Consider the following 46,948-nt stretch of genomic DNA (forward strand, 5'->3'; position numbering starts at 1 on the left):
AGGTTTCACGCAGGCGCTCGGCATGGGCGAGCAGTTGCTCGCCAGCCGCCGTCAACCGCACACCACGGCCGGCACGTTGATAGAGCGGCTCGCCAAACGCCTCCTGCAACAGCTTGAGCTGGCCGGACACAGCCGGCTGCGACAAATGCAGGGCCTGGGCCGCATGGCTGATGTTGCCATGCTCGGCAACGGTGGCGAACGTTATCAGCTGTTCCGGGGTCATGGATGAAAAATATCAGCTATTCGGATATTTGCCATCCTAAATTACGATTTTTTATAAGTTTATAACCAGATTAACGTAGGCCTTGTCGAAACACCTTTCCGGAGGACTCACATGGCCACGGTTCCGTCCAACCCTGCTTTTGCACCTACCCTCTCTACCCGAGGGCGGCTCAATGGCATCCTGTTCGTCGCGTTGTTCGCGCTCGCGGTCACTCAGCTGGCCGCCATGCCCGCCATCGCCAACCTGGGCATCAGCCCGCTGATCGTCGGCATTGTCGCCGGTGCGCTGTATGGCAACGCGCTGCGTGACGGCGTACCGGCTAGCTGGGCGGCGGGTATCAACTTTTCTGCGCGCGGCCTGTTGCGCATCGCCGTGGCCTTCTTTGGCCTGCGCGTCAGCCTGCAGGAGATCGCCGAAGTCGGCTGGTCGGGGCTGATCGTGTCGCTGCTGGTGGTATCCAGCACGCTGCTGATCGGCCTGTGGTGCGGCATGAAACTGTTCAAGCTGGACCGCGACACCGCCTTGCTGACGGCCGCCGGTAGCGCCATCTGCGGCGCCGCTGCGGTGCTGGCCTTCGAATCGGCACTGCGCAGTGCCCCGCACAAGAGCGCCATGGCAGTCGGTAGCGTGGTGCTGTTCGGCACCTTGTCGATGTTCCTGTACCCACTGGCCATCAACGCCGGCTGGCTGCACCTCGACACGATGGGCGCAGGGTTGTTCCTGGGCGGCACTATTCATGAAGTGGCCCAGGTAGTTGGCGCCGCCAGTAACGTAAGCCCTGAAGCCACCCATATCGCAACCATCGTCAAGATGACCCGGGTAATGTTGCTGGTGCCGGTACTGCTGGTGGTAGGCCTGTGGATCAGCCGTACGCGCAAAGCCGGCCAGGCGCAGGGCAATGGGCGTATCGCCATGCCCTGGTTCGCCTTCGGCTTCCTCGCCCTGGTGTTGGTGAACTCGTTGCAGGTGCTGCCGGGTAGCGTGACCCAGGCGGTGAACAGCCTGGACACCTTTGCCCTGACCATGGCGATGACGGCGCTGGGGATGGAAACCCGCTTCAGCCAGATCCGCCAGGCTGGGCCAAAAGCGCTGGCGACCGGGGCAATTCTCAACCTGTGGCTGGTCGGGGGTGGTTTGGCGATTACACTCGGCGTGCAGAAGCTGTTGGGCTGACTTGAGACCGGGTTGGCTTCTTGGCGGGTAAAAACGCGAAGAAGCTAAGCCGGTCTCAAGCTTTTTCACCAGCCCTCTCGTTGCCGCCCACATTTCTCGGTATGGTGTTGTCAAAGAAGGATGTTTTACCCGCACAGGAAAGACTTAGATGCCTCAACGCAATGTCATCAATGCATCCGTCAGCCCCAAAGGCAGCCTGGAAACGCTGTCACAACGTGAAGTGCAGCAACTGAGTGAAGTCGGTACCGGTAGCCTTTACACCCTATTCCGCCAGTGCGCCCTGGCCATCCTCAACACCGGCGCCCACGTCGACAATGCCAAGACCATCCTCGAGGCCTACAAGGACTTCGAGGTAAAAATCCACCAACAGGACCGCGGGGTCCGCCTGGAGCTCCTGAATGCCCCGGCCGACGCCTTCGTCGATGGCGAAATGATCGCCAGCACCCGTGAAATGCTGTTCAGCGCCCTGCGCGATATCGTCTACACCGAAAGCGAACTGGCCAGCCAGCGCATCGACCTGGAAAGCTCCCAGGGCATCACCGACTACGTTTTCCACCTGCTGCGCAACGCGCGCACCCTGCGCCCGGGCGTGGAACCGAAAATGGTGGTGTGCTGGGGCGGCCACTCGATCAGCACCGAGGAATACCAGTACACCAAGAAGGTCGGCCACGAGCTTGGCCTGCGAAAACTGGACGTGTGCACCGGCTGCGGCCCTGGCGTGATGAAGGGGCCGATGAAGGGCGCCACCATCGCCCACGCCAAGCAGCGCATGCACGGCAGCCGTTACCTGGGCCTGACCGAACCGGGCATCATCGCCGCCGAAGCGCCCAACCCTATTGTCAATGAACTGGTGATCCTGCCGGACATCGAGAAGCGCCTGGAAGCCTTCGTACGTGTCGGCCACGGCATCATCATCTTCCCGGGCGGTGCCGGCACGGCCGAGGAGTTCCTGTACCTGCTGGGCATCCTCATGCACCCGGACAACCACGACCTGCCGTTCCCGGTGGTACTCACCGGCCCGCGCAGTGCCGAGCCTTACCTGCAGCAGTTGCATGCCTTTGTCGGCGCCACCTTGGGTGAAGCGGCGCACCGGCTGTACGAAATCATCATCGACGACCCGGCGGAAGTTGCCCGGCACATGGTCGAAGGGCTCAAAGAGGTCAAGCAGTTCCGCCGTGAGCGTAACGATGCCTTCCACTTCAACTGGCTGCTGAAGATCGAGGAGAGCTTCCAGCGCCCGTTCGACCCGACCCACCAGGCCATGGCCGAGCTGGACCTGCGCCGCGAGCTGCCGCCCCATGAACTGGCAGCCAACCTGCGCCGGGCATTTTCCGGCATTGTTGCGGGTAACGTGAAAGACAAGGGCATCCGCCTGATCGAGGAGCATGGGCCCTACCAGATCCACGGCGACAGCGCCGTGCTGGACCCGCTGGGCCGGCTGTTACAGGCCTTCGTCGATCAGCACCGGATGAAGCTGCCCGGCGGCGCGGCGTATGTGCCGTGCTACCAGGTGGTGGCCTGATAGCCCACACCATCGGGGCCGCTTGTCGGCCCCAATGGTCTATTGGCTAAGGTCTGCCATCGGCCGCTCTACAAACCGGATACTGTCCCGCCCACTGCGTTTGGACTGGTACAACGCCACATCCCCCTGCTCGATCAATGCCGCCAGGCTGACCGGTGGCTGGTCGAACAGGTTGGCACCGATACTCAAGGTGACCGCCTGCGGTGTAGGCACGGTCTTGCTGGCGTACTGCTGGAACTGTTCACGCAACAGCCCACCCAACTCCATGACCCGCTCACTGCTCGCCCCGCACAGCAAGATGACGAATTCATCACCGCCCAAACGCGCTGCCAGCGAGCGCTCGGGCAGCACCGTGCGAATGAGTTCGCTCAGGGCAATCAGCAAGCGATCACCCGCGATATGCCCGTGAAGATCGTTGACCAGCTTGAAGTTATCGATGTCGATCAGCAGCAAGGCCCCGGGTTGAGCCGGGCTCACTTCCTTGAAGAAATGCCCGGCCCGCACTTCCAGCGCGCGGCGGTTGTAGAGCGCAGTCAACGGGTCGCGCGCGGCCAGCCGGGCAATCCGCTCCTCGCGTCGATAACGCACGGTACCGGTCATCGACAAGGCAATCAGCATGATCGCCATTGCCCCTTCGACCAGGGAAATCTGGATGATCAGCCCGCCAAAGGTGGCCAGGTCAATCAAGGTGCCCGGCGTGATCGCAATGACCGCCTTGGCCACGTAGAACAGCCCGTGGAGCAGCAACACATAGCGCAGCTGCACCGCCCCCACGCTCAGCGACTTGCCGTGCGGCCGCAACAGAAGGCTGGCCTTCAGCGTCAGTGCGGCCACCAGCAGCGAGTTGACCATCAACATCACCTTCGACCACTGCGGCCCCACGGGCAGCAAAAGCAAGGCGAACCACACGACCACAACCAATAACCAGGCCCGCGACAAACGGTCCTGGGTAAAACGCAACACGCCCATCAGGAAAAACCAGTGCGCAACCACCAGCAAGCCATTGGCGAACCAGATGCCGATGAACAGCAAGCCGATCCCGCGTAGCAAGGCCAGAACACAGCCGACAGTAATGGTGGCAAAACCTGCACTCCAGAACAGCAAAGAGGTTTCGCGGACGCTGCGCCACTCAATCGCCAGGTACAACGCAGCAGCTGCTGCCAGGGCGACCGAGATGGTCAGCATCGTGGATGGATCTAGCGCCATATACGCATTGGCCTATCTGGTTAACGAAGAAAAGGCCCGATTGTATGCGCTCGTGATGACTTTTCAGAGGGGCCTTGCACGGTTGCCTGCAAATGATAGCCCAGCCCCTGTCCATGGTCGTACGCAAGCAATATCATATTGACATCAAGCTGTCGTGTTCACCACTCAAATCGCGATGCATTCACCCAAGAAAGCTCCCCAGTTGCCCGCCCGTGAGCACTCAGGCGGTCCGAGTCACACATGCACAGGCTTAGCTAAGGTCGCCGAGCCGGCACGGTCCTTGTAGGCGCACGCATCGCTTTTGGAAGGGTGCAAGGGCTCAGAGCACCCGCTTGATCAACGGCTCCAGCCGGCTAAAGCGCAGCCGCCGCAGAAACTTGCGCACTTCCTTGGGATGTTCGGCCTTCACCCCCAGCGCCGCTGCAGAGCCGATTTTTGGCGCGTACCTGCGCAGTTGGTTCAACTCCGCTGCCCGTGGCGCCAGCCACTGCCCCTGCGGGTCATCGATGAGCAGGCCGTTCTCAAGGTCCAGGTTGAACCCGCGAGGGTTCAGGTTGTTGCCGGTCAGCAGCGAATAGCGCTGGTCGACCCACACACCCTTGGCGTGGAAGGTATGCCCGGGATCGTTCCAGATCCGCACTTCCAGCTGGCCACGGGTAATGGCCGCGTGGCGGCGCCGGGCGAAGGCTCGCAGGTTGTCTTCATACAGATAAGGCAAAGCGCCACTGGCACTGAACGGCTCACCGGGGGCGATGTAGAAGTCGTTGGCGGTGCGGTCACCCACGATCAGCTCAACATGCACGCCCCGCTCCAGCGCATGATCGAGCTCGCGCATCACCACCCGTGGCGGGTTGAAATACGGCGTGCTGATGATGATGTGCGTGCGCGCCGCCGCCAGCAGGGCACACAGCGCCCGGTTCAACGGGTTGCCACGGCCCACCCCCAACAGTGGCACCACCCGCAAGCCCTCCCCAGGCACCGCGGCCGGTGCCTCGTACGCCATGCGCCGCAACCGCGCACGCAAGCGCCGGATGTCGCCGCGCAGGCTACGGGTGGCGGGTGGTGCGGGCACGTCGAGGCGCGGTGTGGCGGTGTGGTGCAGCAGGCGCCCTACCAGGCCGACCATGGCGTCGGCCAGCGCCGGCGACTGGAACAGGTGATAGCGGTCCAGGCGATAACGGTCGAAGCGGTGCAGGTACACGTTATTCAGGCTGGCGCCGGTGTAGATCACACAGTCGTCGATAATGCTGCCCTTCAGGTGCAACACACCAAACAACTCGCGGGTCTGCACCGGCACCCCGTGAATGACGATATCCAGCCCGCGCAACTGGCGCTGGGCCTGGTACCAGGCGGCGTTACCCGGCTGGCGACCGGCCCCGAGCAGGCCACGGCGGGCACGGAACCAGTCGACCACGATGGTAATTTCCAGGCCCGGCCGCTCGGCCTTGGCCTGGTACAAGGCATCCAGCACTTCCTGGCCGGCCTCGTCTTCCTGCAAGTACAACGCAACGATGACGATGCGCCGGGTTGCAGCGCGGATGCGCTCGAACAGGCAGGCGCGGTAGGCCTTGGCATCGGGCAGCACCTGGATCGACTCGGGCGACATGGCGTAGCCTGGCAATGCCGCCAGCATGGATTCGGGGTTCACGAACGATCACCTTCTCTGTGCAATCACTGTCGGCCCTGCCAGCCGGCGGGGCCATTCCTGGTCGCTGCGCCGGGGGTGTAAGATCGACCCGGCAACGACCTATAACAACAAGAACCACGCGAGGCTGTATTTTCTCACTGCCCCTGACGAACTATGCCTCAGCTTGCACAGGAACAGCGCAATGGTCCACCCCGCTTCTGCAACCCCATCGCCGTCTATTGTAAAGAGTTGTTCCGCGAAGACCTTCGGCTTTCTGATTTTGCCCAACTTCACCACCATCGGCCTGGCCTCGGCGGTAGAAACCTTGCGCATGGCCAACCTGGCCGCGCGCAAGCCACTGTATCGCAGTGTGCTTATCGCAGCAGACGATGCGCCAGTGACGGCCAGCAACGGCATGCGCGTCTTGCCCGACTACAGCATCGCCAACGCGCCCGCACTGGATGCTCTGCTGGTGGTGGGTGCCAACCCCATCGACCGTAGTCGTGGTAACCGCCCGTTGATCGACTGGTTGCGCCAACTGGCCCGCCAACACATGCCTTTGGGCGGTATCTGTACCGGCAGCTACCTGCTGGCCAAGGCCGAGCTGCTCAAGGGCTACCGCTGCACCATCCACTGGGAAGACTTGCCGACATTGCAGGCACACTTCCCCGGCATCGTGATCTCCAGCCAGCTGTTCGAACTGGACCGCGACCGCTATACCTGCTCGGGCGGTGTGGCGGCCATGGACATGATGCTGCAACTGGTAGCCCGCGAGGCTGGCGGCCAGGACATCGCGGCCAAGGCTGCCGAGCTGTTGCTGTGCGACCGCATGCGTGGCGAGCGCGAGCGCCAGCGGGTGCCGCTGCGCACCCTGTTGGGCAGCGCCCAACCCAAGCTGAGCCAGGTGGTGGCGATCATGGAAGCCAACCTGGAAGAACCGCTGGGGCTGGAAGAGCTGGCCAGCCTCAATGAAGTGACCGTGCGCCAGTTGGAGCGGCTGTTTCACAAGTACCTGCAGCGCACGCCCAGCCAGTATTACCTGGAGTTACGGCTGTCGAGAGCGCGGGAGTTGCTGCTGCGCAGCGATGTACAGGTGCGTGAGGTGGCACTGGCGTGCGGGTTCAGTTCGCCGGCGCATTTTTCCAAGAGTTATAGCCGGTTCTTCGGGTTGTCGCCGCTGGGGGAGCGACGGCAGGCCTCGCTGCACTGATTCAAGTTTTGTATTGGTTTTACTGGCCTCTTCGCGGGTAAACCCGCTCCCACAGGGACCGCACAATGCTCAGGCCTGTGGGGTTCCTGTGAGAGCGGGTTTACCCGCGAAAAGGCCAGTACAACTAATCTTCAAGAGCCGAGTGCGCCGTTTCCCGACACATCAGCATGGCAACCAGCGCCACCAGTGCCGCCGCCAGCAAATACCCCGCCGGTGCCAGCTTGCTGCCGGTCACCTGGATCAGCCAGGTCGCAATGAACGGCGCAGTCCCGCCAAACAGCGCGTTGGCCAGATTGAAGCTCAGGGCAAAGCCACTGAAACGCACCCGGGTCGGGAAAATCTCCGCCAGCAGGCACGGCAAGGTGCCGTCGTTCATTGCCAGTATCGCCCCGAAGCAAATCTGGATCGCCAGGATCACCACCAGCGGCTGCCCATCGAGCAGGCGGAACAACGGCACGGTCAGCCCCAGGAACAACAGCGACGCCACCACCAGCATGGTCTTGCGGCCAAACTGGTCGGACAAACGCCCCATCAGGAAGATCAAGCCAATATAGGTGGCCAGCGACACCGTCGAGGCAATGAACGAATCCCGCTCGCTCATGCCCATTTCAGTAGACAGGTAGGTCGGCATGTAGCTCAGCAGCAGGTAGAACGCCACGGCGTTCAGGCAGGTCACGCCAATGCCGATGCCCAGGCTGCGACGGTGTTGGCTCATCAGCTCGCGTATTGGCGCCCGCGCCATGCAGGCTTTGTTTTCCAGGCGCTGCTCCATCTCCAGAAATTTGGGGGTGTCCTGCAGGCTCATGCGGATATACCGCCCGACCAGGCCAAACGGCGCCGCCAGCAGGAACGGCAGCCGCCAGCCCCATTCATGCAGGGCTTCGTTGCTGAGCAGTTCGTGCAGTACCGCCACGAATGCCGCCCCAAACAGCAAGCCCGCCGCCGTGCTGGCCGGCACGATGCTGGTGTACAAGCCGCGCCGGCCAGGCGGTGCGTATTCAGCCAGAAACGCGGCGGCACCGGCGTACTCGCCCGAAGCCGAAAAGCCCTGCACCAGGCGGATCAGCAACAGCAGGCAGGGTGCCCACAGGCCGATTTGCGCATAACCGGGCAACAGGCCAATGCAAAAGGTGGATACCGACATGATCAGGATCGACCACGACAGTGCGTTGCGCCGGCCATGGCGGTCGCCAAAATGCCCCCAGACGATGCCGCCCAATGGCCGCACCAGGAACGACAGGGCAAACACTGCAAAGGTGGCCAGCAAGCCGGTGGTCTTGTCGGTTTGCGGGAAGAAGGTGGCGGCGATGATGGTGGCCAGATAGCCGTAGGCGGCGTAGTCGAACCACTCGACGAAGTTGCCCATGAAACTGGCCCGGGCGGCCTTGCGCAGGGCCTGGCGTTCGGCACTGTGCGCGGGGCCGTCGACGGTGGATGGGTCAAGTGTGGTGCTGGACATGACGGGTACCCTCTGGTTCTTTTAATTGGAGGCAGGGTCTGGTGGTCATACAGTGATTTTTTTGTTGTCTGGGCTGGCCTCGTCGCGGCTGAAGCCGCGACGAGGCACCGCCGATGCTTACTTGCGAATGATGTTGTGCTCCGGCCCATACGGGAACTTGGTGATGTTCTCGGCGCCGCTGTCGTTGACGATCAGGATGTCATGCTCGCGGTACCCACCTGCCCCCGATCGCCCTTCAGGCAGCATGATCATCGGTTCGATCGACACCACCATGCCCGGCTCCAGCACCGTGTCGATGTCTTCGCGCAGCTCCAGCCCGGCTTCGCGGCCGTAATAGTGGCTCAAGGTGCCGAACGAGTGGCCATAACCGAAGGTGCGGTATTGCAGCAGGTCGTGGCGCAGGAAAATCTCGTTCAGTTCACGGGCGATATCGCTGCAGCGCATGCCCGGACGTACCAGCTTCAACCCGGCCTCGTGTACCTCGACGTTGGCCTGCCACAGGCGCAAGTGCTCGTCCGGGCAGTGGTCGAGGAACAGTGTGCGCTCCAGCGCGGTGTAGTAGCCAGCGATCATCGGGAAGCAGTTGAGGCTGAGGATTTCACCCTTGCCCACACGGCGGCTGGTTACCGGGTTGTGCGCACCGTCGGTGTTGAGCCCGGACTGGAACCAGGTCCAGGTGTCCATCAGCTCGGCATCGGGGAAGCGCCTGGCAATTTCCCGTACCATCGCCTGGGTGGCATGCAATGCCACTTCATACTCAGGCACTTGATCGCGCAGCGCCTCTACCACCGCCGCACCGCCGATATCGGCCACCTGCGCGCCATGGCGAATCAGCGCCTGTTCCTCGGTCGACTTGATCATGCGCATGCGCATGCAGGGTGCACCGATGTCTACCAGCTCGGCCTTGGGGTAGCAGGCGCTGAGCTTGCCGTGATTCTGCAGGTTGAGGTGGTCATGTTCCACGCCAATGCGCGAGGCCAGCGGCAGGGCCTGCTGAATGGCGACGAAGAAGTTGTCGCGCTGCCAATCGGTGTAGACGATGTTGTCAGTGCCCACCGTGCGCCGCCAGGGTTGCCCGCCGTCGATGTTGGCACTGATCGAGACCACCTTGTCCTGGGTGATCACCAGTGCATACGGGCGGCCGAACGAGCAGTAGAGAAAATCGCTGTAGTAGTTGACGTTGTGGTACGACGTGAAGATCGCCGCTTCGATGTCCTGCTCGTCCATGTAGGCCCGCAGCCGGGCATGGCGGGCCGCATATTCCTGGGCCGAGAAGGTTGGCTGCACCTTGTCGCCATTGCGGATTTTCAGGGTTTTGGGCATTTGCATGGTCGGGGTTCCTTGTCGTTGTGAGCACGCTGTTCAGGCTTGCCGCCTGAGAAGCATTGCAACAGAACCGACGAGGACGCTTTTGTATCTATCCGACCTGGAATTGGCGGGATGGCCACTGCCCCTGGGGGCTGCTTTGCAGCCCATTCGCGGGCATGCCCGCTCCCACAGGTTCTTCGCAGCCCTGAAAGGCGGCGCTGTACCTGTGGGAGCGGGCTTGCCCGCGAATGGGACGCAACGCGCCCCCGTTTCCAGCGCTGCTATTTCAGGTCAAAGCGGTCCAGTTCCATAACCTTCTGCCAGGCCGCAACGAAGTCCCGGACGAACTTATCCCCCCCATCACTGCTGCCATACACCTCACTCAACGCCCGCAACTGGGCATGCGAACCAAACACCAGGTCAACCCGGCTACCGGTCCACTTCACCTGCCCGGTCTTGCGATCGCGGCCTTCGAAGCTTTCGTTGTCTGCCGAAGTCGCCTTCCATTCCACGCCCATGTCCAGCAGGTTGCGGAAGAAGTCATTGCTCAAGGTGCCGGGCTTGTCGGTGAACACGCCCTGCTTGCTGCCGCCATGGTTGGCGCCCAGCACGCGCAGGCCACCGATCAGCACGGTCAGCTCCGGTGCGGTCAGGGTCAGCAACTGGGCCTTGTCTAGCAACAGCTTCTCGGCCTTGACGCTATAGCGAGCCTTGGTGAAGTTGCGGAAACCATCGGCCAACGGTTCCAGCACGGCAAACGATTCTACATCGGTCTGCGCCTGGGACGCATCGACACGCCCCGGGCGGAACCCAACGCTGCCACTGTAGCCGGCATCCTTGGCGGCCTTTTCAACGGCGGCGGTACCTGCCAGCACGATCAGGTCGGCCATCGAGACCTTTTTACCGCCATTGTTGAAGTCGGCCTGAATCTTCTCCAGCGCCGCCAGCACCTTGTCTACACCCTGGTTTGCAGCCCAGCCCTTCTGCGGCGCCAGGCGCAAGCGGGCGCCATTGGCACCACCGCGCTTGTCGGAGCCACGGAAGGTCGAGGCCGATGCCCAGGCGGTGGAAACCAGCTCGCCCACGCTCAAACCCGATGCTAAAACCTTGGCCTTGAGGGCCGCGATGTCTTGTTCACTGACAGTGGATGCCTCAGCTTTGGGCAACGGGTCCTGCCACAGCAGCTCTTCATTGGGCATTTCCGGGCCCAGGTAACGCGCCAGCGGGCCCATGTCGCGGTGGATCAGCTTGTACCAGGCGCGGGCGAACGCATCCGCCAGCTGCTCGGGGTTGTCCTTGAAGCGGCGGGCGATCGGTTCGTAGATCGGGTCGAAGCGCAGCGCCAGGTCGGAGGTCAGCATGGACGGTGCGTGCTTTTTCCCCGGGTCGTGCGCATCCGGTACGGTGCCTGCGCCCTTGCCTTCTTTTGGCCGCCACTGATGAGCGCCCGCCGGGCTTTTGGTCAGCTCCCACTCGAAGTTGAACAGGTTGTTGAGGTACTCGTTGCTCCACTTCGTCGGGGTCGACGTCCAGATCACCTCCAGCCCGCTGGTGATGGCATCACCGCCCTTGCCGCTGCCGAACGTGTTCGCCCAGCCCAGGCCCTGCAGTTCAAGGCCTGCGGCTTCCGGCTCGGGGCCGACGTTGTCGGCGGGGCCGGCACCGTGGGTTTTGCCGAAGGCGTGTCCACCTGCAATCAGCGCCACGGTTTCTTCGTCGTTCATGGCCATGCGGCCGAAGGTCTCGCGGATGTCCTTGCCCGAAGCCACCGGGTCGGGGTTACCCTCCGGCCCTTCCGGGTTCACGTAGATCAGGCCCATCTGCACGGCGGCCAGCGGGTTTTCCAAGTTGCGCTCGGCCGACAGGTCGCGGTTCTGCTCTTCGCCATGTTTGGCCGGCTCGGCCACCAGGTCACCCTGGCCTGGCGGCTGGGCCTTGACCTGGTCCTTGCCGTAGCGGGTATCGCCCCCCAACCAGACCTTTTCCGAACCCCAGTACACGTCTTCATCGGGCTCCCACACATCGGCGCGCCCGCCCGAGAAGCCGAACGTCTTGAAGCCCATGGATTCGAGAGCGACGTTGCCGGTAAGCACGATCAGGTCGGCCCAGGAAATCTTGTTGCCGTACTTTTGCTTGATCGGCCACAGCAGGCGCCGGGCCTTGTCCAGGCTGACGTTGTCCGGCCAGCTGTTGAGCGGGGCGAAACGCTGCTGACCCGAGCCCGCACCACCCCGACCATCGCCAATGCGGTAGGTACCGGCGCTGTGCCAGGCCATGCGGATGAACAGCGGGCCGTAGTGGCCGAAGTCGGCGGGCCACCAGTCCTGCGAATCGGTCATCAAGGCGGTCAGGTCTTTTTTCAGGGCTTGGAAGTCCAGGCTCTTGAACGCCTTGGCGTAATCGAAGTCCGGGTCAGGGCTGGACTTGGACGAATGTTGGTGAAGAATTCTCAGGTTGAGCTGGTCAGGCCACCAGTCACGGTTGGTGGTGCCGCCACCTGCGGTTTGATGGAACGGGCATTTCGATTCGTTCGACATCTGCGGGTACCTTTGGGTCGGTTATCCAGATTTCCGGTCTATGCCAGGTGTTCTTTCAGCCGAGCGCGTGGGCTCGTGCTACCCCTCATCAGGTCTACACGGGGCTTGCGAAGCTGTCACGGCGGGCCGGTGCGGTCTTGCACGCAGGTGCTGACACACCGCCCCCTAGCGCAATTCGCGGGGCCAAGGGAAAGACTAGCCGAGCTTGGGCAGACTTCTAATAGAGTGGCTGTTAGGGGGTGATAGGCTGGCTCTGTCAGGCGTTGGCCGGCACATCCATACAAGGCAAGCAGGCCGCCCCCATGCTTCAATACATCGCCAAGCCCTCTACCCCCGGAACCCGAGCCCAATGAACCGCAACGACCTGCGCCGCGTCGACATGAACCTGCTGGTGCTGTTCGAAGCCCTGATGATCGAACGCAACCTGACCCGCGTGGGTGAAAAACTGTTCATCACCCAGTCCACCGTCAGCGCCGCCCTCGCCCGCCTACGCGAGCTGTTCGACGACCCGCTGCTGATCCGTAGCGGTCGGGCCATGGAGCCCACGCCAAGGGCCATGCAAATCTTCAGGGAGCTAGGCCCGGCCATGGACGTGATTTCCGCCGCCATCAGCCGAGCCCGCGAGTTCGACCCGGCCAGCAGTTGCAACGTGTTCCGCCTGGGCCTGTCGGACGACGCCGAATTCGGCCTGTTCCCGGCCCTGCTGCAGGCCTTGCGCGAAGAGGCCCCGGACATCAGCGTGGTGGTACGGCGTGCCAACTTCCTGCTGATGCCCGGCTTGCTGGCCAGCGGTGAAATTTCGGTGGGTGTGAGCTATACCACCGACCTGCCGGCCACCGCCAAGCGCCGCAAGCTGCGTAACATCGGTGTGCGGGTGCTGCGTGCCGACGACAGGCCCGGCCCGCTGACCCTCGACGAATACTGCGCCCGCCCGCATGTGATGGTGTCGTTCTCCGGCGACATGAGCGGCAATATCGACCTGGACCTGGCGCGCATCGGCCGTTGCCGCAAGGTGGTGCTGGCGGTGCCGCAGTTCGGCAGCCTGCGTGCCCTGCTACGCAATACCGAGATGATCGCCACGGTGCCGGACTACGCCGCCTGCGCCCTGGCCGACGACGGCAGCTTGCGCGCCGACCCGGCGCCGTTCGATATCACCGAGGCCGAGCTGTCGATGGTGTGGAGCGGCGCCCAGGACAACGACCCCGCCGAGCGCTGGCTGCGCGAGCGCATCCTGCAGTTTATGGCTCGGTAGGTGCCTGACTGAAGAAGTTTGGCGCTTGTGAGATCGAGCGCCGCCCGCGCGGCGCTCGATCTCACAGGCGCTGAATACATCAAGGCGGGCGACTACCAGCCCTGACATTGTCGCAGCGGCGAGCGCCTCATTTACGCCGCTGCATCCACGCCGCCCCCAGCCCACTGAGGCAAATCACCGAAATACCCACCAGGCTCAAGGTATCCGGCACCTGGCTGTAGATCACGAACCCGAGCAACCCGGCAAACACGATCTGGCAGTAGCTGAACGGTGCCAGCAACGCTGGCGCCGCATGGCGGAAGGCCTGGGTCAGCAGCAGGTGCGCCGTCATGCCAAAGCCCCCCAGCGCCAGCATCAGCAACGCATGGTCCCAACGCGGCATTTCCCAGAAGAATGGCACCAGCGCACTTAATGCCAAGGTGTTGCACAGCCCCGCATAGAAGTTGCTGGTGGTCGGGCTGTCGTGCGCCGCCAGGATGCGCGTCAGCAGTTGGTAGAAACAGAACCCCAGCGCCGAACCGAACGGGTACAGAATGGCAGGGGTGAACATTGCTCCCCCCGGGTGTACCACCACCAGCACACCGATAAAGCCCAACACCACCGCCACCCACTGCCCCACCGTCACCCGCTCTTTCAGCAGCGGTGCCGACAACGCGGTGACCAGCACCGGGGCAAGGAAGTTGACTGCCGTGGCCTCGGCCAGCGGCAGGTATTGCAGGCCCGTGGTGAACAACAGGCTGGTGCTGAGCAGGCTAAGGGCACGCAGTGTCTGCAACAGCGGCCGACGGGTGCGCAGCACGTTCATACCCGACTTGGGCAGAAAGATACCGGCCATCAGCAGCGTATGCACTAAATAGCGTGCCCACACCACCATGATGATCGGGTACAGGCCGCCGAGGAATTTGGACAGGGCATCGTGGCTGGCAAACAGAAACGTCGCCACCACAACGAGGGCGATGCCACGCAGAGGTTGGTTGACGCCGGACAGCGGTGTGCTGGAACTCATGGCTCTCTCGATGACGGCGCGCCAGCAGGCAGCGCCCAGGGAAGGCCGCACAGGCATGGCCTGGCGGGTACAACAGTTCGGATTCTAGAAGAGATGACGCAGCATAAGGAAGTTCAATTGCCGCTTGTCCAGGCCGACAGCATTTTCTGTTCGCTGATCGACCACTTTGTGCTCCGCGCGCATGGTCCGTGCCGTGCTGATCGTCGACCATCGACGCTGCCCCTGCACACCCTACAAGGAATTGACATGCAAAGGCTCACCACCCGTAACGGCCTGGCCCTGCCCGCAATTGGCCTGGGCACCTGGCCGATGACTGGCACCGAGTGCACCCAGGCCGTGCGCCAGGCGCTGGACGTGGGTTACCGACACATCGATACCGCCACCGCTTACGACAACGAAGCGGCTGTCGGCCAGGCCCTGCGCGACAGCGACGTGCCGCGCGAGCAGATCCACCTGACCACCAAGGTGTGGTGGGACCGCCTGGAACCCAAGGCCATGCGTCAGTCACTGGAAGACAGCCTGCGCGCGCTGGGCACCGAGCACGTCGACCTGTTCCACATCCACTGGCCCGGCCAGGACTGGGACCTGGCCCGCAGCATCGAAACGTTGGTAGCGCTGCGTGACGAAGGCAAGGCGCGGCATATCGGCGTGGCCAACTTCCCGCTTGGACTGTTGCGCCAGGTGGTGGAAACACTCGGTGCGCCATTGTCGGCCATTCAGGTGGAGTACCACGTGCTGCTCGACCAGCAACCGCTGCTGGACTACGCCCGTCGCCATGACCTGCTGCTCACCGCCTACACCCCGCTGGCCCGTGGCCAGGCGGCGGGGCAGCCGGTGATCCAGGCGATTGCCCACAAGCACGGCGTGCTGCCCAGCCAGGTGGCGCTGAAATGGCTGCTGGACCAGGATGGCGTGGCAGCGATTCCCAAGGCCAGCAGCCGCGAAAACCAGATGGCCAACCTGGCAGCGCTGGACGTGCAACTGGATGACGAAGACCGTGCGGCGATTGCCGGGTTGCCGAAGGACCAGCGGCTGGTAAGCCCGGCGTTTGCGCCGGATTGGAATAGCTGAAATTCATAAGCGCGACACGGGCCTTGTGGGAGCGGGCGCGCCCGCGAAGAAATCAACTCAGTGGCTGGCACCGGCTGCGCCGGTGCTCCCGGGCACGCCCGCTCCCACAAGGATTGCACAAGCTTTTAGATTTTGAGTAAGACCGCGTAAGCCGTCAGCCTGGCGTAATGACCTCCTTGAGGCGCTCACTCGCCGGCGCCGGCCGCCCGTACAGGTAACCCTGAAAGTGCGAACACCCTTCCGCCGCCAACCGTCGCATCTGCTCTTCCGACTCCACCCCCTCGGCCGTGGTCTTGATCATCAGGCTGTTGGACAGGTCAGTAATGGCGCGAATGATCGACATTGCTTCGCGGCTGTCGCACATGTCGTGCACGAACGACTTGTCGATCTTGATCCGGTCGAACGGGAACGACCGCAGGTACCCCAACGATGAGTAGCCGGTCCCGAAGTCGTCCAGCGAAATGGACACACCCAGGTCTTTCAACGCACGCAAGGTGCGCACGTTTTCCTCGCTGTTGCCCAGCAGTACCGATTCGGTAATTTCCAGCTCCAGCCGCTGCGGCGGCAGGCCTGAGTCGGCCAGCGCCAGGGCGACGATATGGACAAGGTTGCCATTTTTGAACTGCACCGCCGACAGGTTGACCGACACGGTCTGCTCGCTGTCCCAACTGGCCGCTTCCTGGCAAGCCAGGTTCAGTGCACGCGTGCCCAGTTCGTGGATCAGCCCGGTTTCTTCGGCGATGGGGATGAAGTCCATGGGCATGACCATGCCACGGGTCGGGTGCTCCCAACGCAGCAACGCCTCGTAACCGGTAACGCTGCTCGTCTGCTGGTCGACCACCGGCTGATAGTGCAGCTGCAGCTGGCCCAGATGCAGTGCGGTGCGCAGGTCGGTTTCCACCAGGCGGCGCTGGCGGGCCGCGACGTCCAGCTCAACGTCGAAACACTCGTAGCGGTTGCGGCCATTGCGCTTGGCCTCGTACAGCGCCATGTCGGCATAACCGAGCAGCTGCTCGGCCTGGTCGTGGTCATCGGGGGCGATAGCAATGCCGATGCTCACCCCTACCGTGAACTGATGCCCTTCGATCTGGAACGGCGGACAAATGGCGTTGATCAGCCGCTGCGCGGTGTTGCACGCGGCATCGCGACCATCAAGGCCCGTCAGCACCACGGCAAACTCGTCACCGCCCAGACGGGCCAAGGTGTCGTGCTCACGCAGTTCTCGGCGCAAGCGCTTGCCCAAGGCCCGCAAAAGCTTGTCACCAAAGGCATGGCCCAACGAGTCGTTGATGTTCTTGAAATTGTCCAGGTCCAGGCATAAGGCGGCGGTCAGCTTGGCGTTTTCGCTGCCGCGCACCAGGGCCTGTCGCAGGCGTTCGTTGAACAGCGTTCGGTTGGGTAACCCGGTAAGCGCATCATGGTGCGCCATGTGGTGGATCTGCGCATGGGCGGCCAACTCTTCAGTGGCATCTTCGGCGACGAACAGCACGTAGTCAGCCTGGCCCTCGCGGTTCTGGCTGAGCAAGGTGCGGCTGCGAAGGGTGCGCGGGCCGTGTCGACGCGGGTTTCGGCAGCATGGCCCTTGGTACTGCGGGCGCCACGCGCCAGTTGCTGCTCAAGGTAGTCGGCCGCTGCGGGGGCAAGGCAGTCACCGGGCAACTGGCCGATCATGCTGCGCCCCGGCCCGCCGAACAGGCGCTCGGCCTGCTGGTTGGCCAACAGGATGCGCTGGCTTTCCAGGTCCTGGACAATGACGCTGGCAGGAATGTTGGCAATCACCGAATCCAGGAACTGAGACAGCTTGGTCATTTCCTGGCTGTACTGCTCGGCCAGTTCCTTGGCCTGTAACAACTCCTGCTCCTGGCGATGGCGCTCGGAAATGTCGCGGGTGACCTTGGCGAACCCCACCAGTTGCCCGGCATCGTCGTGCACCGCTTCGATGACCACATGGGCGTGAAAGGCGGTGCCGTCCTTACGCAGGCGCAAACCCACTTCTTCAAAGCGCCCGGTGCTGCGCGCTTGCTCCAGGTTCAGCGCCGGCAGCCCGGCTCCACGCTCGGCATCGCTATAAAACAACGAGTAATGCTGGCCGACAATTTCATCGGCATGGTAGCCCTTGGCACGTTGGGCACCGGGGTTCCAGTTGGCGACAATACCCTCGGGGGTGAGCAGGTAGATGGCATAGTCCACCACGCTCTGGATCAACAGCCGGTACATGATGTCGGGGTTTGCAGCTAGCGACATGAACTTTACCTGAACCCTCGAGGGGCATGAGAAGGGATCCCAGCACGCTGTGGCCGGGTCTTGGAATGCGTTGATGGCATTATGCCGCTCACGGCGATTTTGTGAAGTGGCTCACAAAAATCTCGCTATTCCCCTTCAAGAACGAACGAAGACGGATAAAGCCTCAATGGCGGGCGCCACCCACCAGGAAATTCAGCAAGTCAGGTTCATCGTCCAAGGCAATCGCCCGTGCCGGGCGCGACAGGTTCGCCAGCACAGCGTTACAAAACGCCACCGCGGGTGGATCCTGTGCGTAACAGCGCAGCAACCAGTCGCCCTCACCGCTCAAAAACTGCAACGCCACCGCGTGCCCAATACCCTGCCGGCGGTATTTCTTCAGGATGAACAGGTCGGCCAGTTCGAGGGCATCGATGCCCGGCAGCTCGCTGCGTTCCACCAGTACGAAACCGGCGATGAAGCCGTCCGCCAGCACCAGGTAGGCGCCCCAACCGTCGTCCTGCCAGTGGCGCTGCAGGTGCTCGTCGTGGATGTAGAAGCGACCATCCACTTCGACGTCTTCCTGCTCCCAGTCGGAGGACTCGTAAGCATAGAACTGATAGAGGTTACGGATCAGCGGGGCCTGGTCGGCGGTAGTCTGTAGCAGTGCGATCGGGAGCATGGTGCGGGCTCGGGGTAAAAGGCCGATTCTAGATGACAAGCGGCCGACAGCAAAAAGCCCAGGCCCTCCCCGCACGGAAAGGCCCAGGCCAAAACACGGTGAATCCAGGCTAGAACTCAGCCTTCCTGCAACGCACGCGGCCGATGGCTGCGCGCTTCGGCCTCCGGCGCTGCAGCCGCCTGCAGGTGGAAGTCGAACGCCAGTTCGGCAAAGCGCTCACCCTGAACACCGCGATCACGCGCGGCAGCGGCATCTTCGACAAAGCGCAGCTCGCCAATCAGCCCGTCACGGGTGGCGTAGGCGAAGTCATCCCACAGGTACTTGTCGCCCTCGAAGTTGATCTGCGTGGTCAGGTGACGGTACCCAGGTGCCGAGATGAAGAAGTGCACGTGCGCCGGGCGCTGGCCGTGGCGGCCAAGCAGGTCCAGGCATTCCTGGGTCGGGCCCTGCGGGTCGCAGCCGTACCCCGACGGTACGATGGAGCGCGCACGGTAGCGGCCCTCGGCATCGGTGATGATGCGGCGGCGCAGGTTGTATTCGGACTGGGTCGAATCGAAGTACGAATACGTGCCCTGGGTGTTGGCGTGCCAGAGGTCGACGGTGGCACCGGCCAGCGGCTTGCCATCGGCATCGAACACCTGGCCCTGAAGGAACATCACCACACCCGGGTCGGTGCCGTCGTCCATGCGCGCTTCGCCTTGCGCCAGCGGCGCACCGGCCACGTACAGCGGGCCTTCGATGGTGCGCGGAGTGCCGCCACCCAGGCCGGCTTCGGCGTCCTTGGCGTCTTGCAGCAGGTCGAGGAAGTGCTCGATACCCAGGCCTGCGGCCAGCAGGCCCGCCTCGTTCCGGCCGCCCAGGCGGTTGAGGTAGTCAATGGCGTGCCAGAATTCGTCTTCAGTGATTTCCAGGTCTTCGACCAGGCGCGCGGTGTCCTGCAGGACGCGCAGGATGATCTGCTTGAAGCGTGGGTTGCCCTCGGCATGGTCCAGGCCAGCCACCTTGTTGAAGAAGGCTTGAACATCGGCAGTGTGGGAAATTTTCACGGTCATCGTGCTTACCTCGTATTGTTCTTGTCGGGTAGTCAGGTGCGAATCAGCGGTCGTCGCTGTGGATCGACGAAGGGTGCCGGCACAGGCCGTTCACCTCGATGTCCATGTACGGGAACAGCGGCAGTTGCATCAGGGTATCGTGCAGCGCCTCGACGCTGGGCACATCGAACACGCTGTAGTTGGCATAGTGCCCGGCAATGCGCCACAAGTGGCGCCAGGTACCTTCGCGCTGCAGGCGCTGGGCCAGTTCCTTTTCGTCGGCCTTGAGCCGGGCGGCCTTGGCCGGGTCCATGTCGACGGGCAGTTTCACGGTCATCTTCACGTGGAACAGCATGATTATCTCCTTGCTTGCTGATCAGCGACGGGCGAAACGCGCCAGGCGCTGTTCGTCCAGGGTCAGGCCCAGGCCTGGGGTACGGGGAATGTGCAGCTGGAAGTCGCGGTACTGCGGCGGCTCGTTGACGATCTCTTCGGTCAGCAGCAGCGGGCCAAACAGCTCGGTGCCCCAGGTGAGTTGGCGCAGGGTGAGGAAGGCGTGGGCCGACGCCAAGGTGCCGATCGAACCTTCGAGCATGGTGCCGCCATACAGGGCGATACCGGCGGCCTCGGCGATTTGCGCAGTACGCAGCACGGCACGCGGGCCACCGTTCTTGGCGATCTTCAATGCGAAGATGCTGGCCGCACCATCGGCGGCCAGGCTGAAGGCGTCCTCGACGCTTTCAATCGATTCATCGGCCATGATCGGTGCCGGGCTGCGCTGGTTCAGGCGCACCTGGCCACCCCGGTTGATGCGTGAAATCGGTTGTTCGATCAGGTCGATGCCGTTGTCGCCCAACACCTGGCAGGCGCGAATGGCCTGGGATTCGTCCCAGTACTGGTTGACGTCGACGCGCACACTGGCGCTGTCCCCCAGCTCACGCTTGATGGCCACCACGTGCTTGAGGTCCTGCTCCACCGGGTTGGCGCCGATCTTCAGCTTGAACACACGGTGACGCCGAATCTCCAGCATGTGCTGGGCTTCGGCGATGTCGCGGGCGGTGTCGCCACTGGCCAGGGTCCAGGCCACTTCCAGGCTGTCACGCACACGGCCGCCCAGAAGCTCGCTGACCGGCAGGCCCAGGCGCTTGCCCTGGGCGTCGAGCAACGCGCTTTCGATACCCGATTTGGCAAAGGTATTGCCCTTGGCCAGCTTGTCCAGCTTGAGCATGGCAGCGTTGATGTTGTCTGCCGCCAGGCCGATCAGCGCAGGCGCCAGGTGCGCATCGATATTGGCCTTGATGCCCTCGGGGCTTTCGTAGCCATAGGCCAGGCCGCCGATGGTGGTGGCCTCGCCGATACCTTCCACGCCATCGCTGCAGCGCACACGCAATACCACCAGGGTCTGTTGCTGCATGGTGTGCATTGCCAGCTTGTGCGGGCGAATGGTCGGCAGGTCGACGATAATTGCTTCTATGCGTTCAATCAGCGCGCTTGTCATTGTAGCCAGGTCCCGTCAGGTCGGGCTGCCAGTGGCAATCCCGAATGGTGCATTTACTTGCGTGTTCAAGGATTGCGCGAGACCCTGATGACCGTCCAATATCAAATGAATCTCCCACCATACCCTGGAGGTCTTGTGGAGCTGCGCCACCTGCGTTACTTCAAAGTCTTGGCCGAAACCCTCAATTTCACCCGCGCCGCCGAGCTGCTGCACATTGCCCAGCCACCCCTGAGCCGGCAGATCAGCCAACTGGAGGACCAGCTCGGTACCCTGCTGGTGGTGCGCGAACGCCCGTTGCGGCTGACCGAGGCGGGTCGCTTCTTCTATGAGCAGACCTGCACCGTGTTGCAGCAATTGCAAAATATCAGCGACAACACCCGGCGCATTGGCCAGGGCCAGCGCCAGTGGCTGGGCATCGGCTTTGCCCCCTCGACCCTGTACAACGTGCTGCCGGAGCTGATCCGCGAGCTGCGCCAGGACAGCGAGCTGGAACTGGGCCTGAGCGAGATGACCACGCTGCAGCAGGTGGAAGCGTTGAAAAGCGGGCGCATCGACATCGCCTTCGGGCGGATTCGCATCGATGACGCGGCCATTGCGCAACAGGTATTGCGCGAGGACCCGCTGGTGGCCGTGCTGCCCAAGGGCCACCCGCTGGCGGGCAGCCCGCTTAGCCTTGCCCAGCTGGCGAGCGAGGCCTTCATCCTCTATCCGGCCAACCCCCGGCCCAGTTATGCCGACCACGTACTGGCGCTGTTCGCCCAGCACGGCATGAGCATCCGCGTCAGCCAGTGGGCCAACGAACTGCAAACCGCCATTGGCCTGGTGGCGGTGGGCGTGGGGGTGACCCTGGTGCCGGCGTCGGTGCAACAGCAGCACCGTACCGATATCGAGTATGTAGGTTTGCTGGATAGCGGCGCGGTGAGCCCGATCATCCTCAGCCGCCGCAAGGGTGATGTGAGCCCGGTCGTGCAGCGGTGCCTGACGTTGATCGAACGGCAAAACCACTAGCCCGCCGCCCGTATACCCATCGGTATATGGATGTTCCCGTTGTTCTGTTTCATGCTCCGCCACGCGAATCGCGAAACGCCCGGGCTGCAAGAACAGATCAATAACAAACAACGGGAGTCGAACATGGCGGGACGTCTCAACGGCAAGATAGCGCTGATTACTGGTGGCGCGGGGGGCTGCGGGCTGGCTGCATCGCAGCTGTTTGCAGCTGAAGGGGCTCGGGTGGGCATTGTCGACCTGCCAGACAGCAAGGGCGCCGAGGTAGCCCGGGCACTGCGCGATGCAGGCCACGACGTTATTTTCGCGGCGGCCGATGTGTCGGACGCACAGCAAGTGAAGGCGGCAGTGGCGGCTGTAGAGCAAGCCTTCGGGCACATTACCGTGCTGATGAACCACGCCGGCATCCTCGCGGCCCTGCCCTTTCTGGACACCAGCGAAGAAGAGTGGGACCGGGTGATGGCAGTGAACGTGAAAAGCATGTTCCTGGTCACCCGCGCCGTCCTGCCGGGCATGCTGGCCGCCGGTGGCGGCAGCATCGTCTGCACCTCATCCATCTCGGCTGTGGTGGGCACACCCATGGAGGTGCTGTATTGCACCAGCAAGGGCGCCACGCACATGTTCGCCCGGGCCATCGCCGTGGAGTTCCGTGACCGGGGCATCCGCGCCAACGCCATTTGCCCAGGCTTTATCGCCACCGCCCACGGCCTGCGCGAGATCGACATGCTGCGCCGCCATGGCGTGGATGTGAGCGAAGAGGCCATTGCAGCCGCTCAGGGGCGCTTGTGCGAGCCTTCGGAAGTGGCCAGCGCAGCCTTGTTCCTGGCCAGTGACGACGCCAGTTTCGTCAACGGCGCACACCTGTTTGCCGACAACGGCTACACGGCCATCTGAGCAGAAGAACAACCAGCAGGAGAGACCAACGTGACCACCTCTTCCAACAACATGCACATCAACGAATTTGGCCTGGAACACGCGCATTGGCGCAACTGGGCCGGCAATCAGTCCTGCATCCGTGCAGCACGCGGGGCGCCAGCCAGTGAAGACGAACTGTGTTCGATGGTGAACCAGGCCAGCAGCAATGGCATGAATGTGCGTGTGGCCGGTTCCGGACATTCCTTTACCCCGGTGGCGCTGACCAATGGCCTGCACCTGAGCCTGGCCAACATGAGTGGCGTGCGCCACATCGACCCTGAGAAAAAGCGCGTCACCGCTGCCGCCGGCACCACCATCAATGCCTTTGGCAAGGCACTGCGTGCAGCGGGCTTGTCGATGGTCAACCAGGGCGACATCGACAGCCAGTCGATTGCCGGCGCCCTGACCACCGGCACCCACGGCACCGGCCTTACCTTGGGCAATCTGGCTTCGTCCATCGTTGGCATGAAGCTGGTGCAGCCCAATGGCGAAATCCTTGTGGTGGACGAAAGCACCCCCGACCTGTTGCAGGCTGGCCGGGTTTCTCTTGGCGTGCTGGGCATCGTTTCGGAACTGACCTTGCAGGTAACCGACAGCTTCAACCTGCACGAGCGCATCTGGCGCGAAGACTTCGAAAGCGTGATGGAAAAGCACGATGAACTGGCGCGCACGCACCGCCACTTCAGCTTCTTCTGGTGCCCGTACGAACAAAGCCGCCACTGCTATTGCCTGCCCGATACTGCCGCGACCTCCACCACCGGGCGCACTACCGACGTGTGCGAAGTGAAGGTCATGGACATTACCGAACGCCCGGCCTGGGAAAGCGAATTCGAAAAAGTGGCGTACAGCTCGGATGTGTACCCGATCGAGTACCTGCCCAATTTCCACGAACTGGAATACGCCGTGCCGCTACGACACAGCAAGGAAGCGCTGCGCGCAGTGCGCAAGCTGATGCTGGAGGACTTCCCCGAGGCCATCTACCCCATCGAGTACCGTTTCACGGCCGGCGATGGCGCATGGATGAGCCCGTTCTTCGAGCAGGACAGCGTGACCATTTCGGTGTCTGGCCAACCGGGTACCGATTACTGGGACTACCTGCGGGCGGTGGATCAGATTCTGCGTTCGTATGGCGCCAGGCCGCACTGGGGCAAGCTGCACTTCCTGACCGGTGAGGATGTGAGCGCCATCTACCCGCGGGCTGAGGACTTCCGTAATTTGCGCCGGCAGCTTGACCCGCAGGGCATCTACCTGAGCGAGCACCTGAGCCCGCTGTTCAAATAACCTGCTGCTTTCACATCCTAGGGCTGCGTTGCAGCCCTTTGCTTTATCAGGCCTTGGCCAGGTAGTCGATGAACAGGCGGAACAACTCGGCGTTGGTGGAAATCTCCAGACGCTGGTAGATGTTGTGCTTGTGCACCTTCACCGTCCCATCAGAAATACTCAGCTGCCGCGCAATCGACGCATTGCTGTGCCCCTGCAACAGTAACTTGGCGATCAGGCGCTGAGTCTCGGTCAACTGCCCTTGCAGGATCTCGACAAAAGCATCCTCCAACACCGCCCCCTCCGGCGTAGCGCGCAGGCAATCGGCATAACGCAACCGGCAATGCTGGCCGAACACCGACGCCAGCAGTGGCACCATGCCCGCCAGCAGGTCCATTTCCGCAGCACTGAAATCGCCACTGCCGTGGTTGCGCATCAGCGAATAGACCATCGCCACCTGGGACCGCAACGGCATGATGAAGCCCACCTCTTCAATCGCCGTGCCGTAGTCGGACGACACGCAAGGGTGGATATCCTTGGAGATGGCAAAGCCCGAAGAGAAGAAGCAGTCAGGCGCCAGCTCGCTCATGCGCCACACCCCGGCCGGATGCTCGTTGACGCAGGCAACGTAGAAAGGATCGAGCAGGTAACCGCCTCGCACGTAGGCATTCAGGGTGCGCTCGGTTACCGAATGGTTGTAGCCGTTATGCACCAACAGCGCAGGCTGGTTGAACTGGAACAGGTAAGCGCAACTCATGTCGAACGCCAGCGTGCCCCGCAGCCAGGCATCCAGCGCCGGCCCCAGTTGCTCGCTGCCGGTCGCCTCGATTACCGCCGCCAGCCCCTTCGCCTCATCTTTTGTCATTGTTCACCACGCTCTCGTGCACGGAAGGCCTGTGCGACCTTACCGGCTTGATTGGCAAAAAACACAAAATCCGGGGCGCCCTGGACGCTCCGGATCATGTGCATGACGTTTTTGGCTCAGGACGGCTCGGCCGCTACCTTGAACGCACCGGCGGCATCATCCTGGCGCCCCATCTCCTGCGCCTTGGGCACCGCCAGCCAACTGGCCAGCAGCATGGCGATCAGGCCACCACTGAGCTTGCCGATCATCAGCGGCAATATCAACGAGGGTTGGAAGTTGGCCGAGAAGGCCATGTGGTCGCCAAAGGTAAAGGCGGCGCACACCGAAAAGGCGATCACCAGCACCTTGTCCTTGGGCGGCATTTCGCTGACCAGCCTGAACATGGCCAGGATATTGGCAGAGGCCGCCAGCACCCCGGCCGCACCGACACCGGACATGCCAAAGCGCGAGGCCACCCGCTCGATCGGCCGCGCCAGGAAGCGCTTGAGCAGGTGCACCATGGGGAACGCACCGCACAGCATCAGGCCGATGTAGCCGGCTATTTCCAGGGCACGGAACTGGTCGTCGGCGTCGGCAATGATTGGCGCGAACCCCCAACTGCCGAACAGGTGGCTGAACAGGCCGGTGAAGTACTGCACGATGGACGCCACCAGCACCAGCACCACGGCGATGTACATGAACTGGCCGAGCTTGAGGAACAGGTACACCATCAGCGTCGGGAAATAGCGCAACGCCGCCGCCAGGGCGATACAGAACAGGATCAGCGGCATCAGGTTGCGCAGCAGCATCGCCCAGGTGAAGTGCAGCGCCTGGGTGGCGGCGCCAGTGGTGGCGATGTCGGGGCGCACGCTCAGGCCCAGGGCCTGCATGGCCATGGCGATGATCATGATGCTCAGCGGGATGGTCAGCAGCCCGGCCATGATCCCCAGGGCCATGTACTTGTGGTCGACCTTGCGCAACATGGCCAGCCCCACCGGGATGACGAAGATGATCGTGGCGCCGCACTGAAAGCCGGTAATCAGGCCCAGGATCCAGCCTTCGGGGCTTTGCGCCAAGGCCTTGGCCAGCTGGTAGCCGCCCATGTCCGAGGCGATGAAGATGGGGCCGGCAATGCCGGGGTCGGCACCGATGGCCAGGAACAGCGGCGCGATCACATGGCTGATGCCCGCCGAAATGTAGGGGATCGCCGCCATGATGCCCGCTACCGGGATGAAGATGGGCCCGATACTGTGCAGGCCGGCGATGAACTCCTGGCCCAGCTCGCCCTCGGGATTGTAAATGGATGCCACCGCACCCAATACCGCGCACACCATGATGACGTAGATGACATAGGTGCCGATGCTTTCCATTTGCCGCCTCATTTTTAGAGTTGTCGGGTTGGCAGGACTGAAAGGTCACGGGGCATCGCTGTTGTTATAGCGTGTGCAAGGTGCGCCCCGTCGAGGGGTTAAGCTATGCGGCAAGGTGATGGGCTGTCCATATACCGGGAGGTATACACGAGCGAACCCATTGATTTAGCAGGGACCCTGTGGGAGCGGGCTTGCCCGCGAAGCAGGCGACTCGGTACATGGCACCGGCTGCGCCGGTGTTCGCGTGCAAGCCCGCTTGTGAGTTGCTCCCACAGGGATCGCGCAAGCGCTAAGATTTTGTGCCAGCCAGCAGAAGTTAGCCCGGTAAGCTGTAACGCTCGGCAAAGTACTGCCGAAAAAAGTCCACCGCCACCCGCACCTTGGCCGAACTGGCCAGCGGCGAGGTATACACCGCCCAGATATCCGCCGGCTGGTGATAGTCCTCCAGCACCTGCACCAGGCGCCCGTCCTGCAGGCTGTCGTGCACATCCCACCACGAACGCAGCAATATCCCGCGCCCGTCCAGGCACCACTGGTGCGCCACCTCACCATGGTTGGTCGACAGGCCGCCGGTCACCCGCACGCTTTCTTCGCCGTTAGGCCCCATCAGTTGCCACACACCAAACGGGTGATCGCGCTCCTTGATCACCAGGCAATCATGGCTGGCCAGGTCGCCCAGCACCTTGGGCCCACCGCGCCGCGCCAGGTAGGCCGGCGCGGCGCACAGCACCCGGCGGTTGCGCGCCAGCGGCTTGGCAATCAGGTTGGGGGCAATGGCATTACCCACGCGGATGTCCAGGTCCACGCCCTCCGCAATCAGGTCCACCAGGCGGTCGTGCACGTCCAGGCGAATGTCCAGTCGCGGGTAGCGTTCGGCCAGCTCCGACAAGGCCGGCGCCACGAAGCGCCGCCCCAGCCCCAGGCTGCTGGCTATGCGCAGCTGGCCGGCCGGCTCGCGGTGCTGGGCGCTGATGTCATCGCCCATGCGCTGCACGGCATCGAAAATCTGCAACGCCCACTGATACACCCGCTCGCCCTCCTCGCTCACCGTTACCCGCCGTGTGGTGCGGTGCAGCAGCCGCACCTCCAGGGTTTGTTCGAGCATGCGAATGCGTTTGCTGATGTACGCCGCCGACATACCCAACTCGTCGGCCACGGCCGCGAAGCTGGCACGTTTGGCCACCTGCAGGAAAATGTTGAGGTCGTCCAGACTGGGCAGATTATTCACGTAGCGTGTTCCAAGAATCCATGATTGGCCAGATTATCTCCGAAGCAAGCCCTTATAGCATGGCCAGCACCTGTTCCCTAGACAACGAGTGCACCCCATGAGCAAGACCTTCAGAATCGCGGCAATCCCTGGCGACGGCATCGGCAACGAAGTACTGCCAGAAGGCATTCGCGTGGTCGAGGCCGCTGCGCGCAAGCACGGCCTGGACATCAGCTTCGAGTTCTTCGAGTGGGCCAGCTGCGATTACTACCTGGCCCACGGCAAGATGATGCCGGACGACTGGTTCGAACAGCTCAAGGACTTCGACGCCCTGTATTTCGGTGCCGTGGGCTGGCCAGACAAGGTGCCGGACCACATCTCGCTGTGGGGTTCGCTGCTCAAGTTCCGCCGCGATTTCGACCAGTACGTGAACATTCGCCCGGTGCGCCTGTTCCCGGGCGTGCCGTGCCCGCTGGCTGGCCGTGAGCCAGGTGACATCGACTTCGTGGTCATCCGCGAAAACACCGAAGGCGAATACTCCTTCCTGGGTGGCCGCATGTTCGAAGGCACCGACAACGAGTTCGTGCTGCAGGAGTCGGTGTTCACCCGCCGCGGTGTCGACCGCATCCTCAAGTATGCCTTCGATGTGGCACAGACCCGCGAGCGCAAGCACGTCACCTCGGCCACCAAGTCCAACGGCATGGCCGTGAGCATGCCGTACTGGGACGAGCGCACCGCCGCCATGGCGGCCAATTATCCGGAAATCAGCTGGGACAAGCAGCACATTGATATCCTCTGCGCCCGCTTCGTGCTGCAGCCCGACCGCTTCGATGTGGTCGTAGCCTCGAACCTGTTCGGCGACATCCTGTCCGACCTCGGCCCGGCCTGCGCCGGCACCATCGGCATCGCACCGTCGGCCAACCTCAACCCCGAGCGCAAGTTTCCGTCGCTGTTCGAACCGGTACACGGTTCGGCGCCAGACATCTACGGCAAGAACATCGCCAACCCGATCGCGATGATCTGGTCGGGCGCACTGATGCTGGACTTCCTCGGCAACGACGGCGCCGATCCACGTTACCGCGCCGCCCACGACGACATCCTCAAGGCCATCGAGCAGGTCATCGCCGCCGGTAAGGTGACCCGCGACATGGGCGGCCAGCAGTCCACCCAACAAGTGGGCCAGGCCATTACCGCACTGGTCGAAGCCTGATACACAGGGGCCGATTGTCAGAACTGTCTGACAATCGGCCCCTTGCCTCTTGCGAGCGGCGTGGATTGTATGCAAAATCTGTTAACCATTAGATTCTAGTAAACTAAAGGTTAACAACCAAGGAAGGAGCAGCACCGCAACACCCCGGATGCCTGCCGGGTATAACAAGTACGCCAACGTCCAGGAGACGATGATGTCGCACAAGAATAAAAAGATTGATGTGTTCCTGATTACCGTGAGCCTGATTGCCGTACTGCTCACCGTGATTGGCCTTGCAGCCTTCCCCGCCCAGGCTGAAAGCGCCGCCAACCAGTTGTTCGAACTGTCCACCCGCACCTTCGGTACCAGCGTGCAGGTGCTGGTGTTCGCCAGTACCCTGGCCGTGCTGTATCTGGCCTTCAGCAAGTACGGCAACATTCGCCTGGGCAGTGGCAAGCCAGAATATGCCACCGCCACCTGGGTGTTCATGTTCATCTGCGCCGGCATGGGGTCGTCGACCCTCTACTGGGGTGTGATGGAGTGGGCCTACTACTACCAGACCCCGGGCCTGAACATCGCCGCCGCCACCCCGAAGGCGCTGGAATACAGCGTCGGCTACTCGTTCTTCCACTGGGGTATCAGCGCCTGGTCGATCTACGCCCTGGCTTCGCTGGCCATGGCTTATCACTTCCATGTACGCAAGAAGAGCGGCTTGAACCTGGCCTCGATCGTCGAAGCGGTGACCGGCTTCAAGGCCACCGGCCCGGTGGGCCGCAGCGTCGACCTGATCTTCCTGCTGACCATGATGGGCGCACTGACCGTGTCGCTGGCCCTGACCGCTTCCACCCTCACCCGTGGCCTGCATGACCTGACCGGCACCCCGGACACCTTCACCGTGCAACTGATGGTGATCGGTGGCGTGGCGGTGATGTTCTCGCTCAGCTCGTACATCGGTATCGATGGCGGCCTGCAGCGCCTGAGCAAGATGGTGTGCATCGGCGCGCTGGTGTTTGCTGCCGTGATCCTGCTGGTCGGCCCGACCCAGTTCACCATCAACAACACCGCCAACTCGATTGGCCTGATGATCCAGAACTACGTGCACATGAGCCTGTTCACCGACCCGGCCGGCGACGGCGCCTTCACCCGCAACTGGACGGTGTTCTACTGGCTGTGGTGGGTGTCGTACGCACCCGGCGTGGCCATGTTCGTCACCCGCGTTTCGCGTGGCCGGCAGATCAAGGAAGTGGTACTGGCCCTGCTGCTGGGTGGCAGCTTCGGTTGCTGGTTCTTCTTCGGCGCGCTGGAAAGCTACAGCATGCACCAGTTCATCACCGGCGCGGTGGATGTACCGAAGATGCTCGCTGAACAAGGCGGCGAATCGGCCGTGACGCACTTGCTGCTGGCATTGCCGTGGGGCCAGGTGTTCCTCGGTGTGTACCTGTTCATCATGGCCATCTTCTGTGCTTCGCACATGGATGCCGCAGCCTACGCGGTGGCCGCCACCAGCACCCGCAACCTGCGTGAAGGCGACGACCCGACGCCAACCCACCGTCTGTTCTGGTGCGTGGTGCTGACCCTGGTGCCGCTGGCCATGCTGTTCGCCAAGGCGTCGTTGTCGACCATGAAGACGGCCGTGGTGCTGACCGCGATCCCGTTCATGGTAATTCTGCTGGTGAAGATCTACGGCTTCTTCAAGTGGATGATCGCTGACTACGGCCAAGTGTCGGCCCACGTCATCGAGGAAGAAGCTGCACGCATGGCCGGAGAGGAACCCGCCGAGCATGCCCCACGCAGCGCCGCTGCCGTGCATTGATTGAATCATCGGGGCTGCACCACAGCCCCTTTGCAAGACTGCAAATTTTTTTGCCTGATCTGTTAACCAGCAGATACGCGTTAACCAACAACTATAAACCGAGCTTGTGAGATACCTGTCATGAACGACTTCAAACGCCTGCCCGCCGATTTCTGCGCGAATGCCGACGAGGCCTTCACCCTCCCGGCCAACTTCTACACCCAGGCCGCCGTGTTCGAGCACGAGAAAGAAGCCATCTTCGCCCGCAGCTGGATCTGCGTGGGCCACCGCAGCGAAGTGGCAGACAACAACGCCTACATCACCCGCGAAGTGATTGGCGAAAGCATCATTGTCGTGCGCGGCCGTGACAACGTCCTGCGTGCGTTCTACAACGTCTGCCCGCACCGTGGCCACCAGCTGCTCAGCGGCAGCGGCAAGGCCAAGAACGTCATCACCTGCCCGTACCACGCCTGGACCTTCAAGCTCGACGGCGAACTGGCCCACGCCCGCAACTGCGACAACGTGGTCAACTTCGACAAGGAAAATTCCACCCTGGTGCAGCTGCGCGTAGAAGAATACGCTGGGTTCATCTTCATCAACATGGACATGGACGCCGGCTCCGTCGAAGACCAGCTGCCAGGTATGCAAGCCCGCATGCGTGAAGCCTGCGCGGTAATCGACGACCTGCACCTGGCCGCGCGCTTCGTCAGCGACACCCCGGCCAACTGGAAGTCGATCGTCGACAACTACCTGGAGTGCTACCACTGCGCCCCGGCGCACCCAGGCTTCTCCGACTCGGTGGACGTTGGCCAGTACAGCCACAGCCTGCACGGCAACTGGACCCTGCAGTACGGCCTGGCCAAGCCTTCGGAGCAGTCGTTCAAGTTCGACGAAAACGTGAAGGACCCGTCGTTCGCCGGCTTCTGGGCCTGGCCGTGCACCATGTTCAACGTGCCGCCAGGGGCCAACTTCATGACCGTGATCTACGAGTTCCCGGTCGATGCCGAAACCACCCTGCAGCACTACGACATCTACTTCCTCAACAAGGACATCACTGAAGAGCAGCAGAAGCTGATCGACTGGTACCGCGAAGTGTTCCGCCCAGAAGACCTGCGCCTGGTCGAAAGCGTGCAGAAGGGCCTGAAATCGCGTGGCTACCGTGGCCAGGGCCGCATCATGGCCGACCGCGAGCGCAGCGGCATGAGCGAGCACGGCATCGCCCACTTCCACAACCTGATCGCCGTGGCCCACCTCGACGATTGATGGCAACCCCTCCACGTTTTTTGGCACGTAAAGGTGCGCGGCAGGGCCTGCCGCGCACCCCGGCAGTCGAGGTGAACCATGGCCAACACTTATGAAATGTTCAGCGTCCGCGTAACCGACGTGGAACACGCCACGCCGCTGATCAAGCGCTTTACCCTGGCCCGCGAAGACGGCGCGGCGATGCCCGCCTTCACCGGTGGCAGCCACGTCATCGTGCAGATGCAAGGCGCCGACGGCAGCCAGTTCAGCAACGCCTACTCGCTGATGAGCGACCCGCGCGACACCCGCAGCTACCAGATTGGCGTGCGCCTGGAAGAGCAGTCCAAGGGCGGCTCGGCGTTCATGCACCAGCAGGTGGAAGTCGGCACCCGCCTGACCATTTCGTCGCCCAACAACCTGTTTGCCCTGGACCCTTCTGCTGGCCGCCATGTGCTGATTGCCGGCGGTATCGGCATTACCCCGTTCCTGGCGCAACTGCATGAACTGGAAGGTGGCAGCACCGACTACGAGCTGCACTATGCCTTCCGCGCACCGGAGCATGGCGCGTTTCAGGACCAGTTGGCCAGTGGCCCGCACGCGGCCAATACCCGTTTCTACATCGACAGCCTCGACCGCAAGCTCGACCTCGCCGCCCTGTGCGCAGGGCTGGACGAGCAAGCGCACCTGTACGTGTGCGGCCCCAAACCGCTGATTGACGCGGTCATCGCCTGCGCGGCCCAGGCCGGCATTGCCGAGCACCGCGTGCATTGGGAACAGTTTGCCGCCACCCCCGTTACCGGCAGCGCCTTTACCGTGGTGCTGGCGCAGTCGGGCGTGGAGTTGCAGGTGGAAGAAGGCATGACCATTCTGCAGGCCATCGAAAAGTCCAAGGCCGCCAAGGTCGAGTGCCTGTGCCGCGAAGGCGTGTGCGGTACGTGCGAGACCGCCATTCTGGAGGGCGAGGCCGAGCATTATGACCAGTACCTGAGCGACGAGGAGAAGGCTGCCCAGCAGAGCATCATGCTGTGCGTCTCGCGCGCCCGTACAGCGCGGCTGGTGCTGGATCTGTAAGTGACCGCTGCAACGGCCGTCAACCAAAAGTTGACGGCTTGCGTATACTGGCAGGCTCTTGGCCCAGATCAGGACACCCTGCCGATGTTGGAAAACAGCTTCGCCTTCCGCCTCAAGGAACTGCTTGAGCATCACAAGCTGACCCTGCAAGCCGTGGGCACGGCCTTGGGCATCTCGCGCACCGCGGTGCACAAGTGGACCCGTGGCGGCGAGATCGACTACGACAACCTACGCAAGCTGGCCGACTTTCTCAAAGTCAACTGGATCTGGTTGCGCTATGGCGACGAAGCCCTGCAGAACATCCAGCAACCGCAGGTGGTCGAGCTGCCGATGACCGACCTGCGCCGGCGCCTGACCGCCGAGATCATGGAGAGCGAAACGCGCATGAAGCTGGCCCAGGAAGGCGCGCGCATCGTCACCTGGGAGTGGAACCTGATCAGCGACGAAGTCACCTACTCGCCTAACGTCGAGCAGGTGTACGGCTGGCCGGTGCACCACAACGAAGACTTCTGGAAGCACCTGCCCGACGAAGACGTGCAGCGCATGCAGGCGATGTACGCCGAGGCGGTAGCCGAAGGAACGGGTTGTGAGTGCGACTTCCGCATCACCCGCCCCGATGGCGAAGTACGCTGGATTTCCTCCCGCGCCACCGTAGTGCGCGACAGCGCTGGGCGCTCGGTGAAAATGGTCGGTATAAGCATGGACAACACCGAACGTCAGGTGGCCCAACAGGCGTTGAGCCAAAGCGAGGAACGCTTCCGGGCGATCTTCGAACTCGCCTGGGGCGCCCTCGCCTACATCGACCCGGACGGCACCTGGCAACGGGTCAACAACAGCCTGTGCGAGCTGCTGGGCTACCGCGCCGAAGAGCTCTACGGCATGACCTTCCAGCAGATCACCCACGCCGACGACCTGGCGCAGAACCTGCAGCTGTTACAACGCATGCTGACCGGTGAAACCGAGCGTTACGAGGTAGAAAAACGCGTGCGCCACAAAAACGGCGCGTACATCTGGGTGCGCGCCCGCACCTCGTTGCAGCGCCATGCCAATGGCGAGCCGGAACACCTGATCAGCGTGTTCGAAGACATCAGCGCCGAGCGCCAGGAACATGAACGGCTGCAGGCGCATATTGCCGCACTGGAGGCCCGGCTGGCCGCTTCGTAACCAACCCGAAATTTCAAAGCTGACGCGATCCCTGTGGGAGCGGGCAAGCCCGCGAACACGGCAGAGCCCGTGCCATCCACCGCAGTGCCTGTTGCGCGGGCATGCCCGCTCCCACAGGGGCGGCGATAGCTTCTAGATTTCCAGGTGATCGCCGCGCAACCAGTCGATAAACCGCGCAAACAACTCGGACTGCGAGTTGATCTCCAGCTTCAGGTACAGGTTCTTGCGGTGCATGCGCACCGTTTCAGGCGAGATACCCAGCTCTAGCGCAGTCGACTTCACCGAATGCCCGCGCAAGATCATGTGTGCCACCTCGCGCTCGCGGTCAGTGAGCACCTGGCAGCCAAAGCTATCAAATGCCGCCTGCAAGCCGCCGCGCTCAACCGATGCAGTGCCAGGCTCCAGGTTGTGTCGGGCATAGCGCCCCAGCAGTTCGCGCACCATCGGCTCCAGCGCCCGCAGCAGGTCGACCTGCCCGGCACTCAGGGGCGTACCGCTGCAACCTTGGAACAGGCTCAATGACAGCTTGCGACCCGCGCTGAGGTCGACGATGTAGTAGCTGTCTTCGCTGCAACCGGTGACCAGGTAATAAGTCTTGTAGTAGTCGCTGTCGAAGAAGTTGTCGGGGGCGATTTCCTGCAGGTGGTAAAAGCCTTCGGCCAGGCCGCCTTGCACCGCCAGGCAGAACGGGTCGAGCAGGTAACCGGCGCTGAAGTAGCGTTCCAGCACAGCGGCGCGGTGCAGTTCGGGGATGCCTTGCTGGTACAACAGCTGCGGCGCCCGCCCCTGGCACTCCAGGCTGATCATCATCGATTCCACCTGTACCAGCTGGCCGATGGCAGCGGCCACATACTCCAGCGCCTCAGGCGTTTCGCTATTGGCCAGCGCGCGCTGCAACGCTGCATACCATTGCTGCAGCGCGCCCATGGTGAGGGTAAGCGGGGTGTCGGGGGTGGCCTGGGTCATGCCCGGCAGTCTAGCCTGCCAGGCACGCCCCCGCACAGCCCTTTGCGCCAGGCTCATCGGCCCCGGTACAGGCCAAGCGCGGTGAGCTCGCGCGCGGTTTCGATGATGCACTGGCGCAGGGTCTCGACGATTTCATCCACCTGCGCATGGGTGATGATCAACGGCGGCGACATCACGTTCAGGTGCATGATCGGGCGTACCAGCAGCCCCTTGGCCTGGGCCTTGCTGTGGATACGTTCACCAATGTTAACCTCATCCGGGAACAGCGCCTTGCTGGCCTTGTCGGCCACGAACTCGACGCAGGCCATCAGCTTCATGCAACGCACATCGCCCACCAGCGGCAACTCGCGCAGGCTTTGCAGGCGTTGTTCCAGATAGCTGCCAACGTCCTTGACGTGATCCAGCAACTGCTCGCGCTCGATGATCTCGATGTTCTTCAGCGCCGCCGTGCAGCACACCGGGTGACCGCTGTAGGTGAAACCATGGGTGAAGCAACGGCCCTTGCCCGGCTCGGCGATAACCTGCCAGATGCGCTCGGAGAAAATGCACGCGCCCAGCGGCAGGTAGGCCGAGGTCAGGCCCTTGGCGGTGGTGATGAGGTCGGGGGTAACGCCAAACAGTTCCTCGCTGGCGAAGAAGGTGCCCAGGCGCCCGAACGAGGTCACCACCTCGTCGGCGACGAACAGGATGTCGTAGGTCTGGCACAGCTGCCACATGCGTTCGAAATAGCCTTTGGGTGGAATGATCACCCCGCCCGAGCCCATGATCGGCTCGGCGAAGAACGCTGCCACGTTGTCAGCGCCCAACGACAGGACCTTGTCCTCGAACTCGGCCACCAGGAAGTCGAGGAACTCGGCCTCGTCCATGTCGTCCGGCGCGCGGTACGGGTTGGGGTTGGAGACGTGGTGGATCAGGTCATGGTGATAATCGAACTCCGGCACCCGGTCGGCGGCCTTGTTGCCGATCGACATGGTCAGGGTGGTGGAGCCGTGGTAGGCGTTGTAGCGGGCAATGATGTGCTTCTTATGTGGCTTGCCGCGGCAGTTCTGGTAGTACTGGATCAGCCGGTAAGCGGTGTCGACAGCGGTCGAGCCGCCGGTGGTGAGGAACACATGGTTCAGGTCGCCAGGGGCCAGCTGCGCCAGTTTCTGGCACAGCTCGATGGCCACATCGTTGGCCATGTCGGAGAACGGGTTGGAATAGGCCAGTTGGCGAACCTGGTCGGCGATGGCCAAGGCCATTTCCTCACGGCCCAGGCCGATGTTGGTGCACCACATGCCGCCAACGGCATCGAGGAAGCGGTTGCCGTGGGTGTCGCGAATGTACGCGCCCTCGCCGGCGACGATGTTCAGTGCGCCTTGCTCGCGGTGCTCGTCGAACACATGGTAGCCGTGCATGTAGTGGGCCTTGTCGGCTTCCACCAGCGGGTCGTGGGCGATGGCGAATGCGTTGCTTGGGGTGGCCATGGGCAGCTCCTTGGCGGGAATCGTTGGGCAGTATTCAGAAACCGGTCTTGACCGTGCTCCAGACCCGGGTAATGGCGCGCATGTCCTTGGGGCTCTGGGTTTTCTGCGCGAACAGGCGTTCGCGGGTGGATGAATCTGGGTAGATCGCCGGGTCCTGGCGGATGTCGTCACGCACCAGCGCAGTGGCGGCGGCGTTGCTGTTGGCGTAGTGGATGTAGTCGGTGACCTTGGCCATGGTCTGCGGCTGCAGCAAAAACTCGATGAAGCGGTGGGCGTTGGCCGTGTGCGGCGCATCCTTGGGGATGTACAGGTTGTCGAACCAGATCAACGAGCCTTCCTGGGGGATGAAGAACGACAGCTTGATGTCCTTCTTCGCCTCCACCGCCCGGGCCTGGGCGGTGGCGTAGTCGCCGGACCAGGTCAGTGCCAGGCAGACATCGCCGTTGGGCAGGCTGGTGAGGTAGTTGACCGAGTCGAACTTGCGAATGTAGGGGCGGATGCTCAGCAGCAGTTGTTCGGCGGCCTTGAGGTCGGCCGCAGATGCGCTGCGCGGGTCCTTGCCCAGGTATTGCAGGGCGAGCGGGATGACCTCGGTGGGCGCGTCCATCAGGGTGACGCCACAGTCGGCGAAGCGCGAGACGATCTTGGGGTCGAACAGCATGGCCAGCGAGCCGATGGGGGCGTCGGGCATGCGTGCGGTGATCTTGTCGACGTTGTAGGTGACCCCCGAGCTGCCCCAGGTGTAGGGCGCCGAGTACTTCAGGCCAGGGTCATAGCCTTGCAGGTTGTTGACGACTTGCTGGTCGAGGTTGTGCCAGCTGGGCAGCTGCTGCTTGTCCAGCGCCTGGAACACGCCGGCACTGATCAGCGGGGGTACCAGGGAGGCGTTGAGCATGACCAGGTCGTAGCCGGAACGGCCGGTGAGCAGTTTGGTCTGCACCGTTTCGTAGCCATCGAAGGTGTCGTAGATGACCTTGATGCCGGTGGCCTTCTCGAAGTCGGCCAAGGTGGTTTCGCCGATGTAGTCGGTCCAGTTGTACAACCGCAACGTGTTGCCGCTGTCTACCGCTGCCGCCTGGGCGAGGCTGGCGCCAGACACCAGCAGCAGACCACCCATCACCTTCAGTACCTTGCGCATGGCAACTCCATCGTGTGAATGCTCCGGTTCGAGCCGTTGGGTTCACTATCGGGGGATTTGCCGAGGGGGAACATACCCCGAATGTGTGGGTGGTCGTTTTTGGCATACGGCATTGCCAGGTTTGCGCAATGTCGTATGCCGATAACAGGTTGGGGCCGCGTTGCGGCCCCAAGGGTTGGTACAGGAGAAAGATCAGGTCAGCGGGTACAGCGCCTCATCGAACTGCGCCAACCGCGGGAACACCAGCGGCTGATCATCCGAGAGCTGCTCCAGCCGCTGTCGGTACTGCTGCAAGAAGCCCTGGCGCGCCTCATCGCTGATGTACGGCACATGCCAGGCCACGAACGGGGGCAACACCTCGAACCCCACGTAGGCCAGGGTACCCCGCAGAATCGGCCGCAACATGTCTTCCAGCGGCCCATGAATCGCCCCTTCGCCAAACATGTGCTCGCGCCCGCCGAGGGTCACGGTCACCAGCGCCTTCTTGCCCGCCAAACCGCCCTGGTCGTAGAAGCGCTTGCCGCCATAGCACACCCCTGACACCAGCACCCGGTCGATCCAGCCCTTGAGCATGGCCGGCGCCGAGAACCAGAAGATCGGGAAGTTAAGCACCAGCAGGTCAGCCCACAGCAGCTTGTCCAGCTCCTGCTGGATGTCCTCGGCAATGGCACCGCGCTTGACCCCCTGGCGTTGCTCCAGGGCATACACCAGATAGTCCGGGTTCTCACGATGGGTAAAGTCTTCGGCACTGGCCACCGGGTTCCAGCCCATGGCGTACAAGTCGCTGACTTGCACCTGGCGGCCCTGGGCACGGAAGGTTTCCACGGCCTGGTCGCGCAGTGCGGCGGTAAACGATTGTGGCTCGGGGTGAGCGTGGACGATCAGTACATTCACTTGTGTTCTCCTTGCACAAAACAGGATGTTTGGCCGCCGTCGCTTAGCCTTGCATCAACTCGCCGGCACAGCGTGCGATGCGCTGGCAGGCATCGACCAACGCCTCGTTGCCCAGCACCAGCCCCAGGCGAATATGCCCGGCGGCGCTGGGGCCAAAGGCTTCGCCGGCCAGTACCGACACGCCCTGGCTGTCCAGCAGGCGGTCGGCGAAGGCCTGGGCACTGAGGCCGGTTTCGCGGATATCAACCATCACGAACATGCCACCATCGGGCTTCAACGCCTTGAGGCCCGGGCAGCCAGCCAGTTGCTCGCACACCAGGTCTCGGCGCTGGCGATAGGCCTCGCGCATGGCGTCCAGTTCTGGTAGCTGCTGCTCCAGGGCCACCACCGCAGCGTCCTGAATGAAGTCAGGCAAACCGTACAGCATGCACAGGGCGAGGTTTTCCAAGTGCGTGGCGAGTTCCTCCGAACCGACCACCCAGCCCATCCGCCAGCCGGTCATGGCATGCGATTTCGACAGGCTGTTGAGGGTGGCGGTACGTTCAGCCATGCCCGGCAGGCTGGCTGGACTCACATGTTCACCCTCGTACAGCAGCTCGCTGTATACCTCGTCGGAAATCAGCCACAGGTCATGGGCGATGCACAATTCGGCGAGTGCTTCCCAGGTCGCACGGGGCAGGCTTGCACCCGAGGGGTTGTGCGGGCTGTTCAGGGCCAGCGCGCGGGTGCGCGGCGTGATGCGCTCGGCCACGTCTCGCGGGCAGACGCGAAAACCGTTCTCCGGCTTGACCGGCACCGGTATCACCTTGGCACCACAAGCACCGAACACGGCCTCGTACGTGACATACATGGGCTCGGCAACGATCACCTCGTCGCCCGGGTCCAGCACGCACTGGGCCACGCAGTACAGCGCGCACTGGGCACCCGCCAACACGGTCACTTGGTCTGCGCTGACCGCCTGGCCGCTACGCTGCCGGTGGCGGTTGGCGATGGCCTGGCGCAGGGCCAGCTTGCCGCGCACATCGGCGTAATGGGTGTGGCCCGCTCGCAGGCTGTCGATGGCCGCCTGGACAATCGGCGCAGGGGTGTCGAAGTCCGGGTCACCCACCGACAGCAACAGGATGTCCTTGCCCTCGGCCTGCAGCGCCAGGGCGCGGTAGTGAATGTCCCAGGCCGCAGCCCCGTCGCCGGCGATGCGTTGGGTGAGCGTGGCGTAGCGCATGGCAATCTCCCTTCAATGGCGGGTTCAGTCGACGAGGATCTTCGGGTTGGAACTGCCCCACACGGTGTACAGGTCGGCGAGCAACGCGCCGTTGATGTCTTCCATTTCGGCCTGGGTGATCTCGCCCCCGGCCTGCTTGCCGAACAGCACCACTTCGTTGCCCCCTTTCACATCCGGGAAGTCGGTGACATCGACCATCAGCGTGTTCATCGACACCTTGCCCACCACCGGTACGCGGTGGCCATTGATCAGCACATGGCCCTTGTTGGTAAACGCCCGACGGTAACCGTCGGAGTAACCAACGGTGATGTTGGCCAGCCGCGAATCACGGGCCAGGGTGTAAGTGCGGTCATAGCCGACGGTGTTGCCGGCCGGGTAGCTGTGCACGGCGGCCACACGCGACTTGAACTGCATGGCACGCTGGTACTCGGTGTGGCTCGGTACCGTGTCACCGAACAGCGCGCCACCGGTGCGCACCATGTCCAGGCGTGCCTCCGGCACCTCCAGCGTAGCGAACGAGTTGGCGGCGTGCAGGGTGAGCTTGCTGCGGTCGAGCTTGGCGTGCTTGATCAGCCAGTCAGTCTGCTCGTTGAACGCTGCCAGGCCCTTGCGCACATCGTCCTTGTCTTCCACCGCAAAGTGGGTCATCAGCGCGACCAGCTTGAGGTGTTTCTGGTCAGTGATCTGCAGCGCTTCGCCACGGCCGGACCAGGTGCTCATCTCCACCCCGTTGCGGCTCATGCCGCTGGAGTTGAGCGCCAGGTGGATGCGCAACGGCTTGCCATGGCGCTCGGCGATGGCGTCGAGCTGGCGGGCGAATTCGGCACTGCCCACCAGTTCTTCCATGTCGTACTGCAAGGCGTCCTCCACTTCGCTGAGGCTGGCCAGGCGTACCCGCACCAGTTGCCCGGTGAAGCCACTGGCGCGGACCACGCGGGCTTCCTCGTTGCTCGCCACCGCCACGCAGGGCACGCCCTGGGCAATGATCGACGGCATCACCAGGCCGACACCGTGGCCATAGGCATCGGCCTTGAGCACGGCACACAGCTTGGACTTGCCGGCCAGTTCGGCCTGCAAGGTGCGGATGTTGTGTTGCAGGGCGCTGGCGCTGATTTCGACCCAGGCGTTGCTGTTTTGCACGGTCAAGGCGGTGGTGCCGTTGTCCATCGACAGCGGCGGCGCGGCGTACAGCGGAGCCTGGCCAGTGATCAGCAGGGCCAGGGAAGCGGCCAGAAGGGTACGGCGAAATGGCATGGTGGTTTCTCTTGTTATGGGTGTTGTGCGCGGTTTAGCGCACACAGGTGTGTTTGAGTTCGATAAAGGTCACGCCAGGTGTGGCGAAGCCAATGGCCAGGTCGGCCTGCAGCGCGTCCAGGTCTCGCGGCTGGCGCACTGCGCAACCAAAGGCGCGGGCCAGGCCGATGAAGTCCGGGTTGCGCGGCAGTACGCCGACCGGCTCGATGTCCAGGCCGAGCATGTCGTCACGGATCTGACCGAGGGCGTCATTGTTCCACAGCAGCACGACCAGCGGGCGGTCCAGTTCTTCGACCGCAGTGGCCAGTTCCTGGGCGGTGTAAAGAAAACCGCCGTCACCCACCAGCACCAGGCCTGGGCGGTGATCGGTGGCGAGCATGCCGCCGATGCCGGCCGGCACGCCGTAGCCGAGGGTGCCGTAGCCGGTGGGGTGCAGCCAGCTGCGTGGCGCCCGGCTGGCGAAAGCGTAGTTGCCGGTGTAGGCCAGCTGGGTCATGTCGCTGCTGATGAACGCATCGTCGGGCAGCACGGCGGCAATGCGGTCCAGAATGGCCTGGTGCGTGGCCTGCAATGGCGCATGCCCGTTGCGAATGGCCTGGCGCAGGTTGGCCACGGCTTCTTGGGCCTGAGCCGGTTCGCGGGCGAGCTCCGGCAGGTGGTCGAGCAAACCGCACAGGGTTTGCCGGGCATCGCCGTGCAGGGCCATGGCACAGGGGTAGAAGTCGTTGAACTTACGCGGATCGATGTCCACGCGCAGCAGTTCACCCGTGATCGGCAGGCGCTCGCGCCAGAAATCGGTGTCGGCCATTTCGGTGCCCACGGCCAGCACCACATCGGCCTCGCTGATGAGTTGCCAACCGGGCTCCACGCACAGGCTAGAGCCGGCATTGAGAGGCGCATCCGGTGGCAGCAGGCCCTTGCCGGCCACGCTGGTGAACACCGGTGCCGCCAGGCGCGTGCTCAACTGCGCCAGAGGCTCGGCAGCGTGCAGCGCCCCCCCGCCGGCGATGATCATCGGCCGCTTGGCCGCCGCCAGCTTCAGGGCCGCCCGGTCGAGGGTTTCCCGGCACGGCTGGCCACGGCCGGGGCGGCGCACCACCTCATTGCTCCAGTCGCGGCTTACCGGCGCGGCCAGCACGTCCAGTGGCACCGAAATGTGCACCGGGCGCGGCCGTTCGCTGTCGAACACGGCCCAGGCGCGGGCGATCAGCTCGGGCAGGTCTTCGCCGCGCAGGGCCACAGCGGAAAACGCGGTGATCGGCGCGGTCATGGCGCGCTGGTCCTGGGTTTCGTGCAGGCAGCCCCAACCCTTGCCCAGGCTGGCGGTGTGGTTGACGCTGGAAATCACCAGCATCGGGATGGAGTCGGCATAGGCCTGGCCGATGGCGGTGGCGGCGTTGGTCACGCCGGGGCCGGTGATGACAAAGCACACCCCAGGCTTGCCACTGACCCGCGCGTAGCCGTCGGCCATGAAACCGGCGCCCTGCTCGTGGCGCGTCAGCACATGGCGGATGCCACTGCCCGGCAGGCCACGGTACAGCTCCAGGGTATGCACGCCGGGGATGCCGAACACGGTCTGCACGCCGTAGTTGGCCAATAGCCGTACCAGCGCCTGACCGGCAGTCATGCTGTGGTTATTCATGTCGTTCTCCTTACGCCTGGCCGAGACGGATCAACGCGTCGACCGCAGTGGTGCCGCGGGCACCCACCATCAATGGGTTCACATCCAGTTCCAGCAGGTGCCCGGCGTTTTCGCAGGCGTAGTCGGCCACCGCGCGGATGGCTGCAACCAGGGCGTCGAGGTCCGCAGCCGGGCGACCACGGAAGCCTTGCAGTAGGCTGGCGCTGCGCAGATTCAGCAGTGCGGCACGGATGGCGCTGTCGGTGGTGGGCAACAACAGGCTGACACTGTCTTTGAGCAGCTCGACCAACACGCCTCCGGCACCCATCACCAGCGCCAGGGCGAAGTCGTGCTCACGCTTGATGCCAACGATCAGCTCGGCCAGCGGCGGCTCGGCCATGGGTTCGAGCAGTACCTGGTCGAATGCTACGTGCGGGGCGTAGGCGGCGATGCGCTGGCGCATCTGCACCAGTGCGGCTTCCAGCGCAGCAGCATCGCGCAGGTTCAGCGCCACCGCACCGGCTTCGGTCTTGTGTGGCAACTGCGCGCTGACGGCCTTCAGCACCAGCGGGTAACCCACGCGTGCGGCGTCTGCCACGGCACGCTCGGGCGTGCTCAGTACGCCCGCTGGCACCGGCAAGCCAAAGGCCCGCAGCGCTTGCTTGGATTGCCATTCATCCAGCAACTGGCTTTCGCCCGTGAGCGCCTGCGGGCATAACGGGACCTGTGCGGTCTCGCCCTGTTCCAGCAGCCGCTGGCGGTTGCGTTGGTAGCCGACGATGCGGCCCCAGGCCGCCAAGCCGTCCTCCACACCCTGCAAGGCAGCGATGCCATGTGAATGGAGGCGCTCACGTGCGCTGGCGGGTAGCAGCTCCGGGAAGGCCGAGGTAACGAAGCCAATCTTGCCGTGGCGTTCCAGCGCATCGCAGTACAGCCCCAGCAACAGGTCGCACTCCTTGCGTTCGCCGGTAAATGCTGCCGGGTAATCCAGCACCAGCATGGCCGCATCGGCTGCGCCGCTCATCGTGCTGTCGAGCATGCGTTGCAGGGCGGCTTCATCGCCCCAGATGGCCGTGGTGAAATCCAGCGGGTTGACCAGGTTGGCATAGGCTGGCAGCACGTCGGCCAGTGCAGTCACCTGTTCTTGTTGAAGGCTTGGCAGATTCAGCTGGTTGCGTTCGGCATAGTCGGCAATCAGGCCGGCATCGCCGCCTGAGCAGGCCAGCGCGATCAGTTCACCGCCTGCCGGCAGACGCCCGCAAGCGGCGGCCTTGAGGGTTTCGACAAAGCTGACCGGGCCACTGACACGGATCACCCCCAAGCGCTGGAACAGGCTGTCGTACAAGGCATCGGAGCCGGACAACGAGCTGGTGTGGCTGAGCGCCAGTTCAGCACCGATCTGCGACACGCCCGTTTTCAGGGCAATGATCGGCGTGCCCTTTTGCAGCGCTTTGTGAGCGGCACGCGCGAAGCCCGGCACGTTTTTCAGGCCTTCCAGATGCAGGCCGATCGCCGTTACCCGTGGGTCGTCAAGCAACACGTCCATCAACTCGGCCACACCCAGTTGCGCCTGGTTACCGACCGAGGCCATGTAGGCCACCGGCAGCGAGCGGTCGCTCATGGACAGGTTGTAGGCAAAGTTGCCGCTCTGGGTGAGAATCGCCACACCCTTTTCCACCTGTTTACCACCATGGGCCACCGGCCACAGGGCGGCCCCGTGCAGGTAGTCGAGCAGGCCGTAACAGTTGGGGCCGAGCAAAGCCATGTCGCCAGCAGCATCAAGCAGGCACTGCTGCAACTGGCGGCCCTCCTCGCCACATTCGGCAAAGCCCGAGGCATAGCAGATGGCGCCACCGGCCCCGCGTGCAGCCAACTCGGCCACACACTGCAAGGTCAGCTCGCGGTTGGTGGCGATGAACACCGCGTCCGGGGCATAGGGCAAGTCGGCCACACGCGCTACGCAAGGGATGCCCTCCAGGCTTTCGTGCTGCGGGTTGACCAGCCACAGCTCGCCGCCAAAGCCCCCTTCAGCGCAACGCTTGAGCGCCCGCGCCATGCTGCGCCCGCCCACGAAGGCCAGGTGCCGGGGCGCCAGCAGGCGCTTGAGGTTGTCACGAATCGATTGCGACATGTGCGTTCTCCAGGCCGGTCAGCGCAACAGCGGGCGCAGCAGTTCACGGGCGATGATGTGCCGCTGGATTTCCGAGGTGCCCTCCCAGATGCGCTCGATGCGCGCATTGCGCCAGATGCGCTCGACCGGCCCTTCATCCATCAGGCCCATGCCACCGAAGATCTGCACGGCTTCGTCGGCCACCTTGCCCAGCACTTCACTGGCGAACAATTTGGCCATGCCGGCCTCGCCATCGGTCATGCTGCCCTGGTCCATCTTCCAGGCAGTGTGCAGGGTGAGCATTTCCGCAGCGCGGATCTGCGTGGCCATGTCGGCCAGCTTGAACGACACACCTTGATAGCTGCCAATGGCCTGGCCGAACTGCTTGCGGTCGGCGGCCCATTGCAGCGACAGGTCGAGGGCCCGCTGGGCCTGGCCTACGCAGTTGGCGGCCACCATCACCCGGCCGGCGGTGAGCCAGGCGTTGGCCACTTCCCAGCCTTTGTCGACTTCACCCAGCACCTTGCTGGCCGGCACCCGGCAATCGTCGAAGAACAGCTCATACGTGTGATAGCCGCGGTTGCTCACGCACTTGGGGCCACGGCGGATGGTCATGCCCGGCGTACCACGGTCCACCAGGAAGGCCGTGACCGCGTTGCGCTTGCGCCCGTTGTGCTCGTAGGTGTCGGTGACGGCAAAGACAATGGCGAAGTCGGCATGGCCCGCGTGGCTGATGAAGTGCTTGCTGCCATTGATGACAAAGTCATCGCCCTGGCGCACCGCGCGGGTCTTGATGGCGTTGGCATCAGAGCCGGCCCCCGGCTCGGTGAGGGCGAAGCAATCGGTTTTCTCGCCCTGTACGCAGGGCAGCAGGTAGTCGTTGATCTGCTCATCTTTACAGGCCATGAGGATTTTCGAAGGCCGGGCAACGAACACATGCAGCGCCCAGGACACCTTGGACAGCTCGCGTTCGATCAGCGCTTGGGACAGGTAGTCCAGGCCACCGCCGCCGACTTCCTCGGGCATGTTGAAGGCGTAGAACCCGGCAGCGAGGGCTTTGCCACGGATCTGCGCGGCCAGTTCCGGGGGCACGGCATCGGCACGGTCCACCGCTTCCTCATGGGGCTGCAGCTCTTTAGCAACAAAGCTGCGTACCGCTTCCACCAACATTTCTTGTTCTTGGGTCAGTTGGAAATTCATCTGCGAAGGTCCTGGTCAGGGTCTGTATCGGGTTACTGGCCGGTGAAACGGGGGGCGCGACGTTCAACCGAGGCTTGCAGCGCCTCGGCGCCGTCCTGGCTACGGCCACACAGCACGCCGGCATGGCGCTCGGCTTCCAGCTGTTCGGGCAGGGTGCGCCGGGCGCCGTCGCGGATCAGCCGCTTGGTTTGCGCGTAGGCAAAGGTCGGGCCGTTGGCCAGGCGCCCGGCCAGTTCGGCGGCTACGGCGGGCAGTTGTTCGTCAGGGCACACTTCGCTGACCAGCCCGGCTGCCAGGGCGCGTTCGGCGCCCCACAGTTCATCGAGGAACAACAGGCGCTTGGCCTGTTCGCTGCCGATCAGCCGAGGCAGGTGCCAGCTGGCGCCGGCATCGGGGCTGTAGCCCATGCTGGTGTAACCGGCCTTGAAGCGCGCCGAGGCGGCGGCTATGCGCAGGTCGCAGCACAGGCTGAGGTCCATGCCCCCGCCCACGGCGGTGCCGTTGATGGCAGCGAGGGTGGGCTTGTCGAGGCTGTGCAAGCGCAACATCAGGGCGTGGGCGGTTTCGGTCCAGCCATAGGTTTCCAGGGTGCCTGCGGCCTCGGCGGCGGCCCACTCGGCCAGGTCGGCACCGGCGCAGAAGCTGCGGCCGCTGCCGGTCAATACCACCACGCGTACGGCCGGGTCGCCGTTGTGGCTGTCGAGCAAGGCGTGCAGCTGCTTGAGGGTGGAGATATCCAGCGCGTTGCGCTGCTCGGGGCGGTTGAGGGTGATCCAGGCAACGCCGGCTTCGACCTTGCTCAACAGAGACGACGACGGGGTGGTCATGTGGGCCTCGGTATTGTTGTGTCTATTTGAGGGGCTGACGAGGGAGATACTAAACGAGTGTTCAGCAAGGCGGGATGGGCTGTTACAACTTCGCACAACTCAGTTTTTGTTGTGCATGCCGCGACATGTTTACCGACTGTGAAATCGAGCGCCGCCCGCGCGGCGC

At 63.3% G+C, this 46,948-nt stretch carries 37 protein-coding genes and 1 pseudogene (1 of these 38 cut by a window edge); 13 read left to right on the forward strand and 25 right to left on the reverse strand.

Features of this window, described 5'->3' with window-relative positions; translation table 11 throughout:
• Positions 1-223, reverse strand: partial view of a LysR family transcriptional regulator gene (locus tag APH36_RS01040; RefSeq protein ID WP_060497097.1) — the start only. 683 nt of this gene lie to the left of the window's left edge; only the first 223 of its 906 coding nucleotides appear in the window; the start codon lies at positions 221-223; its stop codon lies off the left edge, out of view.
• A gap of 111 nt (positions 224-334) precedes the next feature.
• On the opposite strand from APH36_RS01040, the gene APH36_RS01045 reads away from it, so the two are divergent.
• Both APH36_RS01045 and ppnN read left to right on the forward strand, forming a co-directional pair.
• Positions 335-1,396, forward strand: coding sequence for a YeiH family protein (locus APH36_RS01045; protein WP_060497098.1), 1,062 nt, complete (start codon positions 335-337; stop codon positions 1,394-1,396).
• A 148-nt stretch (positions 1,397-1,544) separates the two neighbouring features.
• The gene (gene ppnN / locus APH36_RS01050; protein ID WP_060497099.1) at positions 1,545-2,918 is read left to right on the forward strand and encodes a nucleotide 5'-monophosphate nucleosidase PpnN; all 1,374 of its coding nucleotides are present in this window, start codon (positions 1,545-1,547) and stop codon (positions 2,916-2,918) included.
• Positions 2,919-2,957: 39 nt separating this feature from the next.
• Here ppnN and APH36_RS01055 read toward each other — a convergent pair whose 3' ends face one another.
• Positions 2,958-4,103, reverse strand: coding sequence for a GGDEF domain-containing protein (locus APH36_RS01055; RefSeq protein WP_060497100.1), 1,146 nt, complete (start codon positions 4,101-4,103; stop codon positions 2,958-2,960).
• A gap of 340 nt (positions 4,104-4,443) precedes the next feature.
• A complete protein-coding gene (gene pssA / locus APH36_RS01060; RefSeq protein ID WP_082426314.1) occupies positions 4,444-5,772 on the reverse strand; it encodes a CDP-diacylglycerol--serine O-phosphatidyltransferase in 1,329 nt (442 codons plus the stop codon).
• 181 nt (positions 5,773-5,953) lie between these two features.
• On the opposite strand from pssA, the gene APH36_RS01065 reads away from it, so the two are divergent.
• Positions 5,954-6,961, forward strand: a complete 1,008-nt coding sequence (locus APH36_RS01065) for a GlxA family transcriptional regulator (RefSeq protein ID WP_060497101.1) — start codon at positions 5,954-5,956, stop codon at positions 6,959-6,961.
• 124 nt (positions 6,962-7,085) lie between these two features.
• On the opposite strand, the gene APH36_RS01070 is transcribed toward APH36_RS01065, so the two are convergent.
• The 3 genes from APH36_RS01070 to katG form a co-directional block, all read right to left on the reverse strand.
• A complete protein-coding gene (locus APH36_RS01070; RefSeq protein WP_060497102.1) occupies positions 7,086-8,420 on the reverse strand; it encodes an MFS transporter in 1,335 nt (444 codons plus the stop codon).
• 117 nt (positions 8,421-8,537) lie between these two features.
• Positions 8,538-9,749, reverse strand: a complete 1,212-nt coding sequence (locus APH36_RS01075; protein WP_060497103.1) for a M24 family metallopeptidase — start codon at positions 9,747-9,749, stop codon at positions 8,538-8,540.
• 260 nt (positions 9,750-10,009) lie between these two features.
• Positions 10,010-12,265: a catalase/peroxidase HPI gene (gene katG / locus APH36_RS01080; protein ID WP_060497104.1), complete on the reverse strand. Its 2,256-nt coding sequence runs from the start codon at positions 12,263-12,265 to the stop codon at positions 10,010-10,012.
• Positions 12,266-12,614: 349 nt separating this feature from the next.
• Here katG and APH36_RS01085 point away from each other — a divergent pair, with 349 nt between their 5' ends.
• Positions 12,615-13,517 (forward strand): LysR family transcriptional regulator, encoded by a 903-nt coding sequence (locus tag APH36_RS01085; RefSeq protein ID WP_016715685.1) that lies wholly within the window; start codon positions 12,615-12,617, stop codon positions 13,515-13,517.
• A gap of 127 nt (positions 13,518-13,644) precedes the next feature.
• On the opposite strand, the gene APH36_RS01090 is transcribed toward APH36_RS01085, so the two are convergent.
• On the reverse strand, positions 13,645-14,523 hold the full coding sequence (locus APH36_RS01090) for a DMT family transporter (RefSeq protein WP_060497105.1): 879 nt from the start codon (positions 14,521-14,523) through the stop codon (positions 13,645-13,647).
• A 246-nt stretch (positions 14,524-14,769) separates the two neighbouring features.
• Between APH36_RS01090 and APH36_RS01095 the strand changes: the two genes are divergently transcribed.
• Entirely contained in the window at positions 14,770-15,594 is an 825-nt protein-coding gene (locus APH36_RS01095) for an aldo/keto reductase (protein ID WP_060497106.1), read from the forward strand.
• 154 nt (positions 15,595-15,748) lie between these two features.
• Here the strand turns inward: APH36_RS01095 and APH36_RS01100 are convergent.
• From APH36_RS01100 to APH36_RS01120, 5 genes and pseudogenes are all read right to left on the reverse strand, one after another.
• Positions 15,749-17,838, reverse strand: a pseudogene (locus APH36_RS01100) (putative bifunctional diguanylate cyclase/phosphodiesterase).
• Between the two features lie 163 nt (positions 17,839-18,001).
• Positions 18,002-18,496: a GNAT family N-acetyltransferase gene (locus APH36_RS01105; protein WP_060497107.1), complete on the reverse strand. Its 495-nt coding sequence runs from the start codon at positions 18,494-18,496 to the stop codon at positions 18,002-18,004.
• 116 nt (positions 18,497-18,612) lie between these two features.
• Positions 18,613-19,548, reverse strand: a complete 936-nt coding sequence (gene catA / locus APH36_RS01110; RefSeq protein ID WP_060497108.1) for a catechol 1,2-dioxygenase — start codon at positions 19,546-19,548, stop codon at positions 18,613-18,615.
• Positions 19,549-19,591: 43 nt separating this feature from the next.
• Entirely contained in the window at positions 19,592-19,882 is a 291-nt protein-coding gene (catC, locus tag APH36_RS01115; protein WP_060497109.1) for a muconolactone Delta-isomerase, read from the reverse strand.
• A 21-nt stretch (positions 19,883-19,903) separates the two neighbouring features.
• Positions 19,904-21,025, reverse strand: a complete 1,122-nt coding sequence (locus APH36_RS01120; RefSeq protein ID WP_060497110.1) for a muconate cycloisomerase family protein — start codon at positions 21,023-21,025, stop codon at positions 19,904-19,906.
• A gap of 135 nt (positions 21,026-21,160) precedes the next feature.
• Between APH36_RS01120 and catR the strand changes: the two genes are divergently transcribed.
• The 3 genes from catR (at position 21,161) to APH36_RS01135 (ending at position 24,226) form a co-directional block, all read left to right on the forward strand.
• The gene (catR, locus tag APH36_RS01125; protein WP_060497111.1) at positions 21,161-22,033 is read left to right on the forward strand and encodes an HTH-type transcriptional regulator CatR; all 873 of its coding nucleotides are present in this window, start codon (positions 21,161-21,163) and stop codon (positions 22,031-22,033) included.
• Between the two features lie 123 nt (positions 22,034-22,156).
• The gene (locus tag APH36_RS01130; protein WP_060497137.1) at positions 22,157-22,924 is read left to right on the forward strand and encodes an SDR family NAD(P)-dependent oxidoreductase; all 768 of its coding nucleotides are present in this window, start codon (positions 22,157-22,159) and stop codon (positions 22,922-22,924) included.
• A gap of 30 nt (positions 22,925-22,954) precedes the next feature.
• Positions 22,955-24,226, forward strand: a complete 1,272-nt coding sequence (locus APH36_RS01135; protein ID WP_060497112.1) for a D-arabinono-1,4-lactone oxidase — start codon at positions 22,955-22,957, stop codon at positions 24,224-24,226.
• Positions 24,227-24,272: 46 nt separating this feature from the next.
• On the opposite strand, the gene APH36_RS01140 is transcribed toward APH36_RS01135, so the two are convergent.
• The 3 genes from APH36_RS01140 to APH36_RS01150 form a co-directional block, all read right to left on the reverse strand.
• Positions 24,273-25,070: a helix-turn-helix transcriptional regulator gene (locus tag APH36_RS01140; RefSeq protein ID WP_060497113.1), complete on the reverse strand. Its 798-nt coding sequence runs from the start codon at positions 25,068-25,070 to the stop codon at positions 24,273-24,275.
• A 116-nt stretch (positions 25,071-25,186) separates the two neighbouring features.
• Positions 25,187-26,419, reverse strand: a complete 1,233-nt coding sequence (gene eutH / locus APH36_RS01145; protein ID WP_060497114.1) for an ethanolamine utilization protein EutH — start codon at positions 26,417-26,419, stop codon at positions 25,187-25,189.
• A gap of 316 nt (positions 26,420-26,735) precedes the next feature.
• Complete coding sequence (locus tag APH36_RS01150; protein WP_060497115.1) at positions 26,736-27,647, reverse strand: LysR substrate-binding domain-containing protein; 912 nt, start codon at positions 27,645-27,647, stop codon at positions 26,736-26,738.
• A 97-nt stretch (positions 27,648-27,744) separates the two neighbouring features.
• On the opposite strand from APH36_RS01150, the gene APH36_RS01155 reads away from it, so the two are divergent.
• The 5 genes from APH36_RS01155 to APH36_RS01175 all read left to right on the forward strand — a co-directional run bounded on the left by APH36_RS01155 (position 27,745) and on the right by APH36_RS01175 (position 34,084).
• Positions 27,745-28,836 carry a tartrate dehydrogenase gene (locus tag APH36_RS01155; protein WP_060497116.1) on the forward strand — a complete coding sequence of 364 codons (1,092 nt, stop codon included), beginning with the start codon at positions 27,745-27,747 and terminating at the stop codon, positions 28,834-28,836.
• A gap of 193 nt (positions 28,837-29,029) precedes the next feature.
• Positions 29,030-30,628 carry a BCCT family transporter gene (locus tag APH36_RS01160; RefSeq protein WP_060497138.1) on the forward strand — a complete coding sequence of 533 codons (1,599 nt, stop codon included), beginning with the start codon at positions 29,030-29,032 and terminating at the stop codon, positions 30,626-30,628.
• A gap of 120 nt (positions 30,629-30,748) precedes the next feature.
• Entirely contained in the window at positions 30,749-31,870 is a 1,122-nt protein-coding gene (locus APH36_RS01165) for an aromatic ring-hydroxylating dioxygenase subunit alpha (protein ID WP_060497117.1), read from the forward strand.
• A gap of 78 nt (positions 31,871-31,948) precedes the next feature.
• Complete coding sequence (locus tag APH36_RS01170; protein WP_060497118.1) at positions 31,949-32,920, forward strand: PDR/VanB family oxidoreductase; 972 nt, start codon at positions 31,949-31,951, stop codon at positions 32,918-32,920.
• An 84-nt stretch (positions 32,921-33,004) separates the two neighbouring features.
• On the forward strand, positions 33,005-34,084 hold the full coding sequence (locus APH36_RS01175) for a helix-turn-helix transcriptional regulator (protein ID WP_060497139.1): 1,080 nt from the start codon (positions 33,005-33,007) through the stop codon (positions 34,082-34,084).
• Positions 34,085-34,216: 132 nt separating this feature from the next.
• On the opposite strand, the gene APH36_RS01180 is transcribed toward APH36_RS01175, so the two are convergent.
• The 10 genes from APH36_RS01180 to APH36_RS01225 form a co-directional block, all read right to left on the reverse strand.
• On the reverse strand, positions 34,217-35,050 hold the full coding sequence (locus tag APH36_RS01180; RefSeq protein WP_256219063.1) for a helix-turn-helix transcriptional regulator: 834 nt from the start codon (positions 35,048-35,050) through the stop codon (positions 34,217-34,219).
• Between the two features lie 53 nt (positions 35,051-35,103).
• Complete coding sequence (locus APH36_RS01185) at positions 35,104-36,516, reverse strand: aminotransferase (RefSeq protein WP_060497120.1); 1,413 nt, start codon at positions 36,514-36,516, stop codon at positions 35,104-35,106.
• A gap of 34 nt (positions 36,517-36,550) precedes the next feature.
• Complete coding sequence (locus APH36_RS01190; RefSeq protein ID WP_060497121.1) at positions 36,551-37,654, reverse strand: polyamine ABC transporter substrate-binding protein; 1,104 nt, start codon at positions 37,652-37,654, stop codon at positions 36,551-36,553.
• Between the two features lie 192 nt (positions 37,655-37,846).
• A complete protein-coding gene (locus APH36_RS01195; protein WP_060497122.1) occupies positions 37,847-38,548 on the reverse strand; it encodes an NAD(P)H-dependent oxidoreductase in 702 nt (233 codons plus the stop codon).
• 43 nt (positions 38,549-38,591) lie between these two features.
• Positions 38,592-39,770 (reverse strand): pyridoxal phosphate-dependent aminotransferase, encoded by a 1,179-nt coding sequence (locus APH36_RS01200; RefSeq protein ID WP_060497123.1) that lies wholly within the window; start codon positions 39,768-39,770, stop codon positions 38,592-38,594.
• 24 nt (positions 39,771-39,794) lie between these two features.
• Positions 39,795-41,024, reverse strand: coding sequence for an alanine racemase (alr, locus tag APH36_RS01205; RefSeq protein WP_060497124.1), 1,230 nt, complete (start codon positions 41,022-41,024; stop codon positions 39,795-39,797).
• A 34-nt stretch (positions 41,025-41,058) separates the two neighbouring features.
• Complete coding sequence (locus APH36_RS01210) at positions 41,059-42,666, reverse strand: 5-guanidino-2-oxopentanoate decarboxylase (protein ID WP_060497125.1); 1,608 nt, start codon at positions 42,664-42,666, stop codon at positions 41,059-41,061.
• Positions 42,667-42,676: 10 nt separating this feature from the next.
• Positions 42,677-44,776 (reverse strand): acetate--CoA ligase family protein, encoded by a 2,100-nt coding sequence (locus tag APH36_RS01215; RefSeq protein ID WP_060497126.1) that lies wholly within the window; start codon positions 44,774-44,776, stop codon positions 42,677-42,679.
• An 18-nt stretch (positions 44,777-44,794) separates the two neighbouring features.
• Positions 44,795-45,955 carry an acyl-CoA dehydrogenase family protein gene (locus APH36_RS01220; RefSeq protein WP_060497127.1) on the reverse strand — a complete coding sequence of 387 codons (1,161 nt, stop codon included), beginning with the start codon at positions 45,953-45,955 and terminating at the stop codon, positions 44,795-44,797.
• A 32-nt stretch (positions 45,956-45,987) separates the two neighbouring features.
• A complete protein-coding gene (locus tag APH36_RS01225; protein WP_060497128.1) occupies positions 45,988-46,782 on the reverse strand; it encodes an enoyl-CoA hydratase/isomerase family protein in 795 nt (264 codons plus the stop codon).
• Positions 46,783-46,948: the final 166 nt, after the last annotated feature.

The organism is Pseudomonas sp. NBRC 111133 (assembly GCF_001320605.1).
Classification (GTDB): Bacteria; Pseudomonadota; Gammaproteobacteria; order Pseudomonadales; family Pseudomonadaceae; genus Aquipseudomonas; species Aquipseudomonas monteilii.

Bases quoted from the DNA above. Each gene is read 5' to 3' on its own strand.
- APH36_RS01045 (WP_060497098.1), top strand. From the start codon at position 335: ATGGCCACGGTTCCGTCCAACCCTGCTTTTGCACCTACCCTCTCTACC.
- ppnN (WP_060497099.1), top strand. From the start codon at position 1,545: ATGCCTCAACGCAATGTCATCAATGCATCCGTCAGCCCCAAAGGCAGC.
- APH36_RS01055 (WP_060497100.1), bottom strand. From the start codon at position 4,103: ATGCTGACCATCTCGGTCGCCCTGGCAGCAGCTGCTGCGTTGTACCTG.
- APH36_RS01065 (WP_060497101.1), top strand. From the start codon at position 5,954: ATGGTCCACCCCGCTTCTGCAACCCCATCGCCGTCTATTGTAAAGAGT.
- APH36_RS01070 (WP_060497102.1), bottom strand. From the start codon at position 8,420: ATGTCCAGCACCACACTTGACCCATCCACCGTCGACGGCCCCGCGCAC.
- APH36_RS01075 (WP_060497103.1), bottom strand. From the start codon at position 9,749: ATGCAAATGCCCAAAACCCTGAAAATCCGCAATGGCGACAAGGTGCAG.
- katG (WP_060497104.1), bottom strand. From the start codon at position 12,265: ATGTCGAACGAATCGAAATGCCCGTTCCATCAAACCGCAGGTGGCGGC.
- APH36_RS01085 (WP_016715685.1), top strand. From the start codon at position 12,615: ATGAACCGCAACGACCTGCGCCGCGTCGACATGAACCTGCTGGTGCTG.
- APH36_RS01090 (WP_060497105.1), bottom strand. From the start codon at position 14,523: ATGAGTTCCAGCACACCGCTGTCCGGCGTCAACCAACCTCTGCGTGGC.
- APH36_RS01095 (WP_060497106.1), top strand. From the start codon at position 14,770: ATGCAAAGGCTCACCACCCGTAACGGCCTGGCCCTGCCCGCAATTGGC.
- APH36_RS01105 (WP_060497107.1), bottom strand. From the start codon at position 18,496: ATGCTCCCGATCGCACTGCTACAGACTACCGCCGACCAGGCCCCGCTG.
- catA (WP_060497108.1), bottom strand. From the start codon at position 19,548: ATGACCGTGAAAATTTCCCACACTGCCGATGTTCAAGCCTTCTTCAAC.
- catC (WP_060497109.1), bottom strand. From the start codon at position 19,882: ATGCTGTTCCACGTGAAGATGACCGTGAAACTGCCCGTCGACATGGAC.
- APH36_RS01120 (WP_060497110.1), bottom strand. From the start codon at position 21,025: ATGACAAGCGCGCTGATTGAACGCATAGAAGCAATTATCGTCGACCTG.
- APH36_RS01130 (WP_060497137.1), top strand. From the start codon at position 22,157: ATGGCGGGACGTCTCAACGGCAAGATAGCGCTGATTACTGGTGGCGCG.
- APH36_RS01140 (WP_060497113.1), bottom strand. From the start codon at position 25,070: ATGACAAAAGATGAGGCGAAGGGGCTGGCGGCGGTAATCGAGGCGACC.
- eutH (WP_060497114.1), bottom strand. From the start codon at position 26,419: ATGGAAAGCATCGGCACCTATGTCATCTACGTCATCATGGTGTGCGCG.
- APH36_RS01155 (WP_060497116.1), top strand. From the start codon at position 27,745: ATGAGCAAGACCTTCAGAATCGCGGCAATCCCTGGCGACGGCATCGGC.
- APH36_RS01160 (WP_060497138.1), top strand. From the start codon at position 29,030: ATGTCGCACAAGAATAAAAAGATTGATGTGTTCCTGATTACCGTGAGC.
- APH36_RS01165 (WP_060497117.1), top strand. From the start codon at position 30,749: ATGAACGACTTCAAACGCCTGCCCGCCGATTTCTGCGCGAATGCCGAC.
- APH36_RS01170 (WP_060497118.1), top strand. From the start codon at position 31,949: ATGGCCAACACTTATGAAATGTTCAGCGTCCGCGTAACCGACGTGGAA.
- APH36_RS01175 (WP_060497139.1), top strand. From the start codon at position 33,005: ATGTTGGAAAACAGCTTCGCCTTCCGCCTCAAGGAACTGCTTGAGCAT.
- APH36_RS01180 (WP_256219063.1), bottom strand. From the start codon at position 35,050: ATGACCCAGGCCACCCCCGACACCCCGCTTACCCTCACCATGGGCGCG.
- APH36_RS01185 (WP_060497120.1), bottom strand. From the start codon at position 36,516: ATGGCCACCCCAAGCAACGCATTCGCCATCGCCCACGACCCGCTGGTG.
- APH36_RS01190 (WP_060497121.1), bottom strand. From the start codon at position 37,654: ATGCGCAAGGTACTGAAGGTGATGGGTGGTCTGCTGCTGGTGTCTGGC.
- APH36_RS01200 (WP_060497123.1), bottom strand. From the start codon at position 39,770: ATGCGCTACGCCACGCTCACCCAACGCATCGCCGGCGACGGGGCTGCG.
- alr (WP_060497124.1), bottom strand. From the start codon at position 41,024: ATGCCATTTCGCCGTACCCTTCTGGCCGCTTCCCTGGCCCTGCTGATC.
- APH36_RS01210 (WP_060497125.1), bottom strand. From the start codon at position 42,666: ATGAATAACCACAGCATGACTGCCGGTCAGGCGCTGGTACGGCTATTG.
- APH36_RS01215 (WP_060497126.1), bottom strand. From the start codon at position 44,776: ATGTCGCAATCGATTCGTGACAACCTCAAGCGCCTGCTGGCGCCCCGG.
- APH36_RS01220 (WP_060497127.1), bottom strand. From the start codon at position 45,955: ATGAATTTCCAACTGACCCAAGAACAAGAAATGTTGGTGGAAGCGGTA.
- APH36_RS01225 (WP_060497128.1), bottom strand. From the start codon at position 46,782: ATGACCACCCCGTCGTCGTCTCTGTTGAGCAAGGTCGAAGCCGGCGTT.